Source organism: Thermocrinis sp. (assembly GCF_036781485.1).
In the GTDB taxonomy this organism is placed as follows: Bacteria; Aquificota; Aquificia; order Aquificales; family Aquificaceae; genus Thermocrinis.
The window spans coordinates 91887-147972 of the sequence record NZ_DAIQAX010000001.1 but is presented as its reverse complement, the minus strand read 5'-3'; the positions used below and the strand labels follow the sequence as shown (position 1 = coordinate 147972).

Here is a 56086-nt window from a genome sequence, read left to right as displayed (position 1 = left end):
CAGCAAAGCCTTAGAGGAAAGGATAATCAAGCTAACCAAAAGTAAAGTTTTGCCTATAAAGGAGGCGGATTTTGTAATAACAACGGAAGCTTTGCAAGAAAGGCTTTGGGATGTTAAAGTGGGAGAACTTCGCAACCCAGAAAAGTCCGCCACTGTCATCTATTTGGTTGAAGGGGTGCAGGAAGGAATAGGGGGTGGTGTTGTTCTTAGATTGTCCGGACCGGGGGTTAAAGGTGAAAGACTGATCAGCCTCTTTGGTCTGCCACCGCAGGAGTTCCTAACTCTGTCTCAAGTAAATCACCTTTTCCCCTTGGGAATAGACTGCTTTTTTGTTGATAAAAAGGGAATGCTCGTAGGCATTCCCAGGTCTGTAAAGGTGGAGGTGTTATAAAATGGGTTACGTAGCGGTTAGAGGTGGTGAAAAAGCCATAGAATACGCCTGTAAGCTTTTAGAGTATCAAAGGCTTAAGGGAAAGTCAAAACTGCTATCCGTTGATCAGATAGCTGAACAGCTTTACTTCTTGGTTGATAGGGTTATGTCTGAAGGGTCCCTTTACGCTCCAAAGCTCGCTGCCTTAGCCATCAAGCAGGCGGCGGGAGATCTCCTTGAAGCCTCTTTTATTCTGAGAGCCAGCAGAAACACTCTTCCCAGTTTAGGATACTCCCTACCCATCAAGACGAACAAAATGAGGATAATAAGGAGAATTTCCGCAGCTTTTAAAGACATTCCTGGGGGACAGATTTTGGGACCCACCTCAGACTACTGCCTTAGACTGTTTAGATTTGAGCTTTTGGAAGAAAACGAAGATAAAAGAAAAAAGTTTATGAAGGAACTTTTAGGTGAATTGGGAGAAGAAGATCTACCTGTCGAGTTTCCCAAGATTGTAGAAATTCTCAGAAAAGAAGGGCTTGTGGTAGAAGCACCCTCTCATCAATCTACAGAGTTTGTGGATATTACGAAAGAGGCAGTAAGTAGCTTTCCCCCTCCAAGAAGTGCCCTTTTGCAAGCTATGGCCAGAGCAGAAACGGGAGGACTTTTGCTTCTTGCTTACTCCAACATGAGGGGCTACGGAGACATACATCCTACCGTAGCAGAGCTAAGGGTGGGCTATGCGCCAGTGACCGTGCTTCACCCTTACACAGGAGAGGAAATATACGTAGGAGAAGTAAAGATTACAGAGGTAGAGTTGGTAGCTAAGATAGAGAGCCAAGAGGGTATGCCTAAGTTCTCTTTGGGATACGGTGCGTGCTTTGGACACAATGAAACTAAGGCTATATGCATGGCGGTTTTGGATAAGGCTATGCAAACGCAAGAGCCAAAGAATCCCTCTGAAGACAGCGAGTTTGTATTCTATCACATAGACAGCATTGATTCTATGGGCTTTGCCAATCACTACAAGCTTCCTCACTACGTAACTTTTCAATCCGATTTGGACAGGCTAAGGAAGATACAAAGTCAGTTTACGGGAGTTAAAAATGAAGCTTAACTACAACTTTGCCTTTTTGGACGAAACCACCAAAAGAGAAATAAGGCGAACTATTCTAAAAGCCATAGCCATACCGGGCTACCAGGTTCCCTTTGCGTCAAGGGAGCTTCCCATAGCCAAAGGTTGGGGTACAGGAGGTCTTCAGATAACCCTGTCTATCATCGGTCCTGACGATGTGCTAAAGGTCATAGACCAAGGCTGTGATTACAGTGTAAATGCGGTAAATATTAGAAAGTTTATCAAGGCTATGACCGGTGTAGAGACGACTACGGATACCACAAAGGCAACGATCATTCAGACCAGACACAGAATCCCGGAGGAACCTTTACGACAAGACCAAATCCTCGTTCTTCAGGTGCCCTATCCAGAGCCCCTAAGGCTTGTTGAGCCAAGCGAAGAGGAAACCAGAAGAATGCACGCGGAAATGGACTACGGAAAGATGTATCTTTACCTTTACGAGGATATTCTAAGATACGGAGAGATAACCATAGGTGCCAGGTATCCAGTGCTGGTAAATAAACGATACATCATGGATCCAACTCCTATACCCAGGTGGGACGTGCCAAAGCTCAATATGGCAGACAACCTCTTCCTCTTTGGAGCAGGAAGAGAGAAGAAAATATACGCGGTACCCCCATACACAACAGTTGAACCTCTGGAGTTTGAAGACTTCAAATTCAGAGTGGAAGACTTTAGTGGCAAAGCTTGTTACAAGTGTGGTGCGACGGATACCTTCTTGGACGAGATCGTGGAAGATGGCACTGGAAGAAGGCTTTATGCCTGCTCAGACACAAGCTACTGTGAAAAAAGAATGGAGGCTATCAGACATGCGCGTAGTTCTAAGGGTTTCTAATCTGACTAAAATTCACGGTAGAGGCTGTTCAGAGTGTCTTTCCCTTACTGGACCAGAGCACGAAACAAACGTTTGCAGAAAATGTGGCTCTGTAGTTGCCTGCGCCGATGTGTCCTTTGAGCTCTACGAAGGAGAGGTTTTGGGCATTTTGGGAGAAAGCGGTTCCGGAAAAAGCACAGTGATAAAGCTTCTAAACTTTGAAATGGAGCCAACCTTTGGAGAGGTTTATCTTTACGATGTTAGAGGGGCGGAGTGGGTAAATGGTAAGAACCTCTTCTCTCTGAACTCCTACCAAAAAAGGATGCTAAAAAACACGGTCATAAGCGTGGTCTATCAAAATCCATTGCTTGGTCTAAATGCAAACGTAAGCGCCGCGGGAAATGTAGCGGAAAGGCTGCTCGTCTCAGGTTGGAGAAATTACGGCTTCATAAACACCAGAGTTGAATCCCTTTTGGAAAAGATGGAGTTTCCAATTCAAAGGATGAAGGACCTTCCTAAGAGCTTAAGCGGGGGAATGCAACAGAGGGTGCAGATAGCAAAAGCTCTCGCCAACGAGCCTTCTATCCTTCTTCTAGACGAGCCAACCACTGGCTTGGACCTTTCTGTGCAAGCAAGGGTCCTTGACCTGATAAGAAAGCTCCACCGAGAGCTAAACCTTTCAATGATCTTTGTTTCTCACGACTTGAGGGTGATAAACCTTTTGGCGGATAGAGTTATTGTTATGAAGCTTGGGAGAATCGTGGAGATGGGGCTCACAGACCAAATACTCAACGACCCTCAGCACGAATATACACAACTTCTAGTATCATCTCAACTTTAGAGGGGAAAGATGCTTCTGAAGGTAGAGAACTTATCAAAAAACTTTGAGCTTAAGGTAGGTCAAAGAAAGACAATAGAGAGCATCAACGGAATAAGCTTTGAGTTGGAAGAAGGGGAGTTTTTGGCTCTTTACGGACCAAGTGGGGCGGGCAAAAGCACCATCCTAAAGTGTATATATCGCACTTATATACCAACAGAGGGTCATATTCTTTACAACTCTTACAAATACGGATTGGTTGCTTTAGAAAGGGCTCCCGACTGGCAAATAATAGAACTAAGAAGGAGAGAGATAGGATACGTCTCCCAGTTTTTCAGCGTTATTCCCAGGGTGTCTGCAGTGGATATAGTGGCGGAACCTCTTGTTAGATACTTTGGGTTGGATGAAAAGGAAGCAAGAGAGATGGCAGGATGGCTCTTAAGAAGGCTTGGCATACCATCCAATCTGCTTGATGCCTATCCATCTACCTTTAGCGGTGGAGAACAGCAGAAGGTAAACATCGCCAGAGCTATAATATGGAAGCCAAGACTTCTGCTTCTTGACGAGCCTACCGCTTCTTTGGACGATAAATCCGCAAGGATAGTGCTGGAAATTCTAAAGGAGCTAAAGGAGGAGGGAGTGGGAATGATAGGTATATTCCACAACAAAGATCACCTGAAAGCGATCGCAGATAGAATCTTGGAGGTGAGAAAACATGCGCGAGTTTTTGATTGAAAGGGCAAAGGTTGTTACTCCTTTTGGTATTTTGGAACAAGGATACGTGCTTGTGGGTGAAGGAAAGATTTTGGAGGTAGGAGAGGGTCAGCCAAAATACAGGGTAAAAAAGATAAATGCAGAAGATATGTTCCTCTTACCTGGACTTATAGACACTCACAGCGATGCCATAGAGAAGGAAGTAGAGCCAAGGCCAAACACCTTTTTCCCCTTTGAATTGGCTATCTTGGAGTTGGATAGAAAGTTGGCCCTTTGGGGCATAACTACGGTTTTTCATGCCATCTCCTTTGCGGACAAAGAGCTTGGTTTAAGAAGCAATCAACTTGCACAAAAGTTAACGGAAAGCATCCTTAAACTAAGCCCAAAACTCCTGACAAATAACAGGATTCACGCAAGGCTTGAAATAACCAATTTGAAAGGCATGGAATATCTAAGCAAACTAATACAAGAACGTGCCATAGACGCTTTGTCCATCATGGATCACACACCAGGACAGGGACAGTTTAAAGAAGAAAGGGCTTATAGAGAGTATTTAGAAAAAACCTATAAGATGGATTCAGAAAGCGTGAGCACTCTTCTAAAAGAAAAGCTATCTTTCAGAGAAAAAGCTATGAAAGAGATTGACCAATTTCTTAGGAACTGTAAAGAAGAGGGGATAACTCTGATTTCTCACGATGATGACAGCGAAGAGAAGGTTAGGTGGGTCTACGAAAGAGGTATTACTGTATCAGAGTTTCCCACGACCATAGAAGCGGCAAAAACAGCCAAAGAGCTTGGAATGAACGTATGCGTGGGGTCTCCCAACGTGGTAAGAGGTTCGTCCCACTACGGAAACCTAAGCGCGAGGGAGCTTATCAAACTTGGCTACGCTAACATCCTATGCTCAGACTACAAACCATCGACACTGATTCAAGCAATATTCAAGCTTAGCGCGGAGGGCATACTCTCTCTTCACGAGGCGGTAAAGCTGGCAACGCTTAATCCCGCAAAGGCGATGAACCTGAACACTAAGGGAAGTATTGAGGAAGGTAAGGCCGCAGACCTGATTTTGGTAGATTGGGATGATGGCTTTGCAAAGGTTGCTATGACAATCAGAGATGGAAGGATTATATATTCGGACAGGCTATATTGATGAGAACTTTTCTTAATAACACTGTGCATGTCTTCGTTCATGATCCGTTAGACCCTAAGGTTTTTAAAATTTTCCCTTGGTTGTTCAAGTAGCTTATTATATATTTTAGATAGAATGTTTCCACAGTCAGAAAGCATAACACTATGTGAGAGAGTTACGATGAAAAGACCTATAATGCTCATAGATGTGGATAGGTGTATAGGATGTCTTTCTTGCGAGGTAGCTTGTGTCCAAGAGAAGGGTTTAGAAGTGCTTGGCATAAGGCCTATGAGAGTCTTTAGAGTGGAGGGTGTGGATGAACAGCCTTCTGCTTACTTTTTGCCCATGAACTGCTTTCACTGTGAACCTGCGCCCTGTGTATCTGCCTGTCCCACATCCGCTATGAGAAAAAGACAGGACGGCATAGTCTACGTTGAAGAGCTAAGATGCATAGGCTGCAAGGCGTGCATAATAGCCTGTCCATACGGAGCTATAAGTTTCAATCCTAACACCATGAAGGTTGAAAAGTGCGATTACTGCTACAAGAGGGTAGATAGAGGTCTTCTTCCTTCCTGCGTGTCCAAGTGCGTCACCAACTGTCTGTACTTTGTTGAGCTGGAAGATGTGCCGAAGGATAGACATAAGGCGATAAGAACCATTGATAGGTCTTTCAAAAAACTCTTCTTATATGATAAAGATACATTGCAATCTGAGGGAAGCTAAATTATCTTTAATATTCAAGAGGTGTAAGCTATGTTTGAAAAGTTTACGGAAAAGGCAAGACAAGTTATTCTTCAGGCAAGAGAGGAAGCATTGGAGCTGGGTCATACATACTTAGGTAGCGAGCACATACTCTTAGCTCTTATAAAGGACGAAGATCTACCCACTCTAATACTTTCTAAGTTTGGTTTGACTGCTGAAAAAGTGCGTCGTGCCTTGCTTGGTCAGATAACAAAAGGTAGCCATTCGGGAGAGATCCTTTTTGCCCCCGATGCAAAGAGAGTTTTGGAGTTTGCGGTGGAAGAAGCGCGCATACTCCACCACCAGTTTGTGGGTCCAGAGCACTTACTTATAGGCGTTGTCAGAGAAAAGACTGGTCTTGGTGGTAGGATTCTGAGGGGTTTTGGATTGGACGAGTATTCGGTAAGAAGGGAAGTGCTTCAGTTCCTTGGAGAGCTACCACCCCAGGAAACTACAAAGTATGCACCCACTCCAAACTTGGATAGGTTCTCAAGGGACCTAACCCAGATGGCAAGGGAAGGAAAACTCGACCCAGTTATAGGAAGGGAAAGAGAAATAGAAAGGGTAATTCAAATACTTGTCAGAAGGCGCAAGAACAATCCCGTTCTCCTAGGAGACCCAGGAGTCGGAAAGACTGCCATAGTGGAAGGTTTGGCTCAGAGAATAGCAAACAAAGAGGTGCCAGAACCTTTGCTAAACAAAAGGGTTGTGGCTCTGGACCTAGCAGCGCTAGTGGCAGGCACCAAATACAGAGGGCAGTTTGAAGAGCGTTTAAAAAATATTCTCAAAGAGCTTGAAAAGGCACCAAACGTAATACTCTTCATAGATGAGATCCACACTATAGTAGGTGCTGGTTCCGCTGAAGGATCCATAGACGCATCCAACATGCTAAAGCCTGCATTGGCAAGGGGTGAAATACAAGTTATAGGTGCTACAACCATAGACGAATACAGAAAATACATAGAAAAAGACGGGGCTTTGGAAAGAAGATTCCAACCAGTTTTAGTAGAAGAACCTAACCAAGAAGATACTATAAGAATTCTTTACGGTCTTAAGAGCAAGTTTGAAGAGTTCCATAACGTAGAATACACACCAGAATCTATAGAAAAGGCGGTGCAACTATCCGAAAGATACATAACGGACAGACATTTGCCGGACAAAGCTATAGACGTCTTGGATGAGGCTGGTTCTTTGGTAAAGTTAAGGGTGTATCAACTATCACCAGAACTCAAAGAATTGGAAGAGAAAATAAAAGAGATAGAGGCTAAGAAAGATTCTGCAGTGGCGGAACAAGATTACGAAAAGGCTGCAAAGCTTAGAGACGAAGAGCTAAGACTAAGAGCAAAGTTTGAAAACATGAAAATGAAGTGGAAGCAGGAAATCATGAAGAAAAGGCCAAAGGTTACAGAGGAAGACGTAGCTGAAGTAGTTGCAAGATGGACGGGCATCCCAGTCAAAAGAGTGCACGAGAGCGATACTCAAAAGCTATTACACATAGAAGATGAATTAATGAAAAGGGTAGTGGGACAGGATGAAGCTATAAAGGTTATTGCAAGGGCAATAAGAAGGTCAAGGGTAGGACTAAAGGGCAGACACAGACCAATAGGAGTTTTCCTCTTCTTAGGACCAACTGGTGTAGGCAAAACAGAAACTGCAAAGGCTTTGGCTGAATACCTCTTTGGCACAGAAGAGGCACTAATAAGGTTTGACATGTCCGAGTATATGGAAAAGCACACAGTCTCTAGACTTGTGGGTGCACCACCTGGATACGTGGGATACGAAGAAGGCGGACAGCTCACAGAAAAAGTAAGAAGGAGACCGTACTCTGTCCTGCTCTTTGACGAGATAGAAAAGGCTCATCCAGATGTGTTCAACATATTCCTGCAAATATTTGATGACGGAAGGCTAACAGACGCTATGGGTAGAACGGTAGATTTTTCCAACACAATCATAATCATGACATCCAACCTCGGAGCAAGGCTCATAGTTCACGGTGGAAAGATGGGCTTTGAGCAGAAGTTCGGCGTCATAGACTTTGAACAGATGAAGAAGAACGTAATGGAGCAAGTCAAAAGATCGTTCAATCCGGAATTTCTAAATCGTTTGGATGAAATCGTAGTTTACAGAGCATTAGAGAAAGAAGACATACTGAAAATACTTGACATACAAATTGCAGAAATAAACAAAAGTCTTACCGATTGGAACTTAAAGGTAAAACTACACAAAAGCTTTTCTGAGTGGTTGGTGGAAAGGGAGTACAAGCCTGAGTATGGAGCAAGGAGTATAAAAAGAGCTCTTCAGAAGCACGTGGAGGACCTGCTGGCAGAAGAGCTTTTAAAGGGCACATTCCAAGACGTAGACACGGTAGAAATTAGGGTAAAGGACGACAAACCATACTTAAAACCTATCAAGAAGAGAGAAAAGCTGGAAGCGGTTTTCAGGCAAGAGAGTGAGTGAGGTTTTTGAGGGGGAACGCCTTTGATACTCCCCCTCTGCTACTAACACCTATGATTTTATCTGCATAAGATGCCAAGACTTCTCTGAGTGTTACCACTATAAACTGGGCTGATCTCGATTTTTCTTTTATCAGCTCGCTCACAAGCCTTGCATTGGCTTCGTCAAGGTGCGCGTCCACTTCGTCAAAGTAATAAAAAATTGAAGGTTTATACTCCTGTAAGGCAAAGATCAAAGATAGAGCTGCAAGAGTTTTTTCTCCTCCTGAGATTGCCTCTAAATACTGCACTTCCTTTCCCCTCGGCTTTACTACCAGGTTTATGCCCCCATCAAAAGGATTCTCCGGCTTTTCAAGTTCCATCTGAGCTTTACCGCCAGGAGAGAGCCTTGCAAAGATCTTTTTAAAGCTGGCGTTTATCTGCTCGTAGGCCTTGATAAAGGCGTTTAGTTTCTTTGCCTCTATCTCTTCTATCAGCTCCTTTATTGCCTTTCTTTCCTCTAAAAGTTTTCTGTCTCTTTCTACATAATCCTTATGTCTTTGGCTAAACTCCTCATAATCTTCCATAGCCTTAAAGTTTATGCTTCCGAGCAGGTTTATTTCCCTCTCAACTTTTGCAAGCTCATCCTTCAGGCGCGTGTAGCTTTCCTGAACCTCCGCTATAGGCTTTTCCTCCCCTAATTCTCTGATTTTCTCTAATAAAAACTCCTCTTTATCCCTTAGCTTTGCCAGTTCCCTCTCTATCCCAATCCTTTCCTCCAGCCTAACATCAATAAGCATTCTTTTCTGACCTAGCAGAGCTGTAATGTGTCTTATGCTTTCTTCCAAAGAATCTACTTTTTTGTAGAGTTCATAAGCTTGAAGATTTACACTCTTTAACTCTTCCTCAACTTTTTCTTTTTCTTGATTTAGTTCCTGGATTCTCCGGTTAATCTCTTCTATACTTTGCTGAATGTCCTCCAACTGTGCCTTTTTCTGCTTTATTTCTTGAAGAATGTTTTGTTTGTTTTGTTGAGTTTCTTGAAGTTTCAGTCTAAGGTTAAAAACCTCTTCCCTTTTCCTTTCTAAAAGTCTTCTATACTTATCAGCTTTTTCTCTAAGTTCTTCCAGACCAGATTCTTTGGCTATTTTAAGAAGGGACGAGTATCTAAACCTTAGATTTTCAAGCTTTTCCTCTTGGTAAAAAAGTTCTTCCTCAATCTCCCTTTTCTCCGCTAAAAGTTTTTCACTTTGCTGGGCTAAAACCTTTAGATATTCTTTTCCATTTCTTATTCGTTCTTCTAAGCTCTTTATCTTTTCAAAACTTTCCTTATCCCTTTGTTCTACTTCTTTTATCCTCCTTTCTAGTATTTTTACTACACCCTCCTTTTCAACAAGCTCATCTCTCAAGGATTTGTATTCTCTTTCATTCTCCGCTTCTTCTTGTTTTAGTCTATCCAAAATACCTTCTAGCTCTACTACCTTCTCTTGGTAAAAGCTTTTGCTGAGTGTGCCCTTTGACTCCAAATATCCTCCACTTATCACACCTGTCTTTTCAAAAAGCTCGCCGTCCAAGCTAACCATTCTGTAATTGCCTATACCTAAGGCCCTTGCCTTTTCAAAATCCTCCACTACTAACGTATCCCCAAAGACAAAACGGATGGCCTTTTCAAACTTCTTATCGTATTCAAGAAGGTTGATCACAAAGTCAACGTATCCTTTTATACGCGGATAAGGTGGAAGAGGGAAGTCTTTTATGTGGCTTAGTGGTATAAAACTCATCCTACCAGCCTTTATCTCTTTAAGCCTGTGAATGCACCTTTGTGCTACCTCATCGTTTTCCACTACCACATAAGAGAGCCTTTGCCCCCCTGCTACTTCCACAGCCTTTAAATACTCGTAATCTTTTACCCTTATTAGGTCCGCCACCCTCCCATAAACCCCATGTATATCCTCAAAAGGAAGATGAGCATAATCTGCTTCTCTTAACTTTGACTTAAGAACAGCCAACTCTTGAAGTATTTCCTCCCTCTCCATCCTTAACTTCTTAAGCTTGTCTTCCAGCTCTTGTATCTTTGATTTTATTTTTCTTTGGGCAATCTCTTCCTCTTTCAGCATCTTTTGATAGTTCTCTTTCTTTAGAGCTTCCTCTCCTAAGGCGCTTTTTAGATTGCTTAGTTCATTTTCTAAATTCTTTGTTTCCTCTTTTACCTTCTCCTGCTTTAGCTCCAATTCTTTAAGTTTTAGCTCCAAGTTTGATATCTGACTTTTCTTTTCTTGAACAGATTTCAATAGCGCATTAAGCTTTTCCTCCGTTTGGTGGATTTCTTCAAAGGATGCCTTCATATCTCTCTCTTTTTCTTTTAAACTCTCAATTACCCGCTCAAATTCTATTTGTAACTTGCTAATTTCTTCCTCCTTTTCTTTGAGCAAATCCTCCAGATGTTTCTCTTCCATCATCAAGCTTTCCATATCCCTCTCCAAATGCATTATCCTTTTTTCCAAGTTTTGCCCTTCACTGTATAATCTTTCAAGATCTTTATAACTGTTTTGTGTTTCCTTATCTATCATCTCCAATCTTTCGCTCAACCTTCCAGTTTTTTCTCTGAAAGGTAGAAGGATCTCCTTCACCTGAGAGAGCTCCTTTTCCAAAAATTTTGCCTGTTCCTGTAGTTCCTCACTGGATTTTTTCAAGTTTATTAACTCTTCCTCTAATAAAAATAGCTTTTGTTCTACGCTGTGCCTTTCATCAGCTGTCTTTAAAAAATCTTTTGAGTAAAGCTTTAGCTCCAAAACTCTTTTTCTTTCAGATAATTCCCTGTAAAGTTTTATCTTTTCAACCTCCGCCTTTAGCTTTTCCATCTGAACTTCCATCTCGTCTATCAAAAGTCTGAGTTCTCTGTGCTTTAACTCCACCTCTCCCAACTGGGCAAGGGCCTTTTGCTTTTTCTCTTCATACTCGCCTATTCCTGCCACTTCCTCAATGAGCTTTCTCCTCTCCACAGGTGTCATCTTAAGAAACCTAACTATATCTCCCTGAAGGACCACGTTATATCCGTTCTCGTATATGCCAGCTTTTGAAAGAAACTCGCTCAGTTCCCTTTCCCTTACAATCTGACCATTCAATCTAAAAACACTCCTTCCGTCCTGATAAACTTTCCTGGATAGGATTACGTCCTCCTCTGGTATGGGAAAGGCCCCAAAGTTCTTAAAATGCACTTCCACATAAGCGTAGTCTGCTTTATCCCCGTCTTTACTGAATATTAGATAGGATAAGTTTTTTGCCCTCAAAGCCTTTGAAGTGGCTATACCCAAGGCAAAGGAAATGGCATCCCCTATGTTTGATTTACCCGAACCGTTGGGACCAACTACAGCTATAAAACCTTCTCCCAGGGGAATTTCCACCCTTTCCTTTCCATAAGATTTGAAGCCTTCTATAACTATCTTGTTTATGTATCCCTTCACCTAAGATATAATTATACGAACTTGGTGGAAAAAAAAATATTTCTGTGGAAGAGAGAGCTAGAAGAAAAGCTTAGAAGTTTTTTAAATTCCTTTGAGCCTAAAATACTTCAGGAAGCTGTGTCCTACTATCCCCTTCAGGAAGGAAAGAGGATTAGACCTTTACTGTTGTGCGCAGTTTCCTCAGCTTATGGTGGAAACCTGCAAGATGCCATCGTCGTTGGATGCGCCATTGAGCTTATTCATAACTACTCTTTGATTCATGATGACCTTCCTGCACTGGACAACGATTATTACAGAAGGGGAAAACCTGCGTGCCATGTGGTCTATGGAGAGGATATAGCCCTTTTGGCAGGGGATGCGCTCCTGACTTTAGCCTTTGAAATACTCTCGGATGTAAAGAACTTCAGAACTTTAAATTCGGATAGGTTACTTCTGATCATAAACATCATCAGCAAGAAAGCAGGTGTAAAGGGAATGGTAGGTGGGCAGGTAATGGACATAAGGAAATTGGGAGATCAAAAGGAGATAACTCTCAAAAAAACTGCTCAGCTCTTTTCAGCTTGCTTTTTAGCAGGTGGTATAATAGCAGGTAAAGAGGATTTGCTTTCCAAGCTTGAGGATGCGGGACTGAGTTTTGGAATACTTTTTCAGATGTGTGACGACTACAAAGACAAGGACGGCTTTTACTTCCAGCTTGGCGAGCAACTGAAAAATGAGATAAACGCGAAAAAAGAAGAAGTCATATCAAAGCTCAAATTCTTAAACCTCTGGACGGAGGAGATGGAATACATTCTAAACTCTTTCGTATGATACCTAGAAGAATTTTTCTCATTGGTTTTATGTGCAGTGGAAAGAGCACGGTAGGAAGGATTTTAGCTAAAAGACTATCCTATTCTTTTGTAGACTTAGATGAATTTATAGAGCAAAGGGAGGGAAAGAGTATACAAGAGATATTCTCAAACTACGGAGAAGAGTACTTCAGAAGGATGGAGCTTGAGGTTTTGGATTTGTTCTTAAACGAAGATAGAGTGGTGGTAAGCACAGGGGGAGGGCTGGGTGCCAACGGAGATGCTTTAAACAGGATGAAGTTGGTGGGTTTTGTGGTCTGGTTGGATATAGATTTTGAAACCTTTTTGAAAAGGTGTTCCAACTCAGAGGGAAGACCCCTTTTAAAAAAAGGCTTAGATTATGTCAAAGAGCTTATGGAAAGGAGAAAGGAAGTTTACAGCTTAGCACACCTTAGGGTAGATGGCAGGAAAAGCCCTGAAGACTTAACGGATTATATACTACAAGAGCTAATGCTCGCTTATAAGTAAGAGTTTTACCTTAGCTTTAGTGTGGCAACTGCTAATACACTCAAAAGTATGGATACTATCCATAGTCTAACCACTATCTTAGGCTCCGGAATACCAGATAGTTCTAAATGGTGATGAAAGGGAGCCATTTTGAAAAGCCTCTTCCCTTTTGTTACCTTAAAGTATGTCACTTGAAGTATGACGCTTAAAGTTTCAAAAACAAACACGCCCCCCGCTATTGGAAGCACTAGCTCTGCTTTAGCAATCAGGGCAATAAGAGCCAAACCTGCACCAAGGGATAAAGATCCCACATCCCCCATAAACATCTGAGCTGGGTAAGCGTTAAACCACAGAAAACCAAGACCAGCCCCAATTATGGCAAAACACAAAACGGTTAAGTCCCCAGCATAGGGCACATAAGGTATGTTCAGATACTTGGCTATGCTCACGTGTCCCACGGCATAAGCTATTATGCCAAGAGATGCAGCTGTTGTCATCACTGGACCAACAGCCAAACCATCCAAACCGTCTGTTAGGTTCACCGCGTTAGATGTAGCTACTATAACCAAGACCGCAAAGGGTATGTAAAAAAGGCCAAGGTCTATCTGAAGGTTCTTAAAAAGGGGAAAGTATATTTTTGTGCCCACGTCGGTAAAGTGGTATATAGCTAATGCAGTAATCGTTGCTACAAAAACCTGAGCAGAAAACTTAGCCTTTGCAGATATACCCTTTTTGTTCCTTAGCTTTGTATAATCATCCCACAGTCCTATAAGTCCAAACCCGAGTATGCAAAAAGATATGATCCAAAAATAGGTTAAATCCAACCTCATAAGTAGAAGGGAAGAGAAAAGCACGGATATAAGTATTACAAGCCCACCCATTGTAGGAATTAACCTTTTTGCTACGTGCCCCTCTGGTGTGTATTCTCTAACGTATCCCTTAAATAGCCTTTGGATCGTTTTCATCTTCTTTAAAAAAACAGGAGATAAAAGCAAGGTTAGTAAAAAGGCTATCATAACAGCAAGGAAAGACCTAAAGGTTATGTATTTGAATACATTAAAGCCAAAGAAAAGATCTTTTAGGTAAAAGGACAGATGATAGAGCATTTCAACACCTGTTCCTGCTCAAAAGTCTGTCTAATATAATGGCGCAAGCGTTTCTTACAGACAGATGGTTCCAGTCCCCAGCACCGTATACAGGCTCAAGAATGTAGTCAAAGGTTCGCATAAGGTCTGGCGGTATGCCATAACCTGTCCCAAAGACTATAAGAAAATCCCTTTCCCTCTTTTCTATTTCCTTTCTCAAAAAATCATAGCTCACAGTGTTTGAATAGTTTCTTGCGTCTGTGCCAACTACTATGGGCTTTCTTCCACGAAGGCTTTGAACGTCTTCTAAAACCTCTTCAAAGGTATATACGAGTTTTACCAATTTTACCGTTTCTGCCCTTGTGGGATTTGTCTTTAAACCTTCTTCTGAAGACCAGTATTCTATCTGTTTTTTTATCACAGCCCTCTGGGCATCCACTGGATGAACGATGTAATAGGTATTTATCTCGTAAGCTCTGGCAGGTCTGGCTATGTCGTGCAAGTCCATAGTAGTAAAGGAAGTTATTATAGTTTTCCCATCCCTGTCCATAGCTGGAAAGTGCAGTAAGGCAATAAATACATTATCGTTAATCATTTACATTATTTTAATCACTTCCTTAACTTTGCCAAAAGTCTCTCCCAAAAACTTTCCTTTGAAGTTCTTTGAATTAGGTATAAACTGGTTAAAATTTGGGTAAGATCCTCCATCAAGTTGTTATCAAGGGGGTTTTGGCTAATTATTCTTTTTATCAAATTAGGGTAATATCTTATACTACCTGCATACTTAGGCTCCCCAGTTGTGTATCTTTCACACACTACTTTTATACTTTCATAAACCTTTTTCCCTTCGTATTCGTTGGAGACTTTGTTTACAACAAGGAAAAATTCTTTAAGACCTTCGCTTGAGTTCATAACTTTAACCAATCCATAAGCATCTGCTATAGCAGTAGGTTCTGGAGTGGTTATAACTATAGGTATTTGAGATGAAGAAACTATTGCCAGTGTGTCTGAATGAATACCTGGCGGTGTATCAAAGATAACCCAGTCATACCTACCTTCTGAAAATTCTTGAAGTCTAAACAAAAGTGTCTTTAGTTTACCAAAAGACATGTTTACCAATTCTCTTATACCACTACCGCTTGATATAAAATCAAAACCATCCTCTATAGGTACAACTATATCCTCAATACCAGCATCTCCAGAAAAGAAATGGTATAGGTTTTTTGGTGGGGTTATTCCTAACATAAGGTGAATATTGCTTAGCCCAAGATCTCCATCTATGAGAAGGACCCTTTTACCGTTGGAATATAGTATCCTACCCATGTTTATAGTGATGATTGTCTTTCCAACACCACCTTTCCCGCTTGCCACAGATATATAACCTGTAGACCTTTCTTTACCCTCCAATATCTTTAGTGAAAGTGCTTGTTTTTCCATCATTCTTCCACCTTTAAAAATAATCCCGCTATGTAATTGTAATCCGCCATAACTATGTCATTAGGAACCCTCTGACCTGTTGTAAAACAGAGTATGGGAAGTTTTGTACGGTATACAAGATTCAAAACATATCCGTAATAAACTGTCTCATCCATCTTTGTGAATATTAAACCGTTTATGGGTAAAACACTAAACCTTTCTATGGCTTCTGCCATAACCCTTTCGTCCATATTTGCACTTAATGTGAAATAAATTTCTAGAGCAGGGAGTTTATTAAAAAAGGGTATAAGCTCTTTGACCCTCAAATTATCATAGTGGCTCCTGCCAGCCGTATCTACAAGAATGATATCTAAGGAAGAAAGCTCCTCTATACATTCTCTAAACTTCTGTGGTGTGTCTGCGGTTCTAAAGGGCAGTTCCATTATACTTGTAAAGGCCATTAGCTGTTGAACCGCACCAACTCTATAACTGTCTATGGTTATAACACCAACTTTTTTGCCAAGTTCTTTTATGATATACGCCAGCTTTGCTACCGTGGTAGTTTTACCTACACCGGTAGGTCCTACAAGTGCGATGATTTTAAAATCTGTCAAATTTTCCTTAAAATCCCTAAGTGTAGGTATGGTGTTTTCAAGACCCATTTTCAGAGACTCAAAGGTTTCTCCCTTAAGGTCAAGCTTTTTTAGCTCGTAATCATAACCGCAAGAGGCATCGATTATAGCCTTAGCTACATCCTTATTCATACCCTTATTTATAAGTTTGTTCATAAGATTAAGGGCTCTAAGAGAGTATTCGCTCTCTATGGGTTTTATATCTTCGTTTGATTCTGCTCTTTGTTTTTTTACCAGTTCTATTACTTCCCTTAAACTCTCTTTAAGTTTGCTTATTTCTTCGTAAACATGCTCATGTCCCATTAAGTGAGAAGGAAAATCCTCTCTATCTGGTATGCCTATAGTAACTTCTAGTTGAGAACGATAAGGATAGGGCAAGAAGGGTATCAGTCTTTTCTTTACAATCTTTGTGGAGAGTATGGTTGCTTCTTGTCCGTATAAGCTTCTTACCTCCTCCACAGCCTCCTGAAGAGAATTAACCAACAATTTTTTAATCTTCATCCACCGCTCCTAATACTTTTAAGTTCACTTGCCTATCAAGTTCATTATACGATAGTACAGCTAATTGAGGAAGATAGGCTTCAAAAACCCTTTTTATGTGCCTTCTTAAGTTTGAACCAGTTATAAGAATGGGCTTAGCTTGATACTGGACAAACTTTGAAATTTCAGAGCTGATTTTTGGATATACCTTATTTATAAGAACGTCAAGGAATTCTTCTTCTCTACCTTCTTGTAAGTAAGCGCTTAGCTTAGCTTCCAACCTTGGAGCAATCACAATGGCATACAGAGTTTTATCCGTTAGGTATAATCTTGTTATCCTTTTTGAAAGCCTTTGTCTTACATACTCCGTTAGTATGTCCACATCTTTTGTTTGTTCTACATAATCTGCCAAAGTTTCCACTATGGTAAGAAGGTCATTTATAGGTATGCCCTCTTTGAGCAAGTTTTGCAATACTCTGTGCAGTATGGATATTGGTATCACATCAGGTATGAGTCCTTGCATAGCTTTTGGATATTTTCTTATTAGGTTTTCCACCAAGTCCATAACCTCTCCTCTACCTAATATCTCATGTAGGTTTCTTTTTATCACTTCAGAGAGATGGGTTATTATTGCAGTGCTAACATCTACAACCATATAACCCAATCTCTGAGCCTTGTCCCTCTGGTCTTCTGTTATCCAGTAAGCTTTTAAGTTAAAGGCAGGATCTTGAGTTTCAATACCTTCTATTGGACCCTTAGTACTACCCAAATCTATCGCCAAATATCTGTTTGGCACTATTTCATAACTGCCTACTTCCATACCTCTTATAAGTATCCTATACTGATATGGTTTTAATCTTAGATTGTCTCTTATGTGTACCAAAGGCACTATCACTCCAAACTCTTGGGCTATTTGCCTCCTCATTGACTTAATTCTTTCTGGTATGTCCCCTCCCTGAGCTTCATCTACTAAAGGAACTAACCCATAACCTATTTCAAAGGCCATTAACTCTGGCTGTGTTATTAGCTCCTCTTCTGTCTTTTCCGCCGGTTTTTTCTGCTCTACAAAGAGTTTTTCCAACTCTTTTAATTCCCGTTCTTTAAGGCTTCTTTTTAGAAGATAATATAAACCTCCCAGTATGCCAGCCATAAAAAAGAATGGTATCTTTGGAAAACCTGGAATAAGACCTATAAATGCCAAAAGGGCTGAAGAAAATAGGAATACTCTCGGTTCCTTAGAGAACTCTTCAAGAAAAACTCTCCCAAGCTGATCCTTGGAAGAGGATTTTGTCACCACTATACCAGCAGCAGTAGAAAGCATAAGAGCTGGTATTTGACTTGCTAAACCTTCTCCAACGGTAAGCAGTGTGTATGTGGCTATTGCCTCCGAGAAAGGCATTCCTTTTATCACTATACCCACGATCAACCCACCTACCAAACTCAGAAAGAGTATTATTAAAGCCGCAATGGCATCTCCTCTTATAAACTTGCTTGCGCCATCCATGGAACCATAGAAGGATGCTTCCTGTTCTAACTGTGCTCTTCTTCTGCGCGCTTCCTCTTCTGTGATAAGCCCAGCGTTGAGGTCCGCGTCTATACTCATCTGCTTACCTGGCATTGCATCAAGGGTAAACCTTGCTGCTACTTCGGACACCCTTTCCGCACCTCTTGTTATAACAACAAAGTTTATGACTATAAAAATGAAAAAGACCACCAATCCAACTACCACATTCCCACCCACCACAAATTTACCGAAACCTTCTATTACGTGCCCCGCAGCAGCTGTACCTTCGTGTCCATATAGAAGTATACGCCTTGCAGCCGCTATGTTTAAGGATAATCTCAGTAAAGTTCCCAAAAGTAGAATAGATGGAAAGGCAGAAAGCTCTAAGGGTTCTTTTATAAAAGTGGTAAGGATAAGTACAGTTAAGGATAGTGTTATGCTAAGCGTCAGAAGTATATCAAGCAGTAGGGCTGGGACGGGTAAAACTATTGCGGTCAGTATGACCACAAAGGCTAATACTATCCAACCCTGGGTTAGGTTCATGATAAAATTTTAAGACCTGTTATGCACATACAAGTCATAAAGGGTAGCCTGCTTGAAGTTGATGCGGATGTTATAGTCAATCCTGCCAACTCTCTTGGATTGATGGGTGGTGGAGTGGCTGGTGTGATAAAAAGGTTTGGGGGTAAAGAGATAGAAGAAGAGGCCGTTAGAAAGGCTCCCATTGAAGTTGGTAATGCAATACTAACATCTGCAGGTAGTCTGAAATTCAAGGGGGTTATACATGCTCCGACGATGGAAGAACCTGCTATGGCTACAACGGAAGAAAAGGTAAGAAAAGCGGTCAGGGCGGCGCTTAAGCTGGCGGATGAGCTGGGTTTTGAAAGCTTGGCAATGCCTGGCATGGGCACAGGCGTAGGCAGATTACCCAAAGATATATCCGCAAGGGCTATGATAGAAGAGATTAAAGCCTTTAGTGCAAAGAATCTAAAAAAAGTAATACTCGTGGACTTGGACGAAAAAATGGTAAAGGCTTGGAGAGAAAACCTGTGAATGTTAATAGTCTCAGGAGGCTTTTTTGGTAAGCCCTGGAAACTCTACCAGTTTGAAATTATAGAGGTAAAGTTCTACAATTCCTTAAAAGAAATTCCAAAAGAAGACGGTTTTTTCGTATTTTCCTATGCGCTTTCTACCGAAACGCTGGGAGTAAAAGTCAGAAGTTCTGACCTTCCTAAAATAATCTTTGTAAAAACAGGAAACATTAAACAATTTGAGTTTTTCCGCAATCCAGTAAACCTGGAGCTTCTGAGCTTTTCTTTGGACAAAGAAGAATACATAAAAAGGGTAAAAGAGATCAAAAAGAAGATAGAAGAGGGTACTATATACCAGATTAACCTCTCCACAAGGATAAACTTTTTTCTGAAGGGTGAGCCTTTAGATTTGTTCCTGAATTTTTTCCAGACGCAGATAACGCCTTACGCCTTTTTTTTAGATCTTGGAGATTTTTTCATAATCAGCGGTTCTATGGAGCTATTCCTTCAGAAAGTGGGGGATACGATCATAAGTAAGCCGATAAAGGGAACAGCTAAAGCTGAGGAAAAACTCAGAGAAAGTTCAAAAGACAGAGCAGAAAACTTGATGATATTGGATATGATGAGAAACGACCTTTCAAGAATAGCAAAGGTTGGAAGCGTAAAAGTAAAAGAGCTATTCAAAATAGAAAGATACTCTACTTTATTTCAGATGCATTCCACAGTGAGTGCCAAAACTGATGCGGAGCTTGAGGAAATTTTGCTAAACACCTTTCCTCCGGCGTCCGTAACAGGTGCGCCAAAGAAAAAGGCGGTGGAGATAATAGACCATTTGGAGCTTCATTCAAGAGATTACTACTGCGGATGTGCTGGCTTTAGATGGAAAGGCGACTTTACTCTAAGCGTGCTTATAAGAACAGCCTTTGGCAAAAAGGAAAAACTATCTTACTTTGCTGGCTCTGGCATTGTTTATGATTCACAAGAGGAAGAGGAGTGGAAAGAAACCCTTTCCAAAGTCCAAGCATTTTATTCTTTCTCTTCTTAATCTATATGTTTTCTTTCCTCTATTATTTTTATTAATATTAAAGAGACACCCTTAAAAGAACCAGAATTTCCCAAGTGTTTGATTTTCATAGACTTTCAGAAAAAATTTTCACACCCCATATCTAAAGTTGTTGATTTTCTAAGACATGCCAACCTTAAAAATGTTCAGAAAATTTCAATACTTAGGAACAATTTTCACAATTTCACAGTCCTGTCTGTAAGTTGCGTAAAAACCGAAACTTTTTTTCATAAAAAAACTACGGAAATTGTAGTAGTTAGAGGTAGAAATGTGAAATTCTCTAAAAACCGCATGAATACTTGCTTTTGCGATGTGAAAAAACTAATAAAAAAGTGTAGGAAATTCCCATACTTACGAGAGGGGTAAATTTTCTACTTTTGGAGTGTGAAATTGTGAAAAGAGGGTGTGAAATTCTGCCACAAAAAATGCTGGATATTCCAATACTTAGGGATAGGGTGTGAAAAATTGGCTAAATCATTGAATCTCAAGCTCTGAAAAATTTCATATTATATTAACAATACAAAATCCGTATTTTTTTTGAATCGTAAAGGTTTTCAGGCCATATTTGGAAATATTTATGACTTTTATCATATTTTTAAACCATTGAAAACTAAGGTTTTAATATGATGTGTGAAATTCGGAAGATTTTATATTATCACCCTTATGGAGGATCTGTCTCCTCTTCTTATCACCTCTATCCTCTGGTCGAACTTTTCGGCTAAGTCCTCAAGGTGGCTTATTATTCCTACCACTCTGTCCGTGTTTAACTTTATAAGCTCAAAGAATTGAGAAAGCTCCTCCCTAGTTTCTTTATCCAAGCTTCCAAAGCCCTCATCAATAAACAGGCTTTCTATAGGGGCGTTGTTAGATATTACTTCGCTTATACCGAAAGCTAAAGCCAAACTGGCTAAAAAAGTCTCCCCACCGCTTAAGGTGCTCACACTCCTTCTGTGTCCAGAAACTCTGTCCAGTATCAGTAAATCCAGGTTTTCCAGATCAAACTCGTAGACTCCGGAGGTAAATTTTTGCATGTAGAAGTTAGCCCTGCTTACGATGCTTTGAAGCATTATCTGGCTTACAAACTCCTGCAACCTGTCTGCTCTAAAGTCTTTTTCAAGGGAACTATACACCCAATCTTTACTTTCAAGCTCTTTTTTACTCTCTTCCAGCTCCTCCCTTCTCTTTAAACCTTCCTCTACCTTTGTCTTTTCTACTTTTAGACTACCAAGCTCTTCGCTACAACGTTTTTGTTCATCTTCCACACTCTGGAGCTTTGACTTTATTTCTTCCGTGGGTTCTATATGGGAAAAATTCTTCAAGCTTTCCCTTAGCTGCTTTTTCTTAATATTCAAAGAGTTTATTTTGTTTTTATACTCCTCTATACTAGCTTTTAACTCCCTTATGTATTCTTTTGGCTTTATATAACTTTTTAGATCTTCTAAACTTCCAAAAGTTTTTATAGCAGGTTCAAGATTCTTAGATAGCTTGGCTTTTTCTTCATCTATCCTTTCTATATTTCCTTTCTTTTGCGAGAGCGTAGTTAGCAGTCTATTTTCCTTCAATTCATGATTCTTTAGCTCTTCTAACAGTTGGGTGTATTTTCTTCTTACTTCATCCCTTTTCTTTCTTTTATATAATAGCTCGTTTTCCAAGTTTCTTAAATCCTCTTCCTTCAATGCACTCAAGTTAGCACTTGCTAAGTAATTGTTTATATCTTCTATGCTTGCCTTCAAGTTTTTTATCTGTAATTCTTTCAGTGAGAGATTGTTCTTTTTTGTGTTTAGCTCTTGCTTAAGTTTTTCAAGCTTTTCTTTTGCTAACTTTAGACTGTTCTTTTCCTTTTCTATACTCTGCACGGACTTTGTCAGTTCTTCGTATTCAATTTCTAGTTCATACTCTTGCATTCCATTAAGCAATTTTCTTAGCTCTTCCTCCTCTTGTTTTATTTTACGAGCCATGTTTTCAGCTCTGACTTTTTTTTCCAAAAGTTGCCTTTCCTGCGCCTTAAGATCTTCTAACTGCGCCTTTAGTTTTTCCAAGTCCGCCTCAAAAGCCTCTTCTTTTGGTAGATCTTTTACGATGTTTCCGCAGACTGGACATACGTCCCCTACCTTTAGTTCAACCCTTATATTGTGAACGTGGAAGTTAAATATTTCCCGTTCTTTGTTCCTTATTATATCCATGAGTTTATTTATGTCCTCTTCTAAGGTTTTGTTTTCACTTAAAAAGTGATCAAGCGCTTGCCTCTCTCTTTTTATATAGTCAAGTTTGGACTTTAGTGGGGTAATTTCTAACAACCTATTCTTTTTTTTCTCTAAGGTTTCTAAATAACTTTCCTTTTCTCTCACAAACTCTTCTCCCTTTAGGATTCTTGCTTCCAAGCTTTCTATATCCTGCTCAAGTATTTTTTTGTGTTCCAAAGTTTGCTCTAATTCTTGCATCATCCTATCCCTTTCTCTTATCTTCTCAAGGGCAGATTTTAGTCGCTCTACTTCTTTTGTTAGCCTTTCTATCTCCGAGTCGTAAAGGTCTATTCTTTGCCATTCAATGCTGTATGGCTCTATTTGTTTTAGGATTCGTTCTTTTTCGTGGGCTAATTTTCTAAGTTCCAACTCCAGGGTTTTTATTTCAGCTCTCTCCTGCCTTTCTTGTTGGGAGAGTCTTTCATAGATCTCTAAGTAAGCTGAATAGGAGGATGCTTCCTCCATCTTTTGAAGTTCTATCTCTAACTTTTCTATCTGATGTTTTTGGCTTAGAAGCTTCTCAAGCTCATTTTCGCAATTCAAAAGATCTTTCTCAAGATTATCTCTCTGTATAGCTAACTCTAACTCTTTTTGCAGCTCTTCTTTTTTGGAGTTTAACTTGACAAGCTTATCTTCTATTAGCTTTATACTCTCTTCTAACCTTTGAAGCTTCTCTTTTGTAGCATAAGATAACTCGTTTAATGAGGCTTCTATCTGAGTTAGTTCGTTCTCAATCTTCCTTTTAGTGTCTCTTATTAACTCGTTCAGTTTTGAAAGTAAAGCGTCCATTCCTAACAGTTTGTTGAGTATCTCTCTCCTTTGCCTTGGTTGTTCTGGCTTTAGAAATCTGTCAAACTGCCCCTGGGGTAGAAGTATAACCTTAGTAAATGTTTCGTAGTCTACTCCTAAGATCTTTCCTACGAATTGGGGAATTTCGTTTACTCTTATGTCCTTTAGTCTTCCGTTTTCATAGACCCTTGCTCCAGCCTTTCCTTTTTTTATAAACCTCTCTATGGCATACCTTCTATCCTTGACTGCAAACTCAAAAAAAACCCTCAGGTAGTCTTCGCCCTTTGATATGATATTCTCATGCAAGTTTTCTCTGCCGTGCCTTGGCACCCTTCCGAAAAGTGCATAGCACATAGCGTCTATTAGGCTCGTTTTACCCGAGCCTGTTCTTCCCTGAATGATGAAAAACCTAAGCCCAGAAAAGTCTAAACTGTGATTACCTCTAAATATGGTAAAGTTTGTAAGCTCAAGCCTAATCGGTCTCATTATGGACCATATTTAATAGGTAAATAACCTCCCTTTCTAACTCCTCAGGCAGGTCACAGTTGTAATTCTGTTTATAATAAGCTTTGTATAGGTCCAGAATATTCAAACTTTCAATATTTTGCATGTTTGTGGAAGCGTATTCTGAAAAATCTAACTTAAAGAATACCAACTTCTCTCCTAAGGCTTGATTTATCTGTTGCACCTTTGAGTTTAGCATGGGATCCCTCTGATCAATTTCTAAGATTATTTTAAAGAGCGCATTTTCGTGCGCTATCTCTTCCAGTATTCTACGTATACTCTGATCCTTCCCTATTCTAATTTCCTTTAGTTCTCTGTAAAGGGGTAAACTTATGGGCTCCACTTTAATTTGGTTGTCTTCCAGTATGACAAGGTTTACAAACTTTTTTGTGTCTTTTTCAGAAAAGTCTATCTGATATAAACTTCCAGAATAGTAAGTTTCAGCAGCAGCGCTGTCTATTTTTTGATGAACGTGCAAATGTCCAAGGGCAACGTAATCAAAAACTTCTGGTATTTGATCCGGTCTTATGGCGTAGAATTCGCTCACGCTTGCTTCCCTCTCTGAGCCAGCGATAATACCCTTTTCTACCATTAGGTGGGACAGTAGTATTTTGTATTGGAAATTCTCCACCTGCTTTGCCAAAGCCTTTAAGTAGTCTGCCACTTTATAAGAGTATGCTCTGTGCGTGTCTTCCGAACCCCTTGTTAAAAGTCTCTCACTGGGATAGGGCAAGCACGCTATTGCAAGATTGTCGTAGACGAAAATCGCCTCAGATGGGTTTGGCTTTGGCCTATCGAATATGTGTATTTTTGTAAGTTTTTCTAAGTTTTTGTATGCTTTTAGCTTGTCATAACTATCGTGATTCCCCGCTATTAGGACAACGTGGATATCCCTACCAGCCCACTCTGTTAGGTAATCGAGCACCATGTGCTCTGACTCGTAGTCCGGTATGGCTTTGTCAAAAATATCTCCAGCTATGAGTATTGCTTCAACTTTTTCTCTGTTGCATAAGTCAGAAACTTGTTCCAAAGCATATGATAAATCTGGATTTCTTGACACTTTGTTTAGGTTCTTTCCTGCATGTAAGTCAGAAATATGCAGTATTTTACGCATTTTCTATAATCCTCTGCAGTTTTTCAACCAATGGATTTAGGGGATCTTCCCTCTTCAAAAGCTCTATTCTCTTTCCCATCTCATTTTTTATTATTCTAACCACTTCCTCTGGTGTGTTTGCGTGCGAGATTAAATTTGTATCTTTTTTGTCAATAACTCCAAAATTTACCATAGTGTCTTCCATGTATTCCATAAGGCGTTGCCAAAAGATGCTTCCGTACAATATTATGGGAAACTTATATATCTTACCAGTTTGTATAAGTGTCAAAGCCTCAAATAGCTCGTCAAAAGTGCCAAACCCACCTGGGAAGATTACGTAGGCCATAGAATACTTGAGTAGCATGACCTTGCGCACAAAAAAGTATTCAAATTTCAGAGAGAGGTTTTGATATTTGTTCGGTCTTTGTTCTGTGGGTATCTCTATGTTTAACCCAACAGATAATGTGCCTGCGTCGTATGCTCCCCTGTTAGCTGCTTCCATTATGCCAGGCCCGCCACCTGTTATTATGTGAAAGCCCATCTTTCCTAAGAGAAAGGCTGTCCTGTAAGCATGCTTATAAAACTCACTGTCAGGCGTTAGACGAGAGCTACCGAAAAAGGTTATAGCAGGACCAACCCCTGACAGCGTGTCAAACCCCTCAACGAACTCGCTCATTATCTTTAAAACTCTCCAAGTGTCTCCCTGCTTTATCTTAAGCTCTTCTATAATTTTTAACTGCTCATTGTTCATTTAGGTCCTTTACCATACCCTCTATTTTTAATATCTCACCTTCTTGCGGTTTGTTTATGTTTTGTGCAGTTCTAATACTTTGCTTTTTATTTACTTTTTTCTTTTTATGTTTTTGTGAAGTTTTTATTTTTGTTTTTTGCTTCTCTTGTGAGATCTTTGGTCCTGCCCCTACTTGCTTTGCAACTGGCACCATTGGGAAAATGAGTAAGAACATTAATAAAAGACTTAAAACCTTCTTCATGCAAACACCTCCTTACCCCCAGCGGAGGTAGGAAAATTTTACCACAGATTTTCTTCTTCTAAGATGCTTATAGGTTTTCTTCCCACAAATCCCTCGTTTAGCTCGTGCCAATACATTATAGTTTCTTCGTCTTCCTTCCAGCATAGCCATATATATCTGTTTTTGTAAAAACTAAGAAAATCAACCAGAATTGGATCTACACCCTTTATCACTCCTCCTAAGGCCTCTATTTTTCTAAAGAGGGAGTCTATTAATCTATCCAGTTCTTTCATATGCGCCTCAAGGTACATTTTTTCCAATTCGTCTTCTTCTTCGTGGAACTTCTCATACGCTTCGGTCAACTCCATTCTTTTTAGGTTTATCTCTTCCACTATTGGCTTTATTAAAACGAGGGTTTCTCTTGCGGTATCTAAGTCAAAAACTTTCATCTGCATGTTAATTAATTTATAGGGAATATTACGGTTGAGCAACAGTTTGGGGATACTACCGGTTCCAATCCTATGCGCTTTGCTTCTGTTAATATACCTTCCGCTGGAAAGGTTATGCCATTTACACCTGCGTAAAGAGCGTACAGGTCAAGCTTTGTTCTTTCCTGCCCCGCAGGTCTTGCGCAGCCTATTACAACGGGTGTCTTGTAAAGCTTTTTTCTTGCGTAAAGTATAACTTCTGCGCACTCTTCAGCCTTTGGTGGTGGTAGAAGCTGGAATCTTGCCTTTCCGTAGTAGGGCATAACCACCACTAAGACTAAACCCTCTGGATCAAACTGGGATATCATGTCTATGGCCCTTTGTTCTCCCAAGATCTTTCCGTAATGCAATCCTATTATCACGTGTGGCACTATTCTGTGTCCGGATTCTTTGAGAAATCTTAGGGAATCTTCGTAGTCTTTTGTAGACTTGTGGGGTAGCTTATAGACTTCTGCTATGGTTTGGTTATCTCCTATGATGTCTATTAGCACCGCATCCACTCCAGCCTCTTTTAGCCCTTCCGCTAAGGCTTTATCTACCAATCCAACGTGGCATGTAACCAAAAGCTTAAGTTCTTTCTTGAGATACTCTATGGCCTTTAGAAAAGGGTAGAGCTCTACCACACCGTCCTTGTTAGAACCGCCGGAAATAAGAATGCCTTCCACACCCTTGGCTTTTAGATCCTCTCCTACCCTCTTTAGCTCTTCTGGTGTGGTGGCCGGTATCATATGCCATAAGATTTTGGATGCGCAGTGATCACACATAAGCTCGCAGTTTCTGCCAGTTATGGAAACATCTACAAACTTGGGAATGGTCTCCACGTAGAAGTCTTCTACTTGATAGTGTTTGAATCCAGGACTATAAAAGTGCACCCTTTTGCCGAAGTTTTCTTCTCTTATTCTAAATCCTTCCAGAAGACGCTCCAAAAGGCTGTAATCCAGCTCTAAATTTTCAAGGAGGGGCACTACCCCCTCCTGCACCTGTTTTATCCGCACTTTATACCCTTTTCGTTTGCTACCTTTGTTAAAGCATCCACTGCCGCTTGACCCTTTAGAAGGCTATTTATCTCCTCTGGGTTGGTAGGTTTTATTTTGACTATCCATCCTTGACCATATGGATCATCATTTACTAAGGCGGGGTTTGTTTTCAAAGCTTCGTTGATTTCCACGATTTCTCCAGTCAAAGGTGTAGGAACTGGACCAACCCACTTACCGCTCTCTATGGTTGCAACGCTTTTACGCCTTTCTATAACCTTTCCTGGCTTTTTGGGTGTGTAAGCCACAAGCCTTCCTGCCATAGCTGCGGCTATGGACGTTAGCCCTATGGTGTAAGTGCCATCACCGTTGTCTTTCGCCCAGGTGAAGGCATTGGCCTCCGGATCTACATCGTACAGCAGATCCTCTGGAATGTTGCATCCATTAACTACTGCCATGTTATACCCTCCTTCTATAAGATTTCAAAATGTTAGCACTTTATCTGCTTCCATTGCCCTCAGGGCAAACTCACTGGCTGGCACAATACCGTCCAGCTCTGGTATGAGATCTTCAGATTTGTAGCCCAAAGAGTCTATCGCCTGTTTGCAAGAATAGAACTTTACACCCGCCTGTTTTGCGTCCTTCATAAAGTCATAAACAGTCTTTAGTTTCTTTCCGTTGGAACTAAGACAGTTTGGCTCGGCAGGAAGTATTTTCTCCGCCACTCCCTTTTTTAAAAGCTTAGTCCCGTCCATGTTAAAGAACATCTCCACTTCTGCGTCGTTAGAGGCCATCAGAGCTGCTATGTAAAAAGGCGATGCGCACCTCCACGGAGTTTTCGGCCCGCTTGTCATCAAGATAATTACCTTCACGATTCTAAAGCCCTCCTAGCCTCTTCTTCAGAAGGAACTCCCACAAAGGCAAGTTTTCCGTCTATGATAGTAGAAGGAACAGCCCTAACTATAAGCTTCTTTGCCCACATCCTACCTTCAGGCTGAGCCACATCCAAAACCTCATACTTAAAGCCATACTCCTTTTGGAGTTTTTGCCAGAGGGCATCCGCATCTGGGCATGTGGCACACCACTGAGATACTAAAAGTATGACGTGTTTGTCCTTTGCTGCCATCTAAGTGCACCTCATACAGATTATATCCCATTCATCTATGTATTCCTTCATCTTATCTATTGCCTGAGGTCCATAGAGAAGGTCTTTTAGGTCTCTTTCCAAATCCACAGGCTTCATCCTTACTATCCATCCTTCACCGTATGGGTCGTAGTTTATTATATCCGGCTGTTCCAAAACCTTTTCATTCCTATCTACCACTTCCCCTTCCACTAAGGCATTTATAGGTCCAGCCCACTTACCACTTTCAAGAGAAGCAACAGGTTTTCCCTTTTTTATAAACTTCCCCTTTTCCTTTATGCGAGCGTGGAGCAAGCGCCCAGCACGCACCTGCCCCACATCTGTCAAACCCATAGTAACTGTTCCGTCTTCGTTTACCTTTACCCAGGTTTGGGTTTCTATTTCATAGTAAAGGTCGAGTGGGATCATACATCCGTTGTATTCCCACTCCTTTTCCATTTTCTAACCTCAAGCCAAGCCGAGTCTTTTTAGCACTGGAAGAGGATCTGATAGATTGTCCTTGAGCTTCACATCACTTGCACTGTATCCAAAGGCAAGTCCAAGAAGCTGGGTAAAGTAGGCTGCAGGCACGTCTACATCGGGCACCCCTTTCATCATAAGTCTGTGTCTGTACATCTCCAAGGATGCATGGCATAGAGGGCACTCTGTGGCTATTATGTCTGCTCCGTTTCTTTTAGCTGTTTGAAGGATCATCATGACAAACTTTTCAGAAACTTGCTCATCTGATAAGGAGTGCGGACCTCCACAGCATTGGGTGTGCATGGGTTCAAAGGGCACGCTAGTAGCTCCTGCCGCTTCCAGCAAAGCATTCATGTAGTACGGATGCTCGTCATCGTCTGCTGTTTCTCTTCTTCTGGGTCTTACCTCTTCTTCCTGTCCCCCTGCGTGGGCATAGGTTTTTGCATAAAAGTGTGGTCTTGTATAGAGACAGCCGTAGTAGTTGGCAACCTTAAGTCCTCTTAGAGGTTTTTTAGTTTTCTCCTTTACCTTCTGAGGACCAGCCTCGTGGTAAAACCACTCAAGGATATGATAAGTTTCTGGGATTTTATCCAATGGATCCACACCACCTTCTTTGAGGAGTGCATTTACCTTTTCAAAAACCTTACTGTCTGTTTCCAAAAAGTATTCAGCTCTTTGAAGCGAAAAGGAGCATCCGTTACAAGGTGCCACTATCACATCGTGTCCTTGCTTTCTTGCCAAAGACATGTTCCTAGCATTCAAGAGCAAGGTTCCCATAAAGGTTACGTTTTTTGACTCCATAGCACCACAGCAGTTATAGTCCTCCAGGTAATCTAGCTCCAGCCCAAGTTCCCTCGCTACTATTTTAGTAGAAACATCATAAGCCCTTGCTGCACCTTCTAAGGAACAGCCGGGATAGTACGCCACTCTTTTTCCTATAACACCCATTTTTAAACCTCCTTTAAATTGATACTCCTTCTTCTTTCATAACCTTTCTCAAAACCTGTTTAAACTTGTTCCAGTTTTTAGTCCTTGGATGAAAGAGCATGTGCTTGGCGTTCAGTATGAGAAAATCCACGTTCATAGATTTTATGGGTTTTAAAACCAACTGTTTTAGCCACTCGGGAGTTTCCCCTATGAAAGGTATAGGCTTTTTGAGTATGGGATCCTTTACAACCTTGTATCCTTGCTTTTCTATCCAACCAAAGAGCAGCTCTCCATCCTCTATCCTTCCGTATTCAACCACGCTTTCTGTGAAGAACTTGTCAAACTTTTTAGAAGGATACTCGTCAATGTATCCCTTCTTTGCCATAACCCTTAGGATCACTTTTAGCACTTCCTCCACAAGCACGCCCTTTGGACACCTGTGGGTGCATTTGTGGCAGGATACACACCTCCACATAACATCCGCTCTTTTTTGAAGCTCGTCTATCATTCCAAGCCTTGCCAAGTATATGAAGTGTCTTGGGTTGTATCTTTCGTCCCAATAGTTGTGCACAGGGCAAGATGCAGTGCAGTAAGAGCACTGGTAGCACTGAACTATAGTCTTTCCATCTGGAGAATTCATTATCTCCTTAGCAAAATCAAGGTCGTAGTCGTTTATCACTCTTGGGAGAATGATCAGGTTCCAATCTCCTGACACATCCACACCATCAATAACAAGCCTTTCTTTCCTTACAATTCTTTCTGGTTCTACCAAACTTCTTTCGTGTATAGCCATGGTTTAAACCTCCAACTGAATTTCTTCGGGCCTTTGGACCCCTAAAAGCCTCCTTGCCATGACGCCAGCGGGAGGGAAGAATCCCTTGGCGCTGTGCATTGTAGATAAAGTCATGTAATCCACATAGGTAGCGTATATCATGGCAAGGAAGATGTCTACAAAAAGATAACCCCTGACCTTTATACCAAAATCCAAGAGTTTTTCTTGAATCTGCTTGTAAATTTGCTCAAACTCCTCGTAAGTCTCTCCGTACATGTGTCTTTTGGGTGGTTCCTCTTTTAAGAACACAACTGCACCACTCTCGCTTTCTGGATCCCATATCCAACTGGTCCAAAGAACGTAATCTTCCGGGAAGGTAAAGTGCAAAAGCTCGGACGCTAAGTCCCTTGCAGCGGTCCTATCCACACCCTTTATGGAATTTACAAAGTTTTCTACCCTTTCTTCCCAGCTGTTTGCCTTTCCGTAAAGCAGGTCGCTTATTGCCCTCTTTAGGTTCTCCACGCCCGTTTCTTCTATCAACCTCTGCCTTTTCCTCCTTACAGAAAAGACTTTTTCTAAGAGCTTGTCTAAGTCTTCTCTGGTTAAGGAAGCAAGCCTTTCTTTGCTGAGGGTCTTTTGAAAAAGTAGGGATTTGGCGAGGAGGTCCTTGTAAAACTCTTGGGCGAACTCCTCACCTTCTCCCAAAATCTTTATAAGATAGTCCCTTACCAAAAAGTCGTCTAAGGTGGTCACTTTTCTCATACAGTCACCTTTGCGTTAAGAAATGCAGCAGCCTCTGCTCCTGCAGCTTCACCTTCTGAGAGAGAAGACTCTATATCTATGGGACCTTTACAGGCTCCCGCTATGAATATACCAGGCTTGTTGGAGATGATGTTGGAGCCTGACTCTTCGGAAGGAATTAAGAACTTGCTGTCTGGGTCCTGGGCAAGTCCAAGGATCTTAGCCACCTTCTTTGTGCCGGCAGAGGGTTCCATTCCAAGCACCAAAACCACGAGGTCCATAGGAATCTCAGAGGGCCTTTGAACTATTGTGTCCTCATGCTTTACCCTTAACCTTCCGTCCGCAGGGCTGTAGGTGATCTCTGCAATCCTACCTCTGACGTATCTAACACCATACTGCTCCTGAGGTGCCCAGTAGAAAGGATACTCCCACGTGCCGTATGTTCTCACGTCCATATAGTAGCAGAACACGTCCACGTCTGGGTAGTGCTGTCTTATCTCCATTGCCTGAAGTCCAGACAGAGCGCAACCGTATCTACAGCAGTGCACGTTTGTTACCCCAAGCTGTCTGTCCCTGGAACCTACGCAGAATACGAAGGCTACCCTCTTTGGAAGCTGACCGTTGGAAGGCCTGTAAAGCCTTCCCTCTTTGGAGAACATCTGCTCTAGCTCTAAATTTGTGATCACATCGGGATAAAGTCCGTATCCCAGTTCTCCCTTTCTTCTGGGGTCAAAGTGTTCAAAACCGGTTGCAACCACTATGGCACCTACCTCGTGAGTTTCACCGTTGGAAAGCTTTACCCTGTAATTTCCAGGTTCTCCTTCACAGGCTTCCAATTCAGTCCTTAACTTCACTTGCACGTTGGGATTGCTTTCCACTTCCTTTACATAAGGACCCAGCACTTGCTCCGGCTTTAGCTTTCTGGGTATTAAAGTGTGATAATGGTTCAGCACAGGGTTACCACCCAGCCTGTCCTCCTTTTCCAGGAGGATGGTTTGGATGCCAAGCCTTCCGAGAATCCTCGCTGCACCCAAACCTGCGGGACCGCCACCGATCACCAGCACTCCTTTGGCCATGATAAAACCTCCAAAAGTTGTTTATAAAATGGGGGCAAAGCCCCCGAAAAAGCTTAAGACTTAAACAGCGGTATGTTGGCAGTGGCAGAAGCTTTTGGTTTTCCGGTGGAAGTTCTGCTGTAGGGCTCGTAAAGGTCATACTCCTTAAAGAATTCCATAAGCTCGTCGTATTTGCCAGCCTTTTCCAGCTCGCTTATGTACTTGACCGTGTCTTCCCACTCCTTCTTTAGCTCTCTCCAGTTGGTTATGCCCATCTTTTCGAGGAGTGGCTCATAGTGAGAGCAGTTCCAGTAAAGTTGGACCACTTTAAACGGATGTGCTCCACAAGCCAACGCTGCAAACATAACGTCAGACATAACCGCTACCGGGTGATACATACCATGAGCCTTTCCTATCCATTGGTTCTTTTCAAAGGTAGTGGTGCATCCTGTATCGTGTGTTACTATCAGGTCTGCCTTAACCTCCTCTGCGATTACTTTGAGTTTTCTTTGAATTGCCATAGACCTGGTAAACTCCCTTTCCGTTAGAATGTGCCTAAAACCAAAACCACAGCAGTCATACCAGGTAGAGTAGTCTACCACTTGTGCTCCTAAGGCTTTTACCACAGCGGCAGATGCGGCAGGTCTTTGACCGTTATAAACCTCTGGATCGTAAGGATAGTCATCTGCGATCATTTTGTAGGTATGGCATGCGTTGTGTATGGCAACCCTCACGTTGGAAACATCTATTCCCTTTGCCTTTCCTTCCTTCTCGTATAGTTCTTTTATGTGGTAGCGCATTGCATGGACCCACTCGGAGTAATGAACTACTTCCTGAGGAATGACTATTCTTCCATCTTCTGTGAGCCTTCCTAGTTTCTTTAGAATTGGCTTTACCGCATCTCTGAGCTCTTTGTTCATTATTAGTTGTTCTCTGGTTTCTTTGTAAGAACCAAAGGAAGTTCCACAGTGAATAAGTGGATAGTATCCTGTCTTCCAGGCTTGGTGCATGTTTCTGAGCCAAACAGCTGCGAGGGCTACTGGGTTAGAAGTGCCAGAGCCGTGATAGTTCCAAGCGGTGCAAGAGGTTTGGTGTGGTTCGTTTAGATAGTCAAGCCCAAACTTGTTCATAAACCAGAAAACTGACGCTGGGTATCCGGGAATGTTTCCACATTGCCCGCAGGACTTGTGGTGCCAAAGCTTGTTAGTGGGTATGGTCTTGATCCTTCCAGTTCTTGTGAATACCTGTATAGGCTTGTGTTCTTCTGTGATCCTGTGTATGAGGATCTCGCCCTTTGCTTCTAGCTCCTCCATCATCTCAAAGATGTGATCGTAATGGGCGTCGTACTCTTTTACAGGAAAAGGCGGCTCTTCGGGGTATCTGAGAATACCCCCGTGGCTAACGTAACCCCATTTAGACTCTAACTTAGCATGTGCCATGATGATCACCTCCTTAAGTTTTTCGGGCTTCAAACCCTTTTGTAAGCTTATTCTTCTTCTTCATAGAGCTCCTCGTACCTCTCTTCGTTCTCCTCTACTATGTCCATGATTACGTTGTACAGATTTGGGTCAAGCTTTTCAAGCATTTCAAAAATACCAGTTTCTCTCCAGATGGTGTACATTTCTATGGCAGTCTCCAGGGAAACTTCCCATGCGGTTTTGACGGATTTACCCACATCAAAGGGTATAGCAAGCCTTTTGGCTCTTAGGTTTTCCATGTTGTCTGCCATCTTTGGACCCCAGTCTGGGAAGAAGTCAGGCTGGAGCATGTCCGCAGAAAGCTGGTTTCCCGTAGTCATAACCTTCAGAAGAACCCTTCCGTAAGGTTTCAGAAGATCCTTTGTAGCCTCAAAGGCGTTACGCACAGCAACCTCTCTCATTATAGCAACTAACCCACCTGGATTATTCACAAAGGGACACCTAATCCAACAGGTAAAACACTGAGAGCAGGCCCATATGTATTCGTGCATCATATCGTATAGCACTTCCACATCCTCTTCCAAAAACCTTTGAACTATTTCCCTTGGAGAATAATCAAAGAACCTATTGGAGGGACAGGATGCAGTGCATACGCCACAGTTGAGACAGCCAAAGATGTATTCCTTAAACCTAAAGTCCGATTTTACCTCTTCTACAATCCTAACCTTCTCCTCCCAAGGAACCATCTTGGTTTTTTCGGAGATGGGCAGGTTGTATCCATAGTTGTGTCCGTCCATAGCTCTACCTCCTATGCTTCATAAATATATGATAAGGCTTAGGATAATCAATTAAAATTTGCTTATAAGCATATAAAAATTTGCTTATATCTATCAGAAAAAATGTGAAGTTACAGTGTAATGACCGCATACTCGCCACTCATAAGCTTGTCCAAAAAGGCTGCACCACCTATTATGCCGTCGCAAAGTTCAGGATTTACATCCTCTTTCTTATAGACATCCGTTAGGTCCAAAGAAGGCACGCAAAGGTAAATCTTCACACCTGCTTCCTTAGCCATCTTTATAAAGTCATAAACTGTCTGCTCCACACCGGGTCTGACTTTGACCTTTTTGGCGTTGTCCCTCATAAGCAAAAACCCAGCCTCTGAGGTTATGACCATCTCCACTTCGTAGTCCATGGTAGTGGCGGCGGTTGCCAAGAAGAAGGGAGCCCCCGCTTTTGGGTTAATAAGCTCACCGGTGGTTGGTTCTGCCCTCTCAAAGAAAGGCACAGTAAGGATGTAAAAAAGCACCTTTTCGTAAGCCATCTTAACCTCCTTACACAAAGATGATCATAGGTTTTTCAGAGTCTAAAACGTAGTTAAAAAAGGCTGCCGCACCAGCAGGTGGTTCAAGACCATCTATAAGGTCTTCGTATTTGTAGCCAAAAAGCTCCATGGTCATCTGACAAGGTATTAGCTTTACATCCGCTTCTTTGCAAGCTTCCAAAAGCTCTGGAATACTGGCTACACCGTGCTCTTTTATGGTCTTTTTCATCATGTAAGTCATAAGGTCCGTCATACCTGGTATTATGCCCATTATCTGTGGAGGACCTGGAAATATGGAGGATATGGCGTTGGTAATTGGGTTTTGCATGGAAGGTGGAAAGGCCATAGGCATGGCTGGATTGCCTATTGGAGCGATCTTGAGCTGGTTCATCTTTTGTTTGTGGATGATGTTCAGCCCGTAGAAAGTGAAAAATATGGCGGTTTCCACACCGAGAGAGGCAGCTGTGGAAGCCAGTATTAATGGCGGATAAGCCATGTCGAGCGTTCCCTTTGTGGCTATTATGGCCAGTTTTTCTGACATAACTATCCCTCCCTATTTCTTTCTTACGTAGAAGATTATCTTACCACCCTCCTCCACCACTTCCAGTAGCTGATGTCCAGTCCTATTGCAGAAAGCAGGTATGTCCGCCTTAGCTCCCGGATCTGTGGTTATTATTTCCAGCACTTGACCAGATTGAAGCTCTTCCATAGCCTTTTTTGTCTTTAATACTGGAAGGGGGCAGTTTAAACCGGACGCATCTAAGGTCTTGTCTGGTGTAATTGTTGCCATCTTAATACCTCCTTAAAGTTTTTAACTATTATATTAATCCTGTGGAATTTGTGTTTTATTAGAAGTTTTTTATGCCGTTATAAGTTAAGCTTATGAGAAAGAGCTTCTATCAGTTTATGAAAGAAAAATCCATTAGGTATTATACAGAGTGCGAAGATATAGGACAAGACTTTTTCACCTCTCCCGAGCTTGACAGTATATTCGGGTATGCTATCGGAGAATGGATTCTTAAGCTTATTGGGGACTACAGAAATCCCGCCATACTTGAGCTTGGGGCGGGCAGGGGAACCCTTGCCTACGACATACTGAGTTTTTTAAAGACTAACCATCCAAGTTTTTTTGAAAGGGTGAGGTATTTCATATACGACTTTAGTCCAAAGCTTAGGGAAAGGCAAAGGCAAACTTTAAAGGTTTTTGAGGATAAGGTAGATTGGGTGGATGAACTGCCGTCTTTTTCTGGCTTGGTGTTGTCTAACGAATTCTTTGACTGTTTTCCAGTAAGGTTAATAAAGGATGGTAAAGAACTATACTTGGAGGATGGCAAGGAGGTATGGTTACCTGTAGAGGATGAAAGAGTCAAGGAATACATAAATAGGTTAAATCTAAAGGATTCTAGCGTAGTATACGAGGTCTGTTTGGACTGTGTGGAATTTTTACAGAAGCTTTCAAAGAACTTAAAAGAGGGCTACATACTTACTGTAGATTATGGATATCTTCAACAGCCTTTTGGGGGCACTGTGATGGGATACAAAGGACACAGGATCGTAAAGAACTTGTATTCAGAAGAGGTTTTTGACATAACCGCAAGTGTAAATTTCAGGGCTTTGATGGAGTACGGAAAAGACTTTGGCCTTGATGTGATCTTCTTTAAAAATCAGAGAGACTTTCTTCTTCTTTCTGAAGTTTTCAAAAGGGAACTAAAAAATTTAACTGAAAGACAGGAGCCAGGAAACATAGAGAGACTTTCAAGGATAAAAACAATGCTTATAAGCATGGGAGAGAGGTTTAAGGTTCTTCTTCAGAGAAAATGTAGTGCATAATTTCTTCAAAGCTTTTTTCGTAAGCAGGGAATCCCTCCAGCTCTTGGCTTAGGCTTATCCTTTTAAAACCCTTCTTTGACTTCCAACCTTCCAAAAGCACGAAGTCAAAATCTGGAAAAAGCCTTTTTGCTATATCCTCTATATCCTCTTCTGTCCTTTCATAAACTGTTAGTTTGTTTTGAGACAGAATAGCCACCTTGGGTAGAATGCTAAATAGTCTGTGAGTGTCGCTACCTTCTTTGTCTGTAAGTGCGTGACCCTTAGGGTCATGTTTTACGTATGCTACCTTGTATCCCATTTCCTTTAGTTTTTTGGACACCTTCTCTATTAGCGTAGTCTTCCCGCTGTTGTGATGGCCAACGAAGAAGACAAGATTGGGCATAGCGGTTATTAATGTTAAACTAATTTCTTAATGATAGAGTTCATGAAATACAAAAATTATGCCTATGCGGTTTCCTTAACACTTGTGCTGTTGTCTGTTTTTTTGATCTTTTGGAAAGGCCTAAACTTAGGTTTGGATTTTACTGGGGGAACCCTTGTTGAGGTAAAGTTTGAAAAACAGGTTAGCTTGGGAGAGATAAGGAAGAGATTGGAGGAAGTTGGTATTAAAGCTTTTCAGGTTCAAGATACTACCCAGGGCACAGTTATAATAAGGCTAAGGCTTGATGAGCCGAGGGATAAGGCTATTTCTTCCCTCAAGGGCTTTGGAGAAAACCAAGTGCTTAGAGTAGAAAGCATAGGAGAGATCATAAGTAAAGAGTTAAGAAGCAAAGCTCTGTGGGCCATAATAACAGCCCTTCTTGGGATTCTTGTTTATCTTGCCTATAGGTTTGAACCAATTTGGGGTTTAGGTGCCATTCTTGCTTTAGCCCATGACGTTGTTATCGTAGTAGGAGCCTACTCTCTAACTCAACTTGAGGTTAGTTTGGATGTTATAGCTTCTGTGCTGATAGTTGCCGGGTATTCGGTAACCGATACGGTGGTTGTTTTTGACAGAATTAGGGAAAATCTGAGGATCAGGAAAGGTTTAAAGCTAAAAGAGGTCATTGACCTGTCTATAAATCAAACCCTTTCAAGGACAATAATGACCTCTGTAACCACCTTTGTTGTTTCAGCAGTGCTTTTTGCCATAGGAGGACCTGCACTTTCTAAGGTGATGTTTGCCTTTGTGGTGGGTGTGGTGGTGGGAACGCTATCTTCTATATTTGTAGCAAGTGCTTTTGTGTTGGATATAAAAAGACTGATGGTAAAAGAAGAAGTGACCTGATGCTTTTTATCAAAGAGTTTGACGATAAAGACAATTTTTATAGGTTTTTGAAAGAAAGGGTTGGTGTTTTTTTTAAAGAGGCCGAGCAGAGAAGTTTTGAAGGTATTCATAGGGTTATCTATTTGGAAAAAGACCTGGATCCTTCAAAGGTCTTTGAATGCGCTCGGCAGGCGGGAGTCCATGCCTTTTTTAACGAGAAAAAGTTTGCCCTTTCTGGGACAGAGGCACAGATAAGACAGTTTTGTGGTTGTCTTTCCGCATACTACAAGGATATCTCCTTTCAAATTTTGGAGGCGCTCATAAGATACAGAAAAAAGTCCTTTAAGCTTCAGTATAACTTCAAGATCCTGCCCTTAGGCATAAAGACTGCTATCATGGGTGTGCTAAATGTTACACCGGACTCTTTTTCCGACGGTGGGCTGTATTACGATAAAAACACCGCAGTAAAAAGGGCGGTGCAGATGGTGGAGGAGGGAGCAGACATAATAGATATAGGGGGAGAATCCACAAGGCCCGGATCGGAAAGAATAGATGAAGAGGAAGAGCTAAGAAGAATTTTGCCCGTTTTGAGGGAAGTAAGAAAAGAACTACCAAAGGTTTGGATATCCATAGACACCTACAAAGCAAGCGTAGCCAAAGTGTGCTTAGAAGAAGGGGCGGACATGATAAACGACATAAGCGGTGGAACTTTTGATGAAAGGATGTATGATGTGGTATCTAAATACAACTGTCCTTACGTCATAAACCACATAAAGGGAAGGCCTGAGGATTGGAAGAGAATACCCATAGTCTATGAAGATGTAGTTCATGAGTCTGTTCAGTGGCTTTGGGAAAGGATAGAGAGTTTAAAAGCCAAAGGCTACAAAGGAACCTTTATCATAGACCCAGGCATAGGCTTTGGGAAACTACCAGAGCACAACGTGGAGATAATCAAAAGGTTTAACGAATACAGGATCTTTGGGACACCGCTTATGATAGGGGTCTCAAGGAAGTCCTTCATAGGTTTGGTTTTGGAGGGGCTTTTGAAAAAGAAGACAGAGCCAAAGGAAAGGCTATACGGAAGCTTGGGAGCCCTTGCCCTTGCAGTTGTGAAAGGAGCGCACATAGTAAGAGTGCATGACGTGGCCCAAACCAGAGAATTCCTAGCCCTACTGGATACGGTTAGAACTTATGGAGATTTTTGAATTCCTTTCCTACAAAGACATACTGGACATACTTGGAGTTTCTGCGATCGTTTATGCAGTCCTTTACTTTCTTAGGATAACCAAGGCAATACAAATACTCAAGGGATTGATGCTGATTGCTTTAGTTTGGGTTGTGGCGCTCTTTTTAGACTTGAAAGCAGTTTCCACCATCTTTGAAAAGTTTTGGACTGTTGGATTGTTTTCTTTGGTTGTGATCTTTCAGCCGGAGATTAGAAAAGCTCTCAGCAGGCTTGGACAGGCCACAAAGTTGTCTCCTTCAACTTCCTTGGAAGAAAGAGTAGTTGAAAGAATAGTTCGGGCTTGCTCCTTTATGTCAGAGAGGCAAATAGGGGCTTTGATAGTAATAGAAAGAAGACAGGATCTGGAGCCTATCTTGGAAGGGTGTGTCAGCCTTGATGCTGTCGTCTCTGTGGAACTTCTTATAACACTGTTTGACCCTTTGGCTCCACTGCATGATGGAGCTGTGATCATAAGGGGAAACCGCATAGCTTACGCCTCTTGCGTTCTCCCTCTTTCTAAGTCCAAAGATATACCAAGAAGGTATGGGACAAGACATAGGGCTGGCTTGGGCATCTCTGAAGAATCGGACGCAGTAGCTATAATAGTTTCTGAGGAGACCGGAGAGATTTCGGTGGCTGTTGGGGGTAAACTCCATAGGAACTTAGACCCAGAAGGACTAAAATCATTACTCTTTAAAGAGTTAGGCATTGGTAAATAGATTTTAATATATGCAACTCAAACACGTTCTTAAGACAAAGACTAACTTGGCAGTATTGCTTGGACCTCAGCTAAAGCTTTTAAGCAAGGACATTGGCGCACTTCTTGAAGAGTTAGAGAAGGAAGAGAAAGAAAACAGCTATGTAGTTCACTTCCACAGGAAAGGACTTAGGAGTTTTTTCTATGAAAAACAACCTTTGGCAGAGCCCTCAGCAAAACAGCAACTCTGGGAAAGTATCCTAAACCAGCTCAAGGTAGAGCTGGATGAGTTTGAGTTTGAAATAGCTCGGGCCATTCTTGAAAACCTTGACCACAGAGGCTTCTTTGTAGGTAAAGAAGAGGATATTGCCAAAAGTTTTAACATTCATCCAGAAGTGGTGGAGGACCTTAGGGAGTTTATAATGACGGAGATAGAACCTGTAGGTGTTGCCTCAAGGGATTATAAAGAATTTTTCTTGGTCCAAGTAAAGGAGATGTATCCTGAAAAACCAGAGCTTGTAGAAAGGATCGTTCAATACTTCAGCATTGGAGAAAAAGACGAGGAGATAAACAAGCTGTTAAACAGCCTAAGGCTTACTCCCTTTGATTATGGCGAAGTAATATACAAGGGTGGAAGTTTAGACATCATCATAGAAAGGGACCAAGGCAATTGGCTTATCTTTTTAGCGGATGATTTTGTGGAGTTTTCCGTAGACGAAAGAACGCCAGGCACGGAGGAGGAAAAAGAAAAGAGGAGTATAGCCCTTAGGATAAAGGGCATCCTTCAGATGAGAAAGAAGGTCCTTTTCAGGTCTGCCAAGCTTTTGGTTGAAAGACAAGAGGAGTTTTTGCTCGGAAAGGGACCTTTGAAGGCTCTGAGCCTTGGAGAGCTAGCTCAGGAGCTAAACGTAAGCATTTCAACGGTTAGCAGAGCTATTTCCAACAAGTATGTTAAAACTCCAGTTGGCATATACCCTTTAAGGTTTTTCTTCCAAAGGAGGACAAAGGACGGCTACAGTAAAGAGCAAATACTGCGCGCCATAAAAGAGGTTTTGGCTGAAAAGGAGAATCTAAGCGATTCTAAGATCTGCGAGCTATTAAAAGAAAGAGGAATAAACATTGCGAGGAGGACGGTATGCAAATACAGAAGGATGTTAGAGAAAGGATAAAAGGGCTCCTTGTGGAGCACAACCTGGATGCTTTTCTCTTTAACTCCCAACCTAACGTGCTCTATCTTTCTGGTTTTAGGTCTTCAAACGCTTATGTGCTTGCGAGCCATGAGAATTTCTACCTATTCACAGACGCAAGGTACTACGAAAGGGCAAAGCAGGAGCTTAAGGAAGGTTGGGAGATCGTGCTCTTAAAGTCAAAGCCGTTAAAAACTGTAAAGCAGGTTATAAAAAGAAATGGGCTAAAAGTGGTGGGCTTTGAGAAAGACAAAGTAAGCTGTTTTTTCAGAGAATCTCTCAAGTCCAAGGGAATAAAGTGGGTAGGCTCTTCTAACTTTATGAGTAAACTCAGAGCGGTCAAAAGGGAAGAGGAAATAAACATAATGAGGGAAGGGGTGAAGAAAGCGGACAAGATATACACAGAGCTTTTGAATTACATAAAACCAGGTATGAGCGAGCTGGAGCTAAGAGCTTTTATAGTAAGCAAAGCTATGAGCTTGGGTGCTTTTGGAGAAAGTTTTCCTGCCATCGTAGCTTTCAAAGAAGGTTCGGCAGTGCCTCATTGGGAAACATCCCAAAGAAGGATAGAAGAAAGAGGACCACTACTGATAGATATGGGCATCCTTTATAAAAACTACTGCACAGACTTTACAAGGACAATCTTTATAGGCAAAGCGGACGGCGAATTTAAGAAGGTGTATCAAATAGTCAAAGACGCCCATTTTTATGCCTTAGAGAAGGTTAAGGTAGGGACGCCAATAGGTGAAGTGGATAAAGCTGCAAGGGATTACATAAAGAGAAAGGGATACGGTAAGTATTTTGTTCACAGCACTGGACACGGTGTTGGCATAGAGATACACGAATTTCCAAGGGTTTATTACAAGGGCAAAGATGCTTCCGTACCTATAGAAGAAGGTATGGTCTTTACCATAGAGCCTGGTATATACCTACCGGGAAAGTTTGGAGTAAGGCTTGAAAATATGGTTGTGGTTGTGAGAGGAGTGGGTGAAGCGCTTTCTGAGGTGTCCCTTGACTTGATTGAGTTATAATATTTAATTAAACGCGGGGTGGAGCAGCCTGGTAGCTCGTCGGGCTCATAACCCGAAGGTCGCGGGTTCAAATCCCGCCCCCGCAATACTAAAACAAGCGTTCTACAACTCTTACTAAGAAAGGCACATACGCAAAGCTAAGAACCATTCCTAAACTAACGGCAGAGAAGGCAAGGTTTGGATTTAGGTTATACCTTATTGCCAATACCGCGGAAAACATCATAGGAGGCATGGCGGATTCCAATACAGAGACCTTCATGGCAATCTCTGGCAAGTTAAAAAGCTTTGCCGCAATAAGTGAAACAAAAAAGGCGATAAAAACTTTTACAAGCACTGCTAAGAGGGAGAGTTTAAGGTTTTTCCTTATTCCAGTTAAGTCAATGCTTAAACCTAAGGCAAAGAGTATTACGGGTAGGGTAGATAGAGCTACAAAATCCAAAGCTTTTACTAAGGTAAAAGGTATGTAAAAACTCTTTGTTAAAAGACCTAAGACCAATCCTAAAAAGGGTGGAAATAGCAAAATCTCTTTCAAGTTAGGCTTCCCGCTGGCAATTATAATGCCCAAGCTGGATACTAACAGGAAGGAGCCGATGTTGTCGTAGATTATGGCAACCTGCAACCCCTCCTGCCCAAAGTAGGTATAAGCGTAAGGATAGCCAAGGAAGGCGGTATTTCCAAAGGAAGACACCAAAAGGAAAGTTCTTGCATCTTTATCGTTTAGTTTTAAGAGCTTTGTGATGGTAAAGGCAAAGAGCATACAAACCAGTATAGAAGTCCAAGCAATGGAAGAAACCTTGAGAATCTCAGTGCTTGTGTGTATATCATACCCAGCCTTGAAGGACAGTATGGGTAGAGAAAAGAAAAGAACATAGTCTATAAGTATCCTTTCGTGCCCTTCTTTGAATACGCCAAAGCGCTTTAAAAGACTTGCGCTAAGTATAGGGATTATTATCTCAAGCATTTAGAAAAAGTTCTTGCAGTTTCCTTCTTGCCATGTTTGGCGAACCAAGGTGTTTTCTTAGCGTATTTTCCAGGACTTTTATGGGCAAAAGGTTCTGAGGAGATCTAAAATCTTGAAAGGGGCTGCTTGCAAATAGGGGAAGTAGTCCCGCAGTCCAATCTGCTATACGCTTGACCTTTTCAAAGTCCTCCTCTTTAAACATCTCTACCCTTACCAAACTACCCATACCTTCGCTGTCACTGAGTTTTACATACCACGTGTATTTTTCCCACTCTTGCTTTTGCTCAATTTTTTCTTGATGATGGACTTTTATAATGGGCGTTCTTTCTCCTTTCTTTAGCTCTTGGAGCAAATAAGCATAATCTTTGCTTATAAAGAGTCTTTTTATAGTCTTTATAACGCCCACACAGTTAGCGCCCTTTATTCTGTATCTCACCGTGCCGTCGCAAACTATTAAGTTTGGCTTTTTCTTAATCCATAAACTTTTTGCTACCTTTGCTTCTTCTTCCCTAAGCAACCCCAGAAGACCCAAAGATAATTCAGTGTCTGTAATAGTTTCTACTTGATAATCTACGTCTTTAAACATATCCCTTTCTACGGGACCGTTTATTGCAAAAATCTTTTTGATTTTTTGCCCACAAAAGGCATTTTCCAAAAGGTTTAAACTATTCGGCTTTAGAAGGATTGCTCCAGCTCCAAGAGTGGCAAAGACACCTTCATAAGAGGTCTTATTTATATCGTCCCACACATAAGCTATGCAGTCTATACGCCTAACTCCATCCACAAAGGCTATGGTAAATTCTCCTTCCGGCAAACAACCTTTATAAGGACGTTCTTCTTCAGCCAAGCCAGCGAACTGTTCAGACTCCTCATACTCAACAGATTCTATGTCTTCTACTTCCCATGTCCTCAGGCTTACCTTATATACCATCTTTCATTTTCTCCTTCAGAAAATCGTGTGCTTCTTCTAGAAGTTTGTCAATGTCCTTAGGTAAAACTTTACCAGAGGTAGATACGCCAACAACCAAGCCTCCTCCCCCCACTACGATTACTGTCTTTTCTTTTATAAAAGCTGGAAACATAGGCATATTTTTAAGTATACTATAAAAGTCACGGAAAAACCTAGACGTATAATGTAAGCTTTGCTACCTCTGTGATTAGCCTCTTTGGAAATATATTCTCAAAGGAATCACAAAATTAAACTTATAAAACACGACTTAGAGAAAAATAAATATTGAGGAGGTCGTCCATGAAAGTTATCAAACGATCTGGCTTAGCTGAAAAACTTGATATATCAAAAATTCGTGTAGTGATAGACTTTGCTTGTAAAAATTTAAGAGTAGATCCGATAGAGCTTGAGCTTGACGCACAAATTCAGTTTAGAGACGGTATAACAACAAAAGAAATTCAACAGCTTTTAATAAGAACTGCCGCTGAAAAAGTATCGCCAGAAAATCCCGATTGGACTTATGTTGCAGCAAGACTACTCTTGTATGACCTATACAAAGATGTGGGACATTTAAGAAACTACAAAGTAAAAGACAAAATAAACGGAAAATACAAACCATACAATCCAGAAAGCTTTTATGAATTAATAAAAACCTATACAGAAAAAGGTATATATGGTGAGTATCTGCTTAGTAACTACTCAAAAGAAGAAATAGATGAGTTCGCAAAATACATAAAACCAGACAGAGACTTACTTTTCAATTACACAGGTATAAAAGTTCTTTTTGATAGGTATTTGGTTAGAGATGAAGAAGGAAGAGTTATAGAATTGCCTCAAGAAATGTATATGCTTATTGCGATGACGCTTGCTATTCCTGAAAAGAAAGAGGAAAGATTAAAGTATGCGAAACAATTTTACGATTTGATGTCTAAACACGAAATATCTCTTGCAACGCCTACTTTAATGAATGCAAGAAGACCACATACTCAACTTAGCTCTTGCTTTGTTTTAACAGTGGATGACGACCTTTATGATATCTTTGATAACATCCAAAAAGCAAGTCAAATATCAAAGTTTGCTGGTGGTCTTGGTATATATCTTGGCAAAATAAGGGCAACCGGAGCGCCAATAAGAAAATTTAAAGGAGCAAGTTCTGGAGTTATTCCAATAGTGAGAATTCTTAATGATGTAATGGTTTATGTAGACCAACTTGGTATGAGAAAAGGCAGTGCATCTATTACCCTTGATATATGGCACAAAGATGTATTGGACTTTTTGGAAGTAAAAACTAACGTAGGAGATGAGAGAAAGAAAGCCCACGATATACATCCAGCAATTGCCATACCAGACCTATTTATGAAGAGGTTAAAAAACCGTGAAAACTGGACACTTTTTGACCCATACTATTGTAAAAATGTCAAAGATGGCAAAAATCTTGAAGATTTTTACGGAGAAGAGTTTGAAGAGCTTTACTTAAAACTTGAAAAAGAATTGCCCGATTATGCAAAGAAAACTATTCCCGCCTTTGAACTTTGGAAAAGACTTTTGACGGTAGTTTTTGAAACAGGAGAGCCTTACATATTCTTTAGAGATACTGCAAACAAACTAAATCCAAATAAACACTGCGGGATGGTTTATTCTTCAAACCTATGTCACGAAATAGTGCAAAATCAAAGTATTACAAAACATATATCAGAAACACTTTCAGAAGACGGAACTATAATTCACACAAAAAAGTCTGGAGATGTGGTAGTGTGTAATCTTGGTTCTATAAATCTTGGCAAAGTTTGGAAGAAAGAAGATTTAGAAAAGGTGGTGCCAGTTTTAGTGCGAATGCTTGATAATGTGATAGAGATAAACTTTTATGCGATAAAAGAAGCAGAATACACTAATAAACGCTACAGAGCTATAGGGATAGGAGTAAGCAACTATCACTACTGTCTTGTAAAAAACGGTATTGCTTGGGAAAGTGATGAACACTTGAAATTTGCCAATGCACTTTTTGAAAGAATAGCCTACTATGCCATAAAAGGTTCTAATGAGCTTGCAAAAGAAAGAGGTAAATATCCGCTATTTGAAGGTTCAGATTGGAGCAAAGGTATATTCTTTGGAAGAACGCCAGAGGAAAATCAAAAACTTTCGCAGGAAAACGAGAATAACTTAGATTGGATAGGACTGGCAGAAGAAGTTAAAAATTATGGAATTAGAAATGCTTACTTACTTGCACTAATGCCTACAGGTTCTACATCGCTTATTATTGGGGCAACTCCTTCAATTGATCCAATCTTTGCCAAGTTTTACAAAGAAGAAAATATGTCTGGCATACTACCACAAGTGCCACCAGAGATAGACAAATACTTTTGGCACTATAAATCTGCCTACAACATAAATCAAGAGTGGTCTATAAAGGCAGCCGCAGAAAGACAAAAGTGGATAGACCAAGCTCAAAGTCTAAACTTGTTTGTAGATCCAGAAAACATAGATGGTCCAACTCTTTCAAGACTTTATGAGCTTGCTTGGGAACTTGGACTAAAAACGGTTTATTATTGTAGAAGCAAAAGTTTAACTGATATAGAAGAATGTGAAAGCTGTGCAACATGAGATCGATAGAACTTGTTATCTTTGACCTTGATGGTACATTGGTGGATTCTGCACAAGACATAGCTATACACGTTAATAAAGTCTTACTAAAGCTGAGAGGTAAGGGAGTGTCCTTAGAAGAGATAAGAAAAAGCATAGGAAACGGTGCCAGAAGTCTTTTGATGAATTTTTTCAAACCTGAAGAGTTAGAACAGGCTTTGGAACTATTTCTGTCTTACTACAGGACAGAGCCAGTTATATACACTAGGACTTACGAAGGCATAATGGAAACACTTCAAGAACTTAGAGAAAAGGGTATTTTTCTTGCAGTGGCTACCAACAAGCCTCACGATATAACTCTGAGCGTGCTTGAGAAGCTGGGCATGTTGGACCTTTTCCACGAAGTGATAGGAGCAGATGTTCTGCCAGAAAAGAAACCTTCTCCCATGCCGCTTTTGGAGATAGCAAAAAGATTAAAAGTAGAACCTGCAAAAGCCCTTATGGTAGGGGATTCAAAAACTGATATTGAGGCAGGTATAAGAGCCGGTATGAAAACAGCTTATGTAACTTGGGGATACAAACCATCAGAGATTGAACCCGATTATACAATAACCCATCCCTATCAGATTTTAGAGCTTATAGGTTGAGTATTTGGCATGGTATAATCCTTCATACATGTGGGTTCTTTTGTTTAGCATTGTATTCATACTTTCTTGTGCTAAAAACGATAACAAGCAAGAGCCTAGAGGCAACTTCCAAAAACCCACGGTTATAACTACATACACCCTGTCAGATCAAGAGGTATGGTTGCATTACCAAACGAAAGGAGTCCTTGAGGCTTTTAATGATGTGCTTTTAAAACCAGATGTGGCTGGTAGGGTGGTAGAGCTCTACGTTGAAGAAGGAAGCTTTGTCAAAAAAGGACAGCCCCTTTTAAGTATAGACTCCTCTGAATACGAGAATACACTAAGACAACTCCAAGCCCAACTGGCCCAAGCAAGAGTGAGTTATGAAAACCAAAAGGCATTGGTGGAAAGAAGGAAAGCCCTCTTTGAAAGGGATCTTATAGCTAAGGAAGAATACGAAAACGCTTTGACCCAACTAAGAGTTCAAGAAGAGTTAATAAATTCAATAAATGCTCAGATAGCAAACGTAAAACTTCAGCTTTCGAAAACAACCTTGAGGGCGCCTTTCTCCGGATACATAGCCCAAAGGTTTGTAAGCGTAGGTGATTACGTGACTACCCAAACTCAAACTTTTAGACTTGTTACTTTAACCCCTATCAGGGTAGTTTTTCAAATACCTCAGGAGCTTGTTTCTTTTGCAAAACCTGGGACTTTGGTTGATGTAGAAGTGGAAGGTGTTGGTGTTTTCAAAGGTCCTATAATTTTTATCTCTCCAGTGGCGGATTCAAATAGGTTAATTACCCTGAAGGCAAAGCTGGAAAACAGAGAAAACCTCCTAAAGCCAGGAATGTTTGCGGTGGTTAGACTTCCGACAGAAAAAACGTCTGCCTTTGCGGTGCCAGAAAGGGCTTTAGTCTTCAGGGGAACAAAGAGGATAGTTTGGAAAATAGAAAAGGATAACAAGGTTGTTCCCGTGGATGTGCAGGTGCTAAAACAAGAAGGAGGAATAGCATACATAATGGGAGATCTTCAGAGGGGCGATAGGATAGCCCTTGAAAATGCGTCTATACTCAAAGAGGACGTTAAGGTGGAGATAATACAATGAATTTTTTAGTTCTAATTCTCTTCTGCTTTAACCTTTCTCTCGCAATTACTTTAGAAGAAGCTGTAGAGATAGCAAAAAAACAAGCAAATCGAATAAAGCTTTCGGAGATTGAGATGAGGAAAGCTGAGGAGCAAATAAAAAAAGCTAAGGCTGGCATCTTGCCCCAGGTTAGTTTTTCATACACTTATACCTATCTGGGTCAAGACTTAGCCTTAGGTTTAACACCCAACAACAGGCACGTAGCCACTTTTCAGGTAAATCAAACGATCTTTGACAAATCAGTTTTTGAGCTTATAAAGTTAGCTAACATCCAAAAGGAGCTTCAAACCCTTCTTAGAGAAGATGTGGAAAGGATAATAGAATATCAAGTTAAAGACTTGTTTTATGCCTTGCTATACAGAAAACAGCTTATTGGCTTGTATGAAGAAAATCTTGAATACTGGCAGGCCAACTACAAAACTGTAGAGGCTAAGTTTAACGCAGGAGTGGTGCCAAAAGTGGAACTTCTAAGGGCTACTTCCCAACTTCAACAGGCAAAGGCTCAGTTAGAGCAGGTAAGGGGTGAATACCTGCAGGCATTGGAAGAGCTAAAGGCTCTTTTGCAACTGCAGGAAATATCCGATCCAAAGGGCGCCTTAGAGCTAAGGCAATTAGAGCTGAATGAAGAAAAACTTTTCCAATATCTTTTAGAAAACAACTCCACCCTAAGAGCTTTAAGGAAGGCTTTAGAGTTAGCTCAAAAGGACGTGGAACTAAAAAAGGCTCAGTATTACCCCACTCTAAGTGGTTTTGCTTCTTATCAAACCTTCACAGGCAAGAAAGGTGTGGGAGGTAATTCAGAGTGGTTAAATGGGTATTCCTTTGGTATAAGCTTAAACTACAGGTTGTATGATGGATCCTTAAGAAAAGCGGAGGTAGCCTTGGCTGAGCTTGAGCTTCTAAAGCAGAAAGAAGATTACCTGCAGACAGAATACGACCTAAAATCTACCTTAAAGAAAGCTCTCATTTCCATAAATTCCTTGGCATCTCAGATAGAAGCGGTTAAAGCTTCTTTGGAAGCTGCCCGGGAGAGCCTAAGGCTTTCTACGGAAAGGTACAGGTTAGGGATAGCAAGTCAGTTAGAGGTGCTTGAATCCAGAGCAAATTACAACAACTTGCTCGCAAACTATTATCTTCTGCTTTACAGACATAACTCTGCAATGGCTCTCTTGGAAAGGCTAGTAAGATGAGAAAAGGTTAAAAAATGATTAGGCTTTTGTCTTTTTGTCTCATCCTGCTTGCTGCTTCTTGGGGGCAAACCTTAGAATATGTATTACAGAGGGCTATAGAGAAAAACCCAGAGATTGAGGCGCTAAGGCAAGAAATTCTGTCTGCACGAGCTTCTTTGAAATCACAAAGACAATCCTACCTTCCTGAGTTTTTTGTGAATTACAAAATTACTTACAATTCTCAAAAGCAGAGCTTAGACATGCCGGTGTTTGCAGGTTTGTCCTTTGAAAGCTCAAAACAGAGCTACAGCCTATTTCAAGGAGGATTAAGATATTTGCTCTTTGACGGAGGGGCAAGGGCCAGCCTGGTGGAAAGTTCAACTTCAGAACTAAGGATAAAGAACTTTTTGTATGAGGAAAAGCTCAAAGCTCTGGAGCTTGAAGTGATATCCGCCTACCTTGACGTACTGTCTGCAAAAGCTATTGTGGAGGTTATAAAAAAGCAAAAGGAAGCAGTGGAGCTTCAGTTAAGCACTGCAGAGGCCTTTTATCAAAAAGGGTTGGTGGCTATAACTGATCTTCTTCAGACAAAGGTTAGGCTGGCGGAGGTAGAAAGAGATTTAAGAAAGGCCGAAGGAAATTATAACTTAGCTCTGTCTAACCTCTCCCGCCTCTCTGGAATACCGGAAGAAGAACTAAGAGAACTCCAAGAGCCTGAGGTAGATTTAGACATAAAGCCTTTAGAACACTACATGCGGTTTGTAGAAAGGAGAAATATTTTGGAAGCTCAGAGGGAAAGGTTAAAAATCTTCAAAGCTCAGAGAAAACTGGCAAAAAGCGAGTTTTTCCCAAAGATATTTTTGGAAACCTCTTACACTTACACAGATCAGAACCCTGCCCTAAGACCAAAGGGTATTTTTAGCGTCTCCGCTGGCTTGAACCTGAGCTTTCAAGGAATAAAACCTTACTATCAGGAATTATCCGCAAGCTATTTGGAGCTAAAAGCCTACAACGATTACCAGGATCTCCTGCAAAAGGTGAAGTTGGATGTCAAAAGGGCCTACGAGGATCTGCTGATCTCAAAGGACAACTTAAAAGTTTCCGAAGAGGCTTTAACTTTTGCGGAGAAGTTCTTTGAACTTTCAAGGGAACAGTATTTGAACCAGCTCATAAGCCAAAGGGAGCTTTTGGAAGCGGAAGCTAGCCTTACAAAGGCAAGAGTTGATAGGATAATTTCTTATTACCAACTGATTAGATCTTACTACACCCTTATGTTTGTTTCCGGTGCAAGGAAGTAGGATGAAAAAGTACATGGGTTTAACGCTTATCGGTTTGATAACGGCAGCCTTTTTGATATACGCCATAAAGTGGATAAAACACCGAATAGAATACGCTGTTAGTGATGCAGTTTTTGTAAAAGCGCAAGAAATGCCGACCCTTTCCTTCCAGGTAGCTGGTAAGGTGATTGAGGTCTATAAAGACATGGGGGATTGGGTAGAGAAAGGGGAGGTTTTGGCAAGGATAGAACCGGAAGACTACAAGCTTCAGCTGGAAATGATAGAAAGTAAGATAAACTCCCTAAGGGCTCAGAGGGAAGCCCTGCGTATTCAGTTAGACAGAGTTTCAAAGGAAGTGAGGCTAAGCTTAGAAAGTGCTACTTTAACTTCCGAGGAAACATTAAAGAAAGAGGAATACCTTAGGGCTCAGATGGGTGAGTTGGAGGTTCAGATTGAGCTTCTCAGAAAAGACAGGGAAAGGTTAAAGGATTTGCTGGACAAGGGACTTATACCTAAAAGAAAGTACGAGGAGGTAGAAACCAACTATTTGGCACTGCTTGAAAGAAAGAAAGCTCTCCAGAAGAGTGTAGAGGAACTAAGATTGGCCTACGAGAAATCCTTAGTTGGAGTTAGTATGGCCAGGGCTTCCCTTTCTAAGGTAAAAGAGCTAGAAAACCAGCTTAGGGTTTTGGAAGAAGAGATAGCTGCCTTGGAAAAGCAAAAAGAAAGCGCACTGAGGGATCTGGAGAAAACTACGCTTAAAGCCCCCTTTAGTGGATACATAGCCAAGAGATTTATAAACGTAGGCGATGTGATAAGAGCAGGTCAGCCTGCCTTTAGTTTAATAAATACAGATACCCTTTATGTAGAGGTACTTTTGGAGGAAACGAAGCTAAGGGGGATTAAAAAGGGCAACAAAGCCTATGTTAGGTTGGATGCTTATCCTGATGTGGTTCTTGAAGGAAGGGTGCAAGAGATCAGCCCTGTATCTGCCGCCACCTTTGCCTTGGCTCCAAGGGACGTATCCGCAGGAGAATTTACCAAGGTAGTTCAAAGGATACCCATAAAGATAGAGCTAAAGGACAAGAGGCTTCTGAGAGTTGGTATGGGTGGTAGGGTGGAGATAAAGAGGGAGTGATGGAAGGAAAGGCTTTTTATCAGACGCTTAACACCAGTCAGAGAGTTTTTCTAACTATTTCTTTGATGGTCGGAGTTTTTATGGCTATCTTGGATACGACCATCGTGGATATAGTAGTTCCCAAAATGATCGCACCCCTTTCTACAGACCTGTATGGTGTGCAGTGGGTTATAACCGCCTACATGACCGCCGCCGCTACTGCCATAATGCTGGTGGAGTGGTTGGAAACAAAAATAGGATTAAAGAGGGTGTTTATAGCGGGCATTTTTCTATTTACCGTCTCTTCTCTCTTTGCGGGCAACGCACAAAACTTAGAGTGGATGATCGCTGCTAGAATCTTTCAGGGCTTTGGAGAGTCTTTGATAGTTGTAAGCGCAGAGACTATGCTTTTTTCTGCCTATGCTCCGGAAAAGAGAGGTTTGGCTATGGGCATATACGGGCTTGGTGTGAGCTTTGCGCCCGCACTTGGTCCTACCCTTGGTGGCTGGATCGCGGAGCACATAGACTGGAGATGGATCTTCTACATAAACATTCCCATAGGTATACTGAACTTCTTAGGAGCTCTCTTTTTCCTGCCAGAGTATAAACCCTCCCATACATTCCGTCTAAACTTTCTGTCCTTCTTTTTCTTATCCCTGGGCACAGTGTCTTTACTCATCGTCCTTTCTAAAGGCCAGCAGATGGGATGGTTTGCCTCAGAAACGATAGGATACCTTACCTTTCTGTCCGTAGGGAGTTTTTTGCTTTTTGCCTACTCTGAGATCTTCTCAAAGCAAAAACTGTTGGATTACTCCATCTTCAGGATTAAGGAGTTCGTAGTAGCTCTGTGGGTATATTGCTTTGTGCTTGGCTTTTCTATGTATCAGGTTTTTTATCTTCTTCCCTTATACTTTGAAAAACTCAAAGGTTTAACTACCTTTCAGGCAGGCCTTCACATGCTTCCATTAGCCTTGGCTGTTGGCTTTTTCTCCCCTATAGCAGGGTTTATAAGTGACAAAAAGTCAGATACTGCTCCTTTGCTTATAGCAAGCGTGGTCTATATATCTTTTATCTTCATATTTTTGAAGGATTTTAACTACTACACTCCTTCTTGGACCGCAGCATGGCTTTTGACCATACTTGGTCTTGGCATGGGCTTTTTCTTTGCTCCCATCACAAACTTAGCACTGAAAAACCTGGGGACAAAGACCACCCTTGGGGTTAGCCTTATGCACTACATCAGGTTTGTGGGTGGCTCCTTTGGAACCGCTTTGGCTACCAACGATTTACAAAAATACACCGCTGAAAGCTACGAAAGGATGGTAGAGCTTCAAAACCCTGCTACTGCAGAAGGTTTACTATTGCTCATGCAAGAGTGGGCAAACATGCCTTACGAGAAGGCTCTTTATGCTCTTCAATCAATCCAAACACTCTATGCTCTTTCTGATAGTTTTGAAAAAACCTTTCTTAGCTCTGGCCTTTGGGCACTGATCGGAAGTTTTCCTATAATCTACCTTCTTTACTCCAAAACCAAATTCAAGCCTTCCACAAAAGAAAGAGCCTGAAGGTATTCTTTGTATGTTATCCTCCTGCTCAGCTCCGGATAGTCCCACGCTTTGTAAGAAGGATAATACTGGTCCATCACATTTACAGCCATCCTTTGGGACAAGGACCTTAGAAACTCCGCCACCTTTTCCGTGCCCGCAAGTCCGTTGGGAAGGACCAGATGTCTGATGATAACTCCCCTAACTGCCAATCCATTGCTGTCCAAAACTAAGTCTCCCACTTGCCTGTGCATTTCCTTTATAGCTTCTGTTGCCACTTCCCAGTAGTTTTTAACCTTTGAATACTTTTTACCAATTTGACTGTTTGCATACTTTAAGTCCGCAAGGTAGATATCCACTATGCCATCCATAAGTTTTAAAGACTCTAAGCTGTCAAAAGAAGAGGTGTTATAGACTATTGGGAGTCTAAAACCTTTCTTAACCGCAATATAAAGAGCTTCAAGTATTTGTGGAACCGCGTGGGATGGTGTGACCAAGTTCAAGTTGTGACACCCCATCCTCTGAAGGTCCAAAAACATCTGGGCAAGTTCCTCAGGTTTTACCTCTTTACCTTCTCCCAACTGGCTTATTTGGTAGTTTTGACAATAAACACATTTCATGTTGCAGTAAGAAAAGAAAACAGTGCCTGAGCCTCTGTAGCCTCTTATAGGTTTTTCCTCTCCCCTGTGTGGAAAGTAAGAATCAACTATTGCATACCTTCCGGTGTGGCAAAAACCCTTCTCGTCTTTAAGCCTGTTTATCTTACATTCATGAGGACAAACTCTGCAGCTCTCAAGGAAAGAAAGAGCGCGATCTATCCTATCCTTCCATTCACTCTCTGTTAAGTTGAGATAAGATGGATAGAGCATAGATATTAAGTTATTCCCAAAGCGGGCGACGGGAATCGAACCCGCGACCTTCTGCTTGGGAAGCAGACGCTCTACCACTGAGCCACGCCCGCTTAATACTTGCTCTTTTCAACACTATTTTGTATATTATATAAGATAATCAAAACTTTAAAGGAGGGACAGTCATGACAAAGGCAGAACTTGTTTCTGCGATAGCCAAAGGTGCAGGCATTACCAAAAAGCAAGCAGATGCGGCCCTAAAAGCTGCAGTTTCTGCGGTTGCTAGTGCCCTTAAAAAAGGTGAAAGGGTGGCCATACCCGGCTTTGGTATTTTTGGTGTGCGTCAGAGGGCATCCAGAAAGGGTAGGAACCCCAGGACTGGTGCGGTAATTGAAATTCCTGCCAGGAAAGTAGTCGTCTTTAAACCTGCCAAGGATCTGAGAGAAGGGGTAAAGTAAAACCTTTTTGGGGAGGCTAAGCCTCCCATCAACTTTGGATAGATTCCTCGGAAGTAAAAAACTTTACAATACCATAGTTATTGAAGAAGAGGAGTTAAATCATATCTACGCAAAAAGGGTAAAATCAGGACAAAAGGTAGAAGTTTTTATAGAAGGGAGGCTCTACCTTTGTATCCTTGAAAAGCTCACCAAAAGTTACGCTTCCTGTTTGATAGAAAAAGAGCTTGACCTTTCTTTTCCTTTACCCATGATAGACCTATATCAGTGCGTGCCAGTGGAATTAAAAAACATGGACCTAATAGTGGAAAAGGTCAGCGAAGTGGGAGCCTTCAAATTGGTACCAGTCATCTCAAGCAGAAGCTTCCAGGATATAAAGGTGATAAAAAAGAAGATTGAGCGGTGGGAGAGGATAGCCCTGGCTTCTTTCAAGCAATGCAAGAGACCTAAACCCTTACAGATAGGTGAGCCTATAAATCTGAAGGACATAAAAGCACAAGCAGATCTAAATCTATTTTTAGACAGCTTTGAAAAAGAAAGAGGAATAAAGGACATAAAGCTGGATGGAGTAAAAACCATCCAACTGTTGGTAGGTCCAGAAGGAGGATTAACAGTTAAAGAATCAGAGTTTTTAAAAAGCTTAGGCTTTCTTCCCCTAAGGCTATATCCCTATGTCCTTAAGTCCGAGACTGCGTCCATACTAGGAGTGGGAATGCTTATGAACCTCAGTAGCTATTCATCTGCCACATATCAAGTCTAAACCTAACTACCCTGTTTCTACCTTCTTCCTTTGCCTTGTATAGGGCTATATCTGCAAACTTTATGCATTAGGATACTCAGAAACGCCGATGGAAACTGTCTTCTTCGCTAAGGCTGTGTCGACGCTTTTATTGTTTTTGCCACTTCTTTTAATACCTCGTCCCCCACATCGTGTCCGTAAGAGTCGTTCACCTGTTTAAAGAAGTCTATATCTATGGCAAGTATGCCAAGGATGGAACCCCTTCTCTTTATCTGAGCTGTAAGGTTGTTTGCAATTTCACTCAAGAACCTTCTGTTGTAAAACCCATTTCCCACCTGACCACCCACATACACAGGTATGCAATAGTATCTCAGTTTGTTCGTAGAACAGGCCTCGTTGTCTATGAAGTTTGGACAAATGCAAGGAAAGTCCCT

57 protein-coding genes, 2 tRNA genes and 1 pseudogene (1 of these 60 running past the window's edge) are annotated in these 56086 nt (G+C 41.3%); 28 read left to right on the top strand and 32 right to left on the bottom strand.

The window, feature by feature from the left end:
* The 8 genes and pseudogenes from phnH to V7P40_RS00810 form a co-directional block, all read left to right on the top strand.
* Positions 1-391, top strand: a pseudogene (phnH, locus tag V7P40_RS00845) (phosphonate C-P lyase system protein PhnH) (its annotated part extends 167 nt beyond the left edge of the window); the annotation flags it as partial.
* A 1-nt stretch (position 392) separates the two neighbouring features.
* Positions 393-1487 (top strand): carbon-phosphorus lyase complex subunit PhnI, encoded by a 1095-nt coding sequence (locus tag V7P40_RS00840; RefSeq protein WP_333784075.1) that lies wholly within the window; start codon positions 393-395, stop codon positions 1485-1487.
* A complete protein-coding gene (locus V7P40_RS00835; RefSeq protein WP_333784074.1) occupies positions 1477-2340 on the top strand; it encodes an alpha-D-ribose 1-methylphosphonate 5-phosphate C-P-lyase PhnJ in 864 nt (287 codons plus the stop codon). The genes V7P40_RS00840 and V7P40_RS00835 overlap by 11 nt, the downstream gene beginning before the upstream one ends.
* A complete protein-coding gene (locus V7P40_RS00830; RefSeq protein ID WP_345786300.1) occupies positions 2315-3160 on the top strand; it encodes an ATP-binding cassette domain-containing protein in 846 nt (281 codons plus the stop codon). Before V7P40_RS00835 ends, V7P40_RS00830 begins: the two co-directional genes overlap by 26 nt.
* A gap of 9 nt (positions 3161-3169) precedes the next feature.
* Positions 3170-3871: an ATP-binding cassette domain-containing protein gene (locus tag V7P40_RS00825; protein ID WP_333784072.1), complete on the top strand. Its 702-nt coding sequence runs from the start codon at positions 3170-3172 to the stop codon at positions 3869-3871.
* Entirely contained in the window at positions 3852-5003 is a 1152-nt protein-coding gene (locus V7P40_RS00820) for an alpha-D-ribose 1-methylphosphonate 5-triphosphate diphosphatase (protein ID WP_333784071.1), read from the top strand. Before V7P40_RS00825 ends, V7P40_RS00820 begins: the two co-directional genes overlap by 20 nt.
* Positions 5004-5162: 159 nt before the next feature.
* On the top strand, positions 5163-5705 hold the full coding sequence (locus tag V7P40_RS00815) for a 4Fe-4S dicluster domain-containing protein (protein WP_333784070.1): 543 nt from the start codon (positions 5163-5165) through the stop codon (positions 5703-5705).
* Between the two features lie 30 nt (positions 5706-5735).
* The gene (locus V7P40_RS00810; protein ID WP_333784069.1) at positions 5736-8180 is read left to right on the top strand and encodes an ATP-dependent Clp protease ATP-binding subunit; all 2445 of its coding nucleotides are present in this window, start codon (positions 5736-5738) and stop codon (positions 8178-8180) included.
* Here the strand turns inward: V7P40_RS00810 and smc are convergent.
* Positions 8161-11619 carry a chromosome segregation protein SMC gene (smc, locus tag V7P40_RS00805; RefSeq protein WP_333784068.1) on the bottom strand — a complete coding sequence of 1153 codons (3459 nt, stop codon included), beginning with the start codon at positions 11617-11619 and terminating at the stop codon, positions 8161-8163. The two genes, V7P40_RS00810 and smc, sit on opposite strands and share 20 nt — an antisense overlap.
* Positions 11620-11643: 24 nt before the next feature.
* On the opposite strand from smc, the gene V7P40_RS00800 reads away from it, so the two are divergent.
* Together V7P40_RS00800 and V7P40_RS00795 are read left to right on the top strand one after the other, a co-directional pair.
* Positions 11644-12429, top strand: coding sequence for a polyprenyl synthetase family protein (locus V7P40_RS00800; RefSeq protein WP_333784067.1), 786 nt, complete (start codon positions 11644-11646; stop codon positions 12427-12429).
* Positions 12426-12935: a shikimate kinase gene (locus tag V7P40_RS00795; protein ID WP_333784066.1), complete on the top strand. Its 510-nt coding sequence runs from the start codon at positions 12426-12428 to the stop codon at positions 12933-12935. The genes V7P40_RS00800 and V7P40_RS00795 overlap by 4 nt, the downstream gene beginning before the upstream one ends.
* A 5-nt stretch (positions 12936-12940) precedes the next feature.
* Here V7P40_RS00795 and mraY read toward each other — a convergent pair whose 3' ends face one another.
* Genes mraY through flhA form a run of 5 tightly spaced genes read right to left on the bottom strand, consistent with a single transcriptional unit; the run spans position 12941 to position 18574 of the window.
* Positions 12941-14020 (bottom strand): phospho-N-acetylmuramoyl-pentapeptide-transferase, encoded by a 1080-nt coding sequence (gene mraY / locus V7P40_RS00790; RefSeq protein ID WP_333784065.1) that lies wholly within the window; start codon positions 14018-14020, stop codon positions 12941-12943.
* A 1-nt stretch (position 14021) separates the two neighbouring features.
* Entirely contained in the window at positions 14022-14594 is a 573-nt protein-coding gene (locus tag V7P40_RS00785; protein WP_333784064.1) for an RNA methyltransferase, read from the bottom strand.
* A gap of 14 nt (positions 14595-14608) precedes the next feature.
* The gene (locus V7P40_RS00780) at positions 14609-15439 is read right to left on the bottom strand and encodes a MinD/ParA family protein (RefSeq protein ID WP_333784063.1); all 831 of its coding nucleotides are present in this window, start codon (positions 15437-15439) and stop codon (positions 14609-14611) included.
* Entirely contained in the window at positions 15436-16548 is a 1113-nt protein-coding gene (locus tag V7P40_RS00775) for a flagellar biosynthesis protein FlhF (RefSeq protein ID WP_333784062.1), read from the bottom strand. The genes V7P40_RS00780 and V7P40_RS00775 overlap by 4 nt, the downstream gene beginning before the upstream one ends.
* The gene (gene flhA / locus V7P40_RS00770) at positions 16538-18574 is read right to left on the bottom strand and encodes a flagellar biosynthesis protein FlhA (protein WP_333784061.1); all 2037 of its coding nucleotides are present in this window, start codon (positions 18572-18574) and stop codon (positions 16538-16540) included. Before flhA ends, V7P40_RS00775 begins: the two co-directional genes overlap by 11 nt.
* A 21-nt stretch (positions 18575-18595) precedes the next feature.
* Between flhA and V7P40_RS00765 the strand changes: the two genes are divergently transcribed.
* Both V7P40_RS00765 and V7P40_RS00760 read left to right on the top strand, forming a co-directional pair.
* Positions 18596-19084 (top strand): ADP-ribose-binding protein, encoded by a 489-nt coding sequence (locus V7P40_RS00765; protein WP_333784060.1) that lies wholly within the window; start codon positions 18596-18598, stop codon positions 19082-19084.
* Positions 19085-20107, top strand: coding sequence for an anthranilate synthase component I family protein (locus tag V7P40_RS00760; protein WP_333784059.1), 1023 nt, complete (start codon positions 19085-19087; stop codon positions 20105-20107).
* A 665-nt stretch (positions 20108-20772) separates the two neighbouring features.
* Here V7P40_RS00760 and V7P40_RS00755 read toward each other — a convergent pair.
* The 19 genes from V7P40_RS00755 to V7P40_RS00665 all read right to left on the bottom strand — a co-directional run bounded on the left by V7P40_RS00755 (position 20773) and on the right by V7P40_RS00665 (position 35817).
* Positions 20773-23643: an AAA family ATPase gene (locus tag V7P40_RS00755; protein ID WP_333784058.1), complete on the bottom strand. Its 2871-nt coding sequence runs from the start codon at positions 23641-23643 to the stop codon at positions 20773-20775.
* Positions 23630-24775, bottom strand: coding sequence for an exonuclease subunit SbcD (gene sbcD / locus V7P40_RS00750; protein ID WP_333784057.1), 1146 nt, complete (start codon positions 24773-24775; stop codon positions 23630-23632). The genes V7P40_RS00755 and sbcD overlap by 14 nt, the downstream gene beginning before the upstream one ends.
* The gene (locus tag V7P40_RS00745; RefSeq protein WP_333784056.1) at positions 24768-25505 is read right to left on the bottom strand and encodes a TIGR00730 family Rossman fold protein; all 738 of its coding nucleotides are present in this window, start codon (positions 25503-25505) and stop codon (positions 24768-24770) included. The genes sbcD and V7P40_RS00745 overlap by 8 nt, the downstream gene beginning before the upstream one ends.
* A complete protein-coding gene (locus V7P40_RS00740) occupies positions 25495-25746 on the bottom strand; it encodes a hypothetical protein (protein WP_333784055.1) in 252 nt (83 codons plus the stop codon). The genes V7P40_RS00745 and V7P40_RS00740 overlap by 11 nt, the downstream gene beginning before the upstream one ends.
* Positions 25747-25784: 38 nt before the next feature.
* Entirely contained in the window at positions 25785-26180 is a 396-nt protein-coding gene (locus tag V7P40_RS00735; RefSeq protein ID WP_333784054.1) for a DUF2203 domain-containing protein, read from the bottom strand.
* 5 nt (positions 26181-26185) lie between these two features.
* Positions 26186-27208 carry a radical SAM protein gene (locus tag V7P40_RS00730; RefSeq protein WP_333784053.1) on the bottom strand — a complete coding sequence of 341 codons (1023 nt, stop codon included), beginning with the start codon at positions 27206-27208 and terminating at the stop codon, positions 26186-26188.
* On the bottom strand, positions 27199-27645 hold the full coding sequence (locus V7P40_RS00725; protein WP_333784052.1) for a glycine cleavage system protein H: 447 nt from the start codon (positions 27643-27645) through the stop codon (positions 27199-27201). Before V7P40_RS00725 ends, V7P40_RS00730 begins: the two co-directional genes overlap by 10 nt.
* A gap of 24 nt (positions 27646-27669) precedes the next feature.
* A complete protein-coding gene (locus V7P40_RS00720) occupies positions 27670-28059 on the bottom strand; it encodes a DsrE family protein (RefSeq protein ID WP_333784051.1) in 390 nt (129 codons plus the stop codon).
* On the bottom strand, positions 28056-28313 hold the full coding sequence (locus V7P40_RS00715; protein ID WP_333784050.1) for a thioredoxin family protein: 258 nt from the start codon (positions 28311-28313) through the stop codon (positions 28056-28058). Before V7P40_RS00715 ends, V7P40_RS00720 begins: the two co-directional genes overlap by 4 nt.
* Entirely contained in the window at positions 28314-28769 is a 456-nt protein-coding gene (locus V7P40_RS00710; RefSeq protein ID WP_333784049.1) for a glycine cleavage system protein H, read from the bottom strand.
* Positions 28770-28778: 9 nt separating this feature from the next.
* Entirely contained in the window at positions 28779-29738 is a 960-nt protein-coding gene (locus V7P40_RS00705) for a CoB--CoM heterodisulfide reductase iron-sulfur subunit B family protein (protein ID WP_333784048.1), read from the bottom strand.
* 13 nt (positions 29739-29751) lie between these two features.
* Positions 29752-30510 carry a 4Fe-4S dicluster domain-containing protein gene (locus V7P40_RS00700; RefSeq protein WP_333784047.1) on the bottom strand — a complete coding sequence of 253 codons (759 nt, stop codon included), beginning with the start codon at positions 30508-30510 and terminating at the stop codon, positions 29752-29754.
* Positions 30511-30513: 3 nt separating this feature from the next.
* Positions 30514-31251 carry a hypothetical protein gene (locus V7P40_RS00695; RefSeq protein WP_333784046.1) on the bottom strand — a complete coding sequence of 246 codons (738 nt, stop codon included), beginning with the start codon at positions 31249-31251 and terminating at the stop codon, positions 30514-30516.
* Positions 31248-32306, bottom strand: coding sequence for an FAD-dependent oxidoreductase (locus tag V7P40_RS00690; protein WP_333784045.1), 1059 nt, complete (start codon positions 32304-32306; stop codon positions 31248-31250). The genes V7P40_RS00695 and V7P40_RS00690 overlap by 4 nt, the downstream gene beginning before the upstream one ends.
* A gap of 53 nt (positions 32307-32359) precedes the next feature.
* Entirely contained in the window at positions 32360-33724 is a 1365-nt protein-coding gene (locus V7P40_RS00685) for a heterodisulfide reductase-related iron-sulfur binding cluster (protein ID WP_333784044.1), read from the bottom strand.
* A gap of 47 nt (positions 33725-33771) precedes the next feature.
* Positions 33772-34500, bottom strand: coding sequence for a 4Fe-4S dicluster domain-containing protein (locus V7P40_RS00680; protein WP_333784043.1), 729 nt, complete (start codon positions 34498-34500; stop codon positions 33772-33774).
* Between the two features lie 110 nt (positions 34501-34610).
* Entirely contained in the window at positions 34611-35027 is a 417-nt protein-coding gene (locus V7P40_RS00675; RefSeq protein ID WP_333784042.1) for a DsrE family protein, read from the bottom strand.
* A 10-nt stretch (positions 35028-35037) separates the two neighbouring features.
* The gene (locus V7P40_RS00670; RefSeq protein ID WP_333784041.1) at positions 35038-35568 is read right to left on the bottom strand and encodes a DsrE/DsrF/DrsH-like family protein; all 531 of its coding nucleotides are present in this window, start codon (positions 35566-35568) and stop codon (positions 35038-35040) included.
* Between the two features lie 12 nt (positions 35569-35580).
* Positions 35581-35817 carry a sulfurtransferase TusA family protein gene (locus V7P40_RS00665; protein ID WP_333784040.1) on the bottom strand — a complete coding sequence of 79 codons (237 nt, stop codon included), beginning with the start codon at positions 35815-35817 and terminating at the stop codon, positions 35581-35583.
* Between the two features lie 92 nt (positions 35818-35909).
* Here V7P40_RS00665 and V7P40_RS00660 point away from each other — a divergent pair, with 92 nt between their 5' ends.
* The gene (locus tag V7P40_RS00660; protein ID WP_333784039.1) at positions 35910-36857 is read left to right on the top strand and encodes an SAM-dependent methyltransferase; all 948 of its coding nucleotides are present in this window, start codon (positions 35910-35912) and stop codon (positions 36855-36857) included.
* Here the strand turns inward: V7P40_RS00660 and mobB are convergent.
* On the bottom strand, positions 36823-37239 hold the full coding sequence (gene mobB, locus V7P40_RS00655) for a molybdopterin-guanine dinucleotide biosynthesis protein B (RefSeq protein ID WP_333784038.1): 417 nt from the start codon (positions 37237-37239) through the stop codon (positions 36823-36825). The genes V7P40_RS00660 and mobB overlap by 35 nt on opposite strands.
* Positions 37240-37281: 42 nt before the next feature.
* Here mobB and secF point away from each other — a divergent pair, with 42 nt between their 5' ends.
* The 6 genes from secF to V7P40_RS00625 all read left to right on the top strand — a co-directional run bounded on the left by secF (position 37282) and on the right by V7P40_RS00625 (position 42329).
* Positions 37282-38124, top strand: a complete 843-nt coding sequence (gene secF / locus V7P40_RS00650) for a protein translocase subunit SecF (protein WP_333784037.1) — start codon at positions 37282-37284, stop codon at positions 38122-38124.
* A complete protein-coding gene (gene folP, locus V7P40_RS00645) occupies positions 38124-39308 on the top strand; it encodes a dihydropteroate synthase (protein WP_333784036.1) in 1185 nt (394 codons plus the stop codon). Before secF ends, folP begins: the two co-directional genes overlap by 1 nt.
* A complete protein-coding gene (gene cdaA, locus V7P40_RS00640; RefSeq protein WP_333784035.1) occupies positions 39295-40047 on the top strand; it encodes a diadenylate cyclase CdaA in 753 nt (250 codons plus the stop codon). The genes folP and cdaA overlap by 14 nt, the downstream gene beginning before the upstream one ends.
* Before the next feature lie 10 nt (positions 40048-40057).
* Positions 40058-41194, top strand: a complete 1137-nt coding sequence (locus V7P40_RS00635; protein WP_333784034.1) for an RNA polymerase subunit sigma-54 — start codon at positions 40058-40060, stop codon at positions 41192-41194.
* A complete protein-coding gene (locus V7P40_RS00630; RefSeq protein WP_333784033.1) occupies positions 41161-42243 on the top strand; it encodes a Xaa-Pro peptidase family protein in 1083 nt (360 codons plus the stop codon). Before V7P40_RS00635 ends, V7P40_RS00630 begins: the two co-directional genes overlap by 34 nt.
* Before the next feature lie 12 nt (positions 42244-42255).
* Positions 42256-42329 (top strand) — tRNA-Met (locus V7P40_RS00625).
* Between the two features lie 2 nt (positions 42330-42331).
* Here V7P40_RS00625 and V7P40_RS00620 read toward each other — a convergent pair.
* The 3 genes from V7P40_RS00620 to V7P40_RS00610 are packed head-to-tail and all read right to left on the bottom strand — an operon-like array spanning position 42332 to position 44286.
* On the bottom strand, positions 42332-43204 hold the full coding sequence (locus V7P40_RS00620) for an AEC family transporter (RefSeq protein ID WP_333784032.1): 873 nt from the start codon (positions 43202-43204) through the stop codon (positions 42332-42334).
* Entirely contained in the window at positions 43197-44135 is a 939-nt protein-coding gene (locus V7P40_RS00615) for a DNA double-strand break repair nuclease NurA (RefSeq protein WP_333784031.1), read from the bottom strand. Before V7P40_RS00615 ends, V7P40_RS00620 begins: the two co-directional genes overlap by 8 nt.
* Positions 44125-44286, bottom strand: a complete 162-nt coding sequence (locus V7P40_RS00610) for a hypothetical protein (RefSeq protein WP_333784030.1) — start codon at positions 44284-44286, stop codon at positions 44125-44127. The genes V7P40_RS00615 and V7P40_RS00610 overlap by 11 nt, the downstream gene beginning before the upstream one ends.
* A 167-nt stretch (positions 44287-44453) precedes the next feature.
* Here V7P40_RS00610 and V7P40_RS00605 point away from each other — a divergent pair, with 167 nt between their 5' ends.
* Genes V7P40_RS00605 through V7P40_RS00575 form a run of 7 tightly spaced genes read left to right on the top strand, consistent with a single transcriptional unit; the run spans position 44454 to position 53631 of the window.
* On the top strand, positions 44454-46754 hold the full coding sequence (locus tag V7P40_RS00605; protein WP_333784029.1) for a ribonucleoside-diphosphate reductase subunit alpha: 2301 nt from the start codon (positions 44454-44456) through the stop codon (positions 46752-46754).
* Positions 46751-47380, top strand: a complete 630-nt coding sequence (locus V7P40_RS00600; RefSeq protein WP_333784028.1) for an HAD-IIIA family hydrolase — start codon at positions 46751-46753, stop codon at positions 47378-47380. The genes V7P40_RS00605 and V7P40_RS00600 overlap by 4 nt, the downstream gene beginning before the upstream one ends.
* Positions 47381-47408: 28 nt before the next feature.
* On the top strand, positions 47409-48464 hold the full coding sequence (locus V7P40_RS00595; protein ID WP_333784027.1) for an efflux RND transporter periplasmic adaptor subunit: 1056 nt from the start codon (positions 47409-47411) through the stop codon (positions 48462-48464).
* On the top strand, positions 48461-49693 hold the full coding sequence (locus V7P40_RS00590) for a TolC family protein (protein ID WP_333784026.1): 1233 nt from the start codon (positions 48461-48463) through the stop codon (positions 49691-49693). The genes V7P40_RS00595 and V7P40_RS00590 overlap by 4 nt, the downstream gene beginning before the upstream one ends.
* Before the next feature lie 14 nt (positions 49694-49707).
* The gene (locus V7P40_RS00585) at positions 49708-50970 is read left to right on the top strand and encodes a TolC family protein (protein WP_333784025.1); all 1263 of its coding nucleotides are present in this window, start codon (positions 49708-49710) and stop codon (positions 50968-50970) included.
* A gap of 13 nt (positions 50971-50983) precedes the next feature.
* On the top strand, positions 50984-52087 hold the full coding sequence (locus V7P40_RS00580; RefSeq protein WP_333784024.1) for an HlyD family secretion protein: 1104 nt from the start codon (positions 50984-50986) through the stop codon (positions 52085-52087).
* Positions 52087-53631 carry a DHA2 family efflux MFS transporter permease subunit gene (locus V7P40_RS00575; protein ID WP_333784023.1) on the top strand — a complete coding sequence of 515 codons (1545 nt, stop codon included), beginning with the start codon at positions 52087-52089 and terminating at the stop codon, positions 53629-53631. Before V7P40_RS00580 ends, V7P40_RS00575 begins: the two co-directional genes overlap by 1 nt.
* On the opposite strand, the gene V7P40_RS00570 is transcribed toward V7P40_RS00575, so the two are convergent.
* Entirely contained in the window at positions 53586-54479 is an 894-nt protein-coding gene (locus tag V7P40_RS00570) for a radical SAM protein (protein WP_333784022.1), read from the bottom strand. The two genes, V7P40_RS00575 and V7P40_RS00570, sit on opposite strands and share 46 nt — an antisense overlap.
* A 20-nt stretch (positions 54480-54499) precedes the next feature.
* Positions 54500-54571, bottom strand: a tRNA-Gly gene (locus tag V7P40_RS00565).
* A gap of 72 nt (positions 54572-54643) precedes the next feature.
* Between V7P40_RS00565 and V7P40_RS00560 the strand changes: the two genes are divergently transcribed.
* Complete coding sequence (locus tag V7P40_RS00560; protein ID WP_333784021.1) at positions 54644-54916, top strand: HU family DNA-binding protein; 273 nt, start codon at positions 54644-54646, stop codon at positions 54914-54916.
* A gap of 34 nt (positions 54917-54950) precedes the next feature.
* Positions 54951-55673, top strand: coding sequence for a 16S rRNA (uracil(1498)-N(3))-methyltransferase (locus tag V7P40_RS00555; protein WP_333784020.1), 723 nt, complete (start codon positions 54951-54953; stop codon positions 55671-55673).
* A gap of 107 nt (positions 55674-55780) precedes the next feature.
* Here the strand turns inward: V7P40_RS00555 and V7P40_RS00550 are convergent.
* Positions 55781-56086, bottom strand: a 306-nt coding sequence (locus V7P40_RS00550) for a GGDEF domain-containing protein (protein ID WP_333784019.1), incomplete at its 5' end; no start/stop codon positions are given.

What these genes read in the sequence shown, in the direction of transcription:
- V7P40_RS00840 (WP_333784075.1), top strand. Translation starts at nt 393, where the DNA reads ATGGGTTACGTAGCGGTTAGAGGTGGTGAAAAAGCCATAGAATACGCC.
- V7P40_RS00835 (WP_333784074.1), top strand. Translation starts at nt 1,477, where the DNA reads ATGAAGCTTAACTACAACTTTGCCTTTTTGGACGAAACCACCAAAAGA.
- V7P40_RS00830 (WP_345786300.1), top strand. Translation starts at nt 2,315, where the DNA reads ATGCGCGTAGTTCTAAGGGTTTCTAATCTGACTAAAATTCACGGTAGA.
- V7P40_RS00825 (WP_333784072.1), top strand. Translation starts at nt 3,170, where the DNA reads ATGCTTCTGAAGGTAGAGAACTTATCAAAAAACTTTGAGCTTAAGGTA.
- V7P40_RS00820 (WP_333784071.1), top strand. Translation starts at nt 3,852, where the DNA reads ATGCGCGAGTTTTTGATTGAAAGGGCAAAGGTTGTTACTCCTTTTGGT.
- V7P40_RS00815 (WP_333784070.1), top strand. Translation starts at nt 5,163, where the DNA reads ATGAAAAGACCTATAATGCTCATAGATGTGGATAGGTGTATAGGATGT.
- V7P40_RS00810 (WP_333784069.1), top strand. Translation starts at nt 5,736, where the DNA reads ATGTTTGAAAAGTTTACGGAAAAGGCAAGACAAGTTATTCTTCAGGCA.
- V7P40_RS00795 (WP_333784066.1), top strand. Translation starts at nt 12,426, where the DNA reads ATGATACCTAGAAGAATTTTTCTCATTGGTTTTATGTGCAGTGGAAAG.
- mraY (WP_333784065.1), bottom strand. Translation starts at nt 14,020, where the DNA reads ATGCTCTATCATCTGTCCTTTTACCTAAAAGATCTTTTCTTTGGCTTT.
- V7P40_RS00785 (WP_333784064.1), bottom strand. Translation starts at nt 14,594, where the DNA reads ATGATTAACGATAATGTATTTATTGCCTTACTGCACTTTCCAGCTATG.
- V7P40_RS00780 (WP_333784063.1), bottom strand. Translation starts at nt 15,439, where the DNA reads ATGATGGAAAAACAAGCACTTTCACTAAAGATATTGGAGGGTAAAGAA.
- V7P40_RS00775 (WP_333784062.1), bottom strand. Translation starts at nt 16,548, where the DNA reads ATGAAGATTAAAAAATTGTTGGTTAATTCTCTTCAGGAGGCTGTGGAG.
- flhA (WP_333784061.1), bottom strand. Translation starts at nt 18,574, where the DNA reads ATGAACCTAACCCAGGGTTGGATAGTATTAGCCTTTGTGGTCATACTG.
- V7P40_RS00765 (WP_333784060.1), top strand. Translation starts at nt 18,596, where the DNA reads ATGCACATACAAGTCATAAAGGGTAGCCTGCTTGAAGTTGATGCGGAT.
- V7P40_RS00760 (WP_333784059.1), top strand. Translation starts at nt 19,085, where the DNA reads ATGTTAATAGTCTCAGGAGGCTTTTTTGGTAAGCCCTGGAAACTCTAC.
- V7P40_RS00755 (WP_333784058.1), bottom strand. Translation starts at nt 23,643, where the DNA reads ATGAGACCGATTAGGCTTGAGCTTACAAACTTTACCATATTTAGAGGT.
- sbcD (WP_333784057.1), bottom strand. Translation starts at nt 24,775, where the DNA reads ATGCGTAAAATACTGCATATTTCTGACTTACATGCAGGAAAGAACCTA.
- V7P40_RS00745 (WP_333784056.1), bottom strand. Translation starts at nt 25,505, where the DNA reads ATGAACAATGAGCAGTTAAAAATTATAGAAGAGCTTAAGATAAAGCAG.
- V7P40_RS00740 (WP_333784055.1), bottom strand. Translation starts at nt 25,746, where the DNA reads ATGAAGAAGGTTTTAAGTCTTTTATTAATGTTCTTACTCATTTTCCCA.
- V7P40_RS00735 (WP_333784054.1), bottom strand. Translation starts at nt 26,180, where the DNA reads ATGCAGATGAAAGTTTTTGACTTAGATACCGCAAGAGAAACCCTCGTT.
- V7P40_RS00725 (WP_333784052.1), bottom strand. Translation starts at nt 27,645, where the DNA reads ATGGCAGTAGTTAATGGATGCAACATTCCAGAGGATCTGCTGTACGAT.
- V7P40_RS00715 (WP_333784050.1), bottom strand. Translation starts at nt 28,313, where the DNA reads ATGGCAGCAAAGGACAAACACGTCATACTTTTAGTATCTCAGTGGTGT.
- V7P40_RS00710 (WP_333784049.1), bottom strand. Translation starts at nt 28,769, where the DNA reads ATGGAAAAGGAGTGGGAATACAACGGATGTATGATCCCACTCGACCTT.
- V7P40_RS00705 (WP_333784048.1), bottom strand. Translation starts at nt 29,738, where the DNA reads ATGGGTGTTATAGGAAAAAGAGTGGCGTACTATCCCGGCTGTTCCTTA.
- V7P40_RS00700 (WP_333784047.1), bottom strand. Translation starts at nt 30,510, where the DNA reads ATGGCTATACACGAAAGAAGTTTGGTAGAACCAGAAAGAATTGTAAGG.
- V7P40_RS00695 (WP_333784046.1), bottom strand. Translation starts at nt 31,251, where the DNA reads ATGAGAAAAGTGACCACCTTAGACGACTTTTTGGTAAGGGACTATCTT.
- V7P40_RS00690 (WP_333784045.1), bottom strand. Translation starts at nt 32,306, where the DNA reads ATGGCCAAAGGAGTGCTGGTGATCGGTGGCGGTCCCGCAGGTTTGGGT.
- V7P40_RS00685 (WP_333784044.1), bottom strand. Translation starts at nt 33,724, where the DNA reads ATGGCACATGCTAAGTTAGAGTCTAAATGGGGTTACGTTAGCCACGGG.
- V7P40_RS00680 (WP_333784043.1), bottom strand. Translation starts at nt 34,500, where the DNA reads ATGGACGGACACAACTATGGATACAACCTGCCCATCTCCGAAAAAACC.
- V7P40_RS00675 (WP_333784042.1), bottom strand. Translation starts at nt 35,027, where the DNA reads ATGGCTTACGAAAAGGTGCTTTTTTACATCCTTACTGTGCCTTTCTTT.
- V7P40_RS00670 (WP_333784041.1), bottom strand. Translation starts at nt 35,568, where the DNA reads ATGTCAGAAAAACTGGCCATAATAGCCACAAAGGGAACGCTCGACATG.
- V7P40_RS00665 (WP_333784040.1), bottom strand. Translation starts at nt 35,817, where the DNA reads ATGGCAACAATTACACCAGACAAGACCTTAGATGCGTCCGGTTTAAAC.
- V7P40_RS00660 (WP_333784039.1), top strand. Translation starts at nt 35,910, where the DNA reads ATGAGAAAGAGCTTCTATCAGTTTATGAAAGAAAAATCCATTAGGTAT.
- mobB (WP_333784038.1), bottom strand. Translation starts at nt 37,239, where the DNA reads ATGCCCAATCTTGTCTTCTTCGTTGGCCATCACAACAGCGGGAAGACT.
- secF (WP_333784037.1), top strand. Translation starts at nt 37,282, where the DNA reads ATGAAATACAAAAATTATGCCTATGCGGTTTCCTTAACACTTGTGCTG.
- folP (WP_333784036.1), top strand. Translation starts at nt 38,124, where the DNA reads ATGCTTTTTATCAAAGAGTTTGACGATAAAGACAATTTTTATAGGTTT.
- cdaA (WP_333784035.1), top strand. Translation starts at nt 39,295, where the DNA reads ATGGAGATTTTTGAATTCCTTTCCTACAAAGACATACTGGACATACTT.
- V7P40_RS00635 (WP_333784034.1), top strand. Translation starts at nt 40,058, where the DNA reads ATGCAACTCAAACACGTTCTTAAGACAAAGACTAACTTGGCAGTATTG.
- V7P40_RS00630 (WP_333784033.1), top strand. Translation starts at nt 41,161, where the DNA reads ATGCAAATACAGAAGGATGTTAGAGAAAGGATAAAAGGGCTCCTTGTG.
- V7P40_RS00620 (WP_333784032.1), bottom strand. Translation starts at nt 43,204, where the DNA reads ATGCTTGAGATAATAATCCCTATACTTAGCGCAAGTCTTTTAAAGCGC.
- V7P40_RS00615 (WP_333784031.1), bottom strand. Translation starts at nt 44,135, where the DNA reads ATGGTATATAAGGTAAGCCTGAGGACATGGGAAGTAGAAGACATAGAA.
- V7P40_RS00610 (WP_333784030.1), bottom strand. Translation starts at nt 44,286, where the DNA reads ATGTTTCCAGCTTTTATAAAAGAAAAGACAGTAATCGTAGTGGGGGGA.
- V7P40_RS00605 (WP_333784029.1), top strand. Translation starts at nt 44,454, where the DNA reads ATGAAAGTTATCAAACGATCTGGCTTAGCTGAAAAACTTGATATATCA.
- V7P40_RS00600 (WP_333784028.1), top strand. Translation starts at nt 46,751, where the DNA reads ATGAGATCGATAGAACTTGTTATCTTTGACCTTGATGGTACATTGGTG.
- V7P40_RS00595 (WP_333784027.1), top strand. Translation starts at nt 47,409, where the DNA reads ATGTGGGTTCTTTTGTTTAGCATTGTATTCATACTTTCTTGTGCTAAA.
- V7P40_RS00590 (WP_333784026.1), top strand. Translation starts at nt 48,461, where the DNA reads ATGAATTTTTTAGTTCTAATTCTCTTCTGCTTTAACCTTTCTCTCGCA.
- V7P40_RS00585 (WP_333784025.1), top strand. Translation starts at nt 49,708, where the DNA reads ATGATTAGGCTTTTGTCTTTTTGTCTCATCCTGCTTGCTGCTTCTTGG.
- V7P40_RS00580 (WP_333784024.1), top strand. Translation starts at nt 50,984, where the DNA reads ATGGGTTTAACGCTTATCGGTTTGATAACGGCAGCCTTTTTGATATAC.
- V7P40_RS00575 (WP_333784023.1), top strand. Translation starts at nt 52,087, where the DNA reads ATGGAAGGAAAGGCTTTTTATCAGACGCTTAACACCAGTCAGAGAGTT.
- V7P40_RS00570 (WP_333784022.1), bottom strand. Translation starts at nt 54,479, where the DNA reads ATGCTCTATCCATCTTATCTCAACTTAACAGAGAGTGAATGGAAGGAT.
- V7P40_RS00560 (WP_333784021.1), top strand. Translation starts at nt 54,644, where the DNA reads ATGACAAAGGCAGAACTTGTTTCTGCGATAGCCAAAGGTGCAGGCATT.